We start from the raw sequence: 56,407 nt of genomic DNA, 5'->3' as shown, positions 1-56,407 counted from the left end.
GCCAACAGGGGCGCTGGATTCCAAGTCTTCAGCTGCTTTGCTGGATGTCTTTGAAGATATCAATACCATTGGCCAAACCATTCTCATGGTGACCCACTCAACCGCAGCGGCAGCGCGTGCCAAGCGCGTGCTCTTCATCAAGGATGGGATCCTTTACAACCAGATCTTCCGCGGGGAAAAAACGGAGCGTCAGATGTTCCAAGAAATCTCGGATACTCTGACGATCATGGCAAGTGAGGTGGAGTAGATGTTTCGATTAACCACTAAACTAGCTTGCTCCAATCTGATTAAGAACCGCAAGCTCTATTATCCCTTTGCTATTGCGGTCATTCTCGCAGTGACCATCGCCTATCTCTTTGACTCCCTGACCTTTAATCCTCGCATTTCCGAGCTTCGAGGGGGCTCTTCCATAGTGTTCACTCTCAGCTTGGGGTTCTTCGTGGTCAATGCCGCAGGAGCTATCATCGTGCTCTATGCCAATAGCTTCGTCATGAAAAATCGCTCCAAGGAGCTGGGGATCTACAGCATGCTAGGCCTTGAAAAACGCCATCTCATCAGCATGATCTTCAAGGAACTCTTGCTTTTTGGCTTTCTAACCATCTCAGCCGGTGTCTTGATTGGAGCCCTCTTTGACAAGCTGATCTTCGCCTTTCTCTTGAAACTCATGAAGATGAAGGTCCAGCTAGTATCTACCTTCCAACCTGGGATTGTTATCTTGGTCTTTGTCACCTTTGGTCTCATCTTTGGACTTTTGATTCTTCTCAATGCTTGGCGCATTCTCCGTTTGAATGCCTTGCAGTTGACGCGTGAGAAGGCCAGTGGAGAAAAGAAAGCTCGCTTCCTGTGGCCCCAAACCATTCTTGGATTAGCAGCTCTCGGTTGTGGCTACTACCTAGCTTTGTCTGTCAAAGACCCCATCATTGCGCTTGTGACCTTCTTTCTAGCCGTTATCCTGGTCATGATTGGGACCTACCTGCTATTTAATGCTGGGATCACCGTCTTCTTGCATCTGCTTAAGAAAAAGAAGAACTACTATTACCAGCCCAATAATATGATATCGGTCTCTAATCTCATCTATCGTATGAAGAAAAATGCAGTGGGGCTTGCGACCATTGCCATCCTCTCGACCATGGTGCTTGTGACCATCTCTGCAGCAACCAACATCTATGTCGGTAGCGAAATGGTCAAGAAAATCATGGCGCCTCATGATTTCTCTGTCCAAGGAAAAGGGGTCGATCTGGAGCAGATCAATCAGAAATTTGATGAATTTGCCTCTGAGCATCATCTCGAGATCAAGAATCGCGACCTGATGACCTATGCCAACTTTGGGGTTAAATCACAAAAGGGCACGGACTTCACGGTATATCCAGCTGATGAACGCAGCGTCACTCCTAAAACCGTCTTTATGGTCTTTGATGTAGCTAGTTATGAACACATGACAGGCGAACACGTCGATCTGACTGGCAACCAAGTCATCCTCTTTGCCCATAACAAGGATCTTAAAGGGCAAAAGCAGTTCACTATCAACGGGCAAGACTTCCAAGTCAAGGAAGAAGTGAGCAAGGATTTTATCACCGATCATGTGCCCAATCAGTTTAACATGCTGACGGAGGATTTCAATTACCTAATCGTGCCAGATCTCTCAGCCTTTATCGCTCAATTTCCAAAACTTGCCATCAATACCAATATCTACGGTGGCTTCAATGTCAATGTTGGCGAAGACCAGCAACTCAAGCTGGCAGCTAGTTATGACAAGATGATCGATGAATTGAGTAGCCAACAGGGCCAAGGAACATTTATCTATGGAGGTAACCGGGCCAATGATGTGGCAGAGTTGAATAGCCTCTTTGGTGGCATCTTCTTTATCGGAATTTTCTTGTCACTGATCTTTATGGTCGGAACGGTCATCGTCATCTACTACAAGCAAATCTCAGAAGGCTATGAAGACCGTGACCGCTTCGTCATCCTCCAACAGGTGGGGCTCGATGAATACGAGGTCAAACGGACCATCAACCGTCAAGTGCGGACTGTCTTCTTCCTCCCTCTCATCTTTGCCTTTATCCACCTGGCCTTTGCCTACCATATGATCCGCCTGATTCTTAAAGTGCTCGGTGTCATCAATAGTAGCCAAGTCCTCATCGTGACCCTCAGTGTCTGTGCCGTCTTTTTCATCACCTACCTAATCGTCTTTTGGATCACCTCTCGGAGCTATCGTAAGATTGTGCAGATTTAAGAAAAGAAACTCAAATTAAATTAGAAACTTTCCTTAGGTGAGTACGGACGTCAGCGAACTTCGAAGAAGTTCCATGACTAATTATTGAGCCTAAGGTCTCAATAATTCCGAGTGCCTGAAACATAATTATTTCAGGCACTTTTCTCACAGCGGAAAGTTTCAATATACTCTAATAATAATCAGATATTATTTGGATATTTTTGCACAATAATCCAGCATAGGTTATTCAAAGAAAAGAATTGTCAATTTTTTTAGCTTGCTCATAGCGGGCTTTTTTGTACGAAAACCGACTGCGATTGTTTTTGTTTTTCAAAGGGATACACAAAAAAGACTGAACCCGTAGAGTTCAGTCTTTGTTCACTTTCTATTAAAGTGATGTAAGGAAAGTCAATCCCCCTAGGATGACACCTGCCGAATTCGGAATGATCAAAATCCAGTCTTTTTTAGGTTCCTTTGTCCAACCATAAATGACCCAGATCAAGCAAGAAATAGCAGCTGACAAGGGTTGGAAAGGTTGGGCCTTATTTCCCTGTAAATTAGCAATAATTTGTGGGATGTAGGCAATGAAAACGATAATCCCAATAAAGGCACCGATCGAGCCAACGATTTTGTTGATTTTTTGTTTATTCATAAAATTTTACCTCTGTGTATTAAAATAGCATAAGTAGGAAGAAAATGCAATTAATTTGCATGCTACGCAAAATGAAAACGATCACATTTGCAAAAGAATTAGACAAATTGTCAAAAAAATGGCAACTAGAGAGAAGACTCTCTCGAAAAGAAATCCATCTTCCTGCAAAATCACAAGATTGTGACACTTTACAGTTTAGTAACATTTGAAAAAAGTACTTGAATTTTAAGAGGGCAAGCGTTAGAATAGTGCGTACTTAAAAAACGAAAGGTATCATGAATATGAATGAAAAACAAATGAAAATTCTTGGTTGGGTTGCGACCTTTATGTCTGTGATGATGTATGTCTCTTACTTCCCACAAATTATAGATAATCTCGCTGGTCACAAAGGAAACTTTATTCAACCTCTTGTCGCAGCCATCAACTGTAGTCTTTGGGTCTATTATGGACTTTTCAAAAAAGAACGCGATATTCCACTTGCTGCAGCCAATGCACCAGGGATCATCTTTGGTTTGATCACAGCCATCACAGCCTTGTAATCAATGAAAGAGAGAGTAGGACAGAAATCGGTAATTCGTTAGAATTCGATTTCGTTGTCCCACCTCCGCACAGTTGAGTAGGGCTGTAAATACTGATGAAATCGGCGTAGTAGAGCCCACTCAACCACTGCGTCTTGCTCGACAATCCAAAAACAATTAAGAGGCTAGGACTTTTGTCCCAGCCTTTTTTTGATGGAATGAATCATTTCCATGGTATAATGGGAGGACTATTCATAGAGAAGATCAAAAGGAGACAAGAGTGGATCAAAAACATCACTGCCAAGTCCTATGGGCGAAAAATAAATACCTGGTGCTGAGTCGTTCCAGTAATCTCTACAAGGAAATCCGGGAATACCTCAAGCAAGACCAGGTAGAGGTCAGTCACGTCGAAGGCTTGATCCAGCAAGCGCTAGCCCTACCAGAAAATCGTGGCCAGGTCTCCAATGCCTTTCAGCATATCTGGGGCTATTTCAAAAAGCAGGCGACTGCAGAGGAAAAGGCGGACTTTATGTTGCTACTTGAGAAGTACCAGCATGGCCAAGCCCAGCAAGAAGATCTGATCAAGGGGATCCAGACGCTCCTTGAGCGCTACCCTAATCGCTACTTACAAGACTCGACGCTACTAGGAGGTCAATAGATGAGACTCTGGCACCAAGACTTGATTCCCAAACTCCCTCGTCCCCAGCTCCTGGGCCAACACCGGGAATGCTGCGCCCTTCGAGGCAATGGCTGGGGCAAGAAGCACGCGACGGTCAACTATGTCTTTGACTACTCGCCCTATCGTCTCTATGCCTATCACCGCCTGATTATGGAGGAGATGACTGCTCGCGGTTACAAGGTCAGCCCAGAGTGGTGGGAGCCGACCTACCGAGGCAAGACCTGCCCAGCCTATCCCGAACTGGAAGAGGAAGCTTTTAGTACTCCCATCTATCCTGAGCATCAGGCTACTTATCTCAAAGAATGCCTGGAGAATCTAGCAGAAAAAGGGATCCAACTAGACTAAGAAAGAACGAACCAGACCTGGTTCGTTTTTTTGCGCGAAAAACCAACAAAATGCTTTGAAAGCGTTAATTTCTTTCTCAAACATGCTATAATAATAGGAGATTATGCACAGGAAAAGGATAGACGGATGAAGGAATTAATCGACTTAATTAATCAATTTAGAGATGAACGTGACTGGAGAAAGTTTCATAATGAAAAAGATCTAGCCATTTCAATTTCATTAGAAGCAAGCGAATTGTTGGAACTATTTCAGTGGAAACAATCAGAGGAAGTAGTTGAAAAGTCATTACAAGAAATCAAAGAAGAACTTGCGGATGTTTTTATGTATTCTTTAATGTTAGCAGATAATTTGAATCTGGATGTAGAAGAAATTATAAAAGAGAAAATGGACATAAATTCAAAAAAATATCCTGTAGAATTAAGCAAAGGAAATAATAAAAAATATACGGACTTGGAGAAAAAATGAGCAACATTCAATCACCCGTAGTTATAGAAATCGACTATTCAAGTCGAACGTTTGACCAATTAAAAGAAACGATTGCCCCAAAACATTCTAAGCTTATTTTTGATTATCCAACTGTATACATCGTAAACGATGAGAATAAAAACAAGTATAGTGTTTATGTCGGAGAAACAACAGATATCATTCGTAGAACAAATCAGCATTTGTCAGATGATATAAAGAAGGATAGAGAAGACTGGCGACAATTTGAACAATCTAAAACCTCTAAAATGTTTGTTATTGGGCATAACCATTTCAATAAATCTTTGACATTGGATATTGAGAATAGGTTAATGCTCTACCTATCAAGTGTTGAACAAGTTGAAAGGGTTCAGAATAGAAGAGGAAATCCTCAAAATCAATATTATACTTCTGAAGAGTTAGACGAAATTTTCTCAAAGATATGGAGAACCCTAAATCGGAAAAACCATTATTTATTCCCAGCAGAAAGTTTTATTCGAAATTCAGCGATATTTAAATCTTCTCCATTTCACAAGTTAACGGATGAACAAGTAAAGGCTAAAAATGAAATTTTGCTAAAAATCACCTCTGTTATCAGTAGAAATGAAACAGGAGTTTTAATTTTAGTAAAGGGTGATGCTGGTGCAGGAAAAACAGTTTTGATGAGTTCTCTCATCGATGATTTGTTGAATTCAGAAGACACACAGATGATTCGTGAAAACAATGATATCAATTTGGTTGTGAATCATGATGATCAACTCAGTGTTTACCAAGAAATTGAGAAAAAATTAGAATGGAAGAGTGGATCAAATATTAATGTTGTGATGAAACCAACTCAATTTTTGAATGCTCTGAAAAAAGAAAATAGCGATGCTGGAATTGTAGTGGTTGATGAAGGCCATTTATTATTGACTGCAAAAAATCAGGCTTATCTAGGAGGGAATCATTTAAATGATTTACTTGCGAAATCAAAAGTAGTCGTACTTGTTTATGATGAGAATCAGATTATGAACAAATCTCAAATATGGACAGATGATTCTTTCTTGAAATTGGAACATGAAGCCAATTTAAAAGGAAATCTCATTACACTACATAACCAAATGCGTATCCATGCGACAAAGGAAACAGTTGAGTGGATAAGAAATCTGATTGATGTTGGAGTTGTGAATGAGGTTCCAATTGATAATGATTATGATATTAGAGTTTTTGACTCTCCTAAGGAACTTCAAAGTGCAATCAAGGAAAAAAATGACGATCAGAGTTTAGGAATTTCACGCTTAACAGCAACATATGATTGGGAATATAGTAGTCAATCAAAACCAAAGGATTCTGACTATTGGTGTGTCCGTATCGGAGACTGGTCTTGTCCGTGGAACAGACAACTTGCAAAAGAAAAAGAATCTAAACATTTATCCTGGATAGAACAGTCCCAAACGATTCATGAAATTGGCTCAACGTTTACCGTTCAGGGATTTGATCTAAATTATGTGGGAGTTATCATTGGCCCATCTGTCAAATATAGAGACGGGAAAATTATTTTTGATATAAGTGAAAGCAAAAATAAAAGTGCTGTTCAAAACAGAAAACTTGAATCAGGTGAAATGATTAATTACGGAGAAACATTATTGCGAAATGAGTTAAATGTTTTGTTAACCCGTGGAGTTAACGGGCTATACGTCTATGCAGTTGATGAAGAACTTCAACAAGCTTTAAAAAATGCGACAAAATAAGATGCTTCCTATTTCCCAAATTTTTTTCGAATGATAGAAGTAGAGGGACCTTCCCTCTATTTTTTATCGAAAAGGAGCAGGGATGCAGAAAAGACACGCGCATGTATCGCCGACCTTGGACATCATGGCCAAGAAGATTTTTAGTTTACCGGAGGTGACGGCCGCATTTATTCGAGATATTTTGGAGCTTGATGTGGCAGATGCTCAGATCGTGGAGGGAAGCCAGCCCCACAGCATGGCCTATGAGGAGGATGACCTGTTCTCCACTGCGGTGGATGTGAGAGCCAAGCTCCACGACGGGACTGAGGTGATCATCGAGATCCAGATTCGCAAGCAGCAGTATTTCTTGAATCGGTTCCATTACTATTTGGCCAATCAGCTGGTGGAGAATGTGCAAAAACTGCGCCAGCAAGGTCAGACACATAAGATGTATGAGCAGATGGAGCCCGTCTATGGGATTGCGATTTTGGAGAAGTCGCTCTTGCTAGATGAAGAGGCCGCCATCAACAAATACTGGCTGACCAATAGCCGGTCCGGCAAGCAACTTAAGGCCTATTATAAAAATGGCAAGCACCAAAATCTTCTGCAGGTTGCCTTTTTAGAGCTAGACAAGTATAATAAAGATGAGAATCTGACAGATGCAGGCAGACAGTGGCTGGAATTTTTTGGGAATCTTCCCTTCACAAAAGCTCCCAGTCAGGCTGTAGCCCACGCAGATTCATTATTAGATTCATCTAGCTGGACCAAGGAGGAGAAGACCATGATAGACGAGCGAATTCGTATTCAAGAAAATTATGATATGACCCTGGAGACGGCTATAGACGAAGCGCGTGAAGAAGGTCTGGAACAAGGTCTGGAACAAGGTTTGGAACAAGGCCGTAAACAGTTGGTATGCGAGATGATCTCGCGAGGAATGACGCCTGATCTTATATCGGAGATGACGGGTTTGTCGCTTGAAGAGATTGAGACTCTTCTTTCTTGAGTCGTTAAAAGAGGCACTGCCTCTTTTTTTTGAAAAAAAACTTGAAAATTTTCCCATTTTTTCAATCCGCCTTTCTAGAATTGTGGTAGAATAGAGTCAACAAAGAGCTATCCTCACCAACAGTGTGATCGATACTAGAAAAGAGGATTCTGATGACAAGAAAAATTGGTATTATTGGTTTGGGGCATGTGGGTGCCACCTTGGCCCACAGCATGATTTTGAAACACACCTGTGATCACTTGGTCTTGATTGATACCAATGAGAAAAAGGTCAAGGCAGATGCCTTGGATTTCTGTGATACGGTTGCCAATACAGGGTATCCGGTGCATATCACGGTCAATGACTATGCTGCTCTAAAAGACGCGGATGTCGTGGTGTCGACTCTTGGAAATATCGAGTTGCAGGCTAATAACACAGATGACCGTTTTGCGGAGCTTCCCTTTTCCAGCAAGCAAGTGGTACAAGTAGCGCGTGATTTGAAGGCTTCTGGCTTTAGCGGGGTCTTATTGGTAGTGACCAATCCAGTCGATGCCGTCACTCAACTCTATCAACAATATACCGGCCTTCCAAAAGAGCAGGTGATTGGGACAGGGACCTTGCTGGATACAGCTCGGATGAAGCGTGCAGTCGCTGATCGTTTGCAGGTTTCACCTGCTAGTGTATCAGGTTACAACCTCGGTGAGCATGGAAATTCTCAATTTGTTGCTTGGAGTCAGGTCCGTGTTAAGGGACACGCCATTACCGATCTCTTCTCTCAAGAAGAGCTTGACGCCATCAACTACGAGTCCTTGCGCGGTGGCCACACGGTTTTCTTTGGCAAATTCTATACCAATTTTGGGATTGCAGCAGCAGCCCAACGCTTGGCAGAAGCTGTGATCAATGATAGCCACGAGGAAATGCCAGTGTCTAACTATCGTCCAGAATATGGAACCTATCTTGGCTACCCAGCGATCGTGGGTCGAAAAGGAATTCTTGAACGATTGGACTTGCATTTGACAGAAGAAGAAAAAGAAAAATTACTCCATTCAGCCGAAACCATCAAGGAAAACACACGAAAAGGATTGGAGCATGCATAAAAGTGAGGGGTTGGGCAAAAGCTGTCCAACCTTCGATGTATAATAGGTATGACTGTATGACGCAGTGGTTGATTGCTCAAAGCACTGCTTTGAGGTGGTAGATAGGACTTGCGAAGCAAATTTTCTAAGTAGTTGTTCGCTTTTTAAGCTCCAAAGATGACCTATGCGGGGGTGGGAAGATTGAAAAGGTTCGGGGAACCTTTTCAACCTTTTTTATATTGGAGTTCTTTCCCGCTCCCTTTTTTCTGCAATTTTTTCGAATGGTATAAGTGAGGGGATTCCCTAAACGAAATCATTGAAGGTTGGAGACATTTGTCCAACCTTTTTTTATCTCACTTCTTTTGACCTTCCCATAGTAAAATGGAGTAAAAGTTAAAAAATCCGAGTTGTAATCCTTGACATTACATTTCGAGCCTGTATAATAGCTATTGTAATAAATAATCTTACAACAGAAAGAGGAAACAACTATGAAAAACATTTTATTTATTGTCGGATCCCTTCGTCAAGGATCTTTTAACCACCAAATGGCTAAGAAAGCAGAAAGTCTTCTTGAAGGAAAAGCAACTGTGACTTACTTGGACTACAAGGACATCCCAATGATGAACCAAGATTTGGAAACACCAACCTTGCCAGCTGTACAAGCAGCGCGTGATGCGGTTCTTGCTGCGGATGCCATCTGGATCTTCTCGCCAGTTTATAACTTTGCCATTCCAGGCGTGGTGAAAAATCTGATCGACTGGCTGAGCCGTGCCCTTGACCTATCAGAAACTCGTGGTCCATCTGCCCTTCAAGACAAGATCGTAACGGTTTCTTCAGTAGCCAATGCTGGACACGAACCAATGTTTGCGGCTTACCAAGCGCTCTTGCCTTTCGTTCGGACTCAAGTGGTTGGAGAGTTTACTGGAACAACCGTTAACCCAGAAGCTTGGGAAACAGGTGAATTGGTCTTGACAGATGAAGCGGTCGCAGGACTGGAAAAACAAGCACAAGATCTATTAAAAGCATAAGAAAAGCTGAGACAGAAGTCTCAGCTTTTTAGATACTAAAGAGTTGTCCGAAGAAGTATGTCACACCCATGGTGAGAAGGCCAATGATGAGGTTGCGAAGCATGGCTGGCTTGGTTGGTGCTTTTCCCAGTTTTGCACTGGTATAGCCAGTGAAGATCAAGGATAGTCCAACAACGAAGACCGTCACCGGAATGCGATAGGCAGTTGGAAAGAGAATGATAGAGAGCATTGGAGGAAGGGAACCAACCGAAAAAGCAAGGAAGCTAGATGCAGCAGCATGCCAAGGATTGGTAAACTCCTCGTATTCGATACCATATTTCTCTTCGACCAGGGCTTTGAGGGGATGTTTCAGAAAGGCCCGTTCTGTCAAAATCTTTGCGGAAGTTTCGCATTCTCCATTTTGAAAATAAGCGTGGTAGAGAGATTCTCTCGCTAACTTGGGATCGCGATCCAATAAGGTTTGTTCGCGGTTCACAGCGGCTTCTTCCGTGTCTTTTTGTGTGGAAACAGAGACATACTCACCGCCCGCCATCGAAAAGGCACCTGCCAGAATCGCCGACAAGCCAGATAGGAAAATGATCCAGATGTTTGGTGTGGCACTGGCTACCCCAATCACCACCCCAGCAATAGAAATAATCCCATCATTGGCCCCGAGAACAGCAGCTCTCAAGATATTCAAGCGGTCGCTAAATGATTCATCTACTCCATGTTTCATTTCAGTCATACAATGTCTCCTTCATCTTGTTTAGAATGATTATAAATAAAATACAGAAAGAAAGCAAGGATTTTAACTCAAATGATAAAAGTTCGACAATTTAATGAAATTTAAGTTATAATCTTTGACATTGCAAGCAAAAAAGAAAGAATAGGGAATACGCCTATTCTAGCAAGGTTTATTTAGCGGAAGTGGCCTTACCTTTGAAGATCCTGATAGCATTGTCACGCGGGTCAGAAAAGGATAATAAAAAAACAGCAAATTTTGCTGTTTTTTAATGAGATAAATTAGTTCGTTTCATTTTCTTTTCCGACAACCCAAAATAAGAGAAGGAGTTGGAAAATACCCAAGGCAAATAGGACCATAAAACCGTTGCGGCTTCCTTTAGCAGTGGCTTGGGTGAAGTCCATCTTTTGATTGGCTTGGCTCATGGCAACGATCAGCGAAGCCAGGGTTGTTCCGACAGCGCCTGCAAATTGTTGCAAGGTGTTAAAGATCGCGTTCGCATCGGGTTGCTCTTCCAGAGAGAGTTGTTTTTGTCCGTTGGTCATGATATTGCCAAAGGCCAGCCCCATACCGGTCATGAAGATCATGTAAAAGATGAGAATCAAGCCATTTGTCAGCTTCAGTCCAAAGAGTGTGAAGAAGAAATGAGCCAGAAGTATCAAACTAGCTCCAAGGAGAATTGGTTTGCGGGCGCCTAGTTTATCTAGAATGAGACCGGAGAAAGGAGCAAAACCTGCTCCAATGATGGCTCCTGGAAGTAGCATCAAGGCTGCAAGCGTGGTGCTCGAGTGGTTGACCAATTGGACATAATTGGGCAAGAGGAAACTCATGGCCAGAGATCCTAATTGGAAAGTGAAAAAGGCAAGAACATGGCCAGTAAGGAGATGGTTCTTTAAGATGGCAAGGTTGATAATGGGAGTCTCTAACTGATTGGACCGCCGAACTAAGAGAACCAGTCCCAAGAACCCAATCACCAGCCAACCAAGGACAGAAAAACTAAAGAAAGCATGGTCAGAGAGTCCGTGAATGCCTAAAATCAAGCCTAAAAATGAAGCAATAATAGCGAGAAGGCTCATGATATCAAGGGTTTCTCGTTTGACTGTACTGATTTGTTTAATGGAGCGAAGTCCTGCAACTAGCGAAGCTAGAAGGATCGGGAATTGAACCAAAAAGATGGAGCGCCAGCCGAAGTTAGCTGTCAAGAGACCACCGACAGTAGGCCCAATGGCGGGAGCGATGGCTGTGATCAGGGTCCCCACTCCCATCATGAGACCAATCTTGCGTTTTGGGACCTGCTCTAAAATGATATTAAACATCAGAGGAAGGGCAAAACCAACCCCCATTCCTTGGACCAATCGACCCAAAACCACAAAGCCAAAACTTGGAGCTAGGAAGTCAATGAGAACACCTAAAACAGATAGGAGATTTCCAACTAAAAAGATGGACTTCATTTTAAAAGATCGTTTGAGGTAGGCAGATAAGGGGACTACACAGGCAACCACTAGAAGATAGATGGTGGTTACCCACTGGACGGTTGCGGTATTGATCTCAAATTCCTTCATCAATATTGGAAAGGTGATGTTCATGGCAGTTTCTCCAGCCACCCCGCAAAAGGAAAGGATCCCTGTCGCAAAGATCGCGAACAAGACCTTGGCTGAAATTTTTTCTTGTGACATCGGTGTCTGATTCCTCCTAAATCTTTCTAAAGATATGGACTTTGGTATAAAATCGGATGAAAATCCATGGTAACGATCTGATTTTCCGTCAGGTAGCATAGTGGGACCTACGGCAACCTGCTCCGTCGTTTTGTTAGCTAACAAATAGTATAGAGGAAATGAAGACCCCTGTCAAAGAGTTTTTGAAAAGTTTTGAAAATATTAACAGCATTCTCAACTGATGACGTCTTTCCAAACGAAAGGAAAGGCTCGCCAGTATGGTATAATAATAGAAAAGTAAACAATGTGAATAAGTCAATCAACTCGAACAGGAGGCCCCATGACCAAGTATTTAGTCCAGAAGTTTTTCTGGTTACGAGAAAAAAGTTTGATTCAAATTTCCCAGAAAACCCTGGTTTCCTTATTTCCTTTTTTCCTATTTTCAGGAATCATTCGGGTGATCGCTCTATCGGTCTTCTCCGATCGAGGCTATATCCATCAGCTCTTTTCGATGGATAGTTGGTTGCCGTGGGATCAAGCTATTAGTCAAGTCCTTATCAATTTTTCCAACTTTCTAGGAGGTCTAGCTGGACCGTTAGCAACCTACTTCGCTGGAAAATACACAGCTGGGCACTATGGCAGAAGTACAGGAACAGCTGGAGTGACAGCTCTTTTGGTTAGCCTGGTGGTGGGGTCCCAGGAATTATTGGTGGGTCCACTCCATGACGGGCAACTGACGCGTATCAACTTACCTGCGACGACCAATATCCTCTTAGCCATTGTTTTAGGCTATCTTATCGGACAGATCTTTCGTCTATCCAAGGCCAGTGACGACCAGATTGTGGATAAGGATTTCATCTATCAGCCCAAGACGGTGCGTCCCATTTTCTTATCCTTAGTTCTAGGGGTCAGCCTCAATCTTCTTTTGGTTCTTGGAAATCAATTTAATATTTTTCAGACTATCCGACAGTTCTTGGCTTCTCTAATGGTAAGCAGTCATCATCTGCTGTCCACCTTTGTCATGGGACTATTTAGTGGGCTATCTGCTTGGTTTGGTAATAGTCAATCCTTTGCCTTGAACTCAATTGCGGATGATAACTTTGCTTTGGAAAATCTTACCTACGCTGTGACGCATCATACAACGACAGGCATTCCTCATCTCTATACCTTGACCAATTTGTACCGCAGTTTTGGTCTGGTAGCTGGAATTGGTGCAGTTCTAGCCTTATTGGTAGCGATCCTGCTGGTTTCACGAAGTCAAAAGGACAAGAAAGTCAGCCTCCTCAGTCTGTTTCCAAGTCTCTTTAACAATGGGGCGTCTTTCATGGTAGGGATACCGGTCCTTCTCAACCTGCTTTATGTGATTCCTTTCTTGTTGATCCCTTTGGTGAATATGGCGATAGCAGCTCTAGCTTTGTGCCTCAAACTGATGCCAGCAGCCGTCTATCCGGTGCCAGATGGGACTCCTAGCCTTCTCTATGCTTTTATTGGAACAGGAGGTAGTCTGAGAGCCTTAGCTGTAAGTATATTTTGTTTTGCCGTCGATGTGCTCCTTTATCTACCATTTGTCCGCATGGGAAATCGTATCCGAAAAGATTTAAAAGTGAAAGGAGAAAGCGGTGAAACAATCTAAAAAAACAGCAATCGTCCTTACTTTGGTCAGTCTTTTCTTAATCGCTTTAGCCATTCCATCTTATAGCTGGACTCGGACCAATGTTTCAAAAATTGAGAAATTTTATAATTCAAAATTGTCTCCCATCATCATGATCCCGGGAAGCTCTGCGACAGAGAACCGCTTTGATGGCTTGGTGACCAAGCTCAACCAAGACCGCCAAGGAACTAAACACAGCCTGCTCAAGGTCAAAGTTTGGAATGATGGGCATATCACCTATAGTGGAAGTATTGATGCCAAGGACAATGAGCCAGTAATTGTGGTTGGTTTTGAAAACAACAAAGATGGCTATAGCAACATTAAAAAGCAAGCTAAACTATTTAATCAAGCCTTCGAAGCCCTTCAAGAAAAATATAATTTTAATAATTTTAAGGGCTTGGGTCATTCCAACGGTGGCTTGATTTATACAGCCTTTATTGAAAATTATCTGGGGGATTATGATATAGATCTCAAGACCCTCATGACCATCGGGACTCCTTACAATTTCACGGAGACCAATATCAAAAATAAATCTGAGATGTTGGCCGATTTTATCAAGGGAAAAGAAGCCATCCCGACAACCCTTCATATGTATTCAGTAGCAGGGACCATTACCTATGATTCAGATGAGTTAGTCCCGGATGCCAGTGTCTCTGCTGGGAAATATATCTACCAAAATCAAGCTGCTAGCTATACGGAGATTACGGTGACGGGCGAAGATGCCCAGCACTCGGACCTTCCAACCAATGATGAGGTGGTTGCCTTGGTGAAAGAGCATATTGAAAGTCAAACGGATCGTCGAGTCAAACCGAATAAAATAAACTAAGTGTGAAGAAGGGATTCCTTCCTCACTCTTTTTTTAGTATAATAAAGTTTAGTATGAAAATAAGGGAGACTATAGGAAATAAGATGAAAAGAAAACAATGGGTGCAGTTAGGCTTAGTGGCTTCAAGTATGGTCATGTTAACAGGATGTTACCAGAGATACCAGCGCCAGTCCAGTCCCAAAAAAGAGGCTGCAACAAGCCATACAAGCACTAAAAAACAGACGAAAAAAGCAGATAACAAACAATTATACCAGTCTGTTTTTTCAGACTACCAAAAGATTTTTGCCGCTTCAAAAGATTTAGATGCCATTTCCAAATTGAATGATGCATTAGCTAAAGAAGATCGGATGATCAATAGCTGGGTGATCGAGACCGTGATCAATCAGCCAGAAGCCGTTCGCTATGCCTTTAAGGACTTAAATAACGATGGGGTAGATGAGATGATCATCGCCAATCAGCAGACCGATGGAAGCTACTTTGTGACAGGAGTCTATTACCTCAAGGAGCAAAAACCGACTCTGCTAGCTGAAGGTTTCGTCGCTGGACACGGTGGAGCGCGCAATGCGACGACCCTCTATCAGGGAGGAGAAGTCTTAGAAGTCAGCTGGATGTCAGGAACTGGCCGTGGGGTAGCTGTGCTCTCACGAATAGAAAAGACGCCTCAAGCCGCGACCAAAGTCCAGGAAGAAGAAGTCCAAGTACCTGGTTCAGATCTGAATAGCCTCTTTGGAAAATCGGATGAGGAAAAATTGGATCTCAAGAGTTTCGATTGGCAAACTTTTGACAGCACACCATCAGCGGGAAATAGCCAAAGCCAGGAAAAAACGCCTTGGAATGCTGAAAAATCAGCAAAATTAGCAGAATTTATGAAGACCTGGGGCGAAAAGATGGGCCAACCCAACTATCAAAAAGGCATCGCTGGCGGTGATGTAGGACCAGACAACCTCTATACTCTAGAGGAAAATAGTAAGATGGATGCCATTTATACAGATACCGGTCAGGGAAATGCAAAATACCGCATCGTGGAACGCTATAGCAATTGGGACAAGTATCCAGATGTGCATAGTTATTTCTTTGCTATTACAGATACAGGAGAAGGCATTGTCTTTCATTCTCCAACGACCAATGGTGGAAAAATGTATCTAAAACCAACGGATAACAAGGAACTTCAAGAAGAATTTACTCAACTGCTTCATCAATAAAAAGAAGAATAAACCAGAAAAGGACTGTTTTTCTGGTTTTGTTTATTCAAATAATGAATAAAGATACAATATAAGAAATAATTTTTAGGACATAAAATATGTTAAAAACTAGTGATAATTAGCAGTGTATAGGCATTTGGAAACAGAAAATGTTTGACAATTAAAGGAAAATCATTTAAAATATATTCATTCTTTATTTATAGGAGAAAAAATATGAAAAAACTTCTTACAGCCGGTGTGGCTCTTTTGTCTGTTGCAACGTTAGCAGCATGTTCTGGTAAAACTGCTTCAGAATCATCAAGCAAAGATGCAAAAGCTTCTTCTAGCAAAGTAGAAAAATCATCTACTTCAGAAAGCAAATCAAGCAGTTCATCAAAATCATCTAAATCAGCAACCTCTTCTGTTAAAATTCCAGAAATTGTCTTGTTGACTGATGATGAAATCGATAATGCCAAAACAATTGGTGATATGAAAACTCTTTATAGTAAATTAGTGGATAACTATAAAAAATATGCTCAAGATATTGGCGATCAAATTCCCGAATCACTGAGATCTAAATATACTCAACAAGTAGAGCCAGCTCTCAAGACATTGGACGAATCAAAAACTCAATTTGATACAGCACTTTCAACTGGTGGTTCAGATGATACGGTTGTTCCTGAACAAGGGCGTACTGTTTTTGTACAACAATTGAAATCTGGACGTGACACTATGAAACAAGCTCTTGAAAGTGCATATAAATCAATTGCGCCATTGCTCTCTTCATCAGCTGAATAATCAATGAAAAAAATAGGGTAGGACCTCAAGTCCTAGCCTATTTTTGCTTTCTTACAAAAATGTAAGAAATAAAGGGGAAAATGTAAGGTTATGTTATGGTGAAAGCGTTTTAGTTTTAGTACAATAGATTTGTAAAAAACGATTGAAGCTTTTATCAAGCTAGAAAGGAACGGACCATGACCCTACTAGACGTTCAACATATCAAAAAAATCTACAAAACCCGCTTTCAAGGGACGCAAGTTGAAGCCTTAAAGGATATTCACTTCACTGTTGAAAAGGGCGAATACGTGGCCATCATGGGGGAATCAGGATCCGGGAAATCCACCCTTCTCAACATCCTAGCCATGCTGGACCAACCGACGGAAGGGCGGGTCTACCTCAATGGCACGGACACCTCAACCATCAAGAACAAGGACGCATCCAGCTTCCGTCGCGAAAAACTAGGCTTCGTTTTTCAAGACTTCAACCTGCTCGATACCTTGTCTGTCAAGGACAATATCCTCTTGCCTCTAGTCCTTTCTCGCAGACCTGTCCAGGAAATGATGAGCAAGGTCGATAGCGTCAGTCGGGAGTTGGGCATTCACCAGCTCTTAGAAAAATATCCCTACGAGATCTCTGGTGGGCAAAAACAACGGGTGGCTGTAGCACGGGCCATTATTACCTCACCAGAAATTCTCCTGGCGGATGAGCCAACAGGGGCGTTGGATTCCAAGTCATCCGCTGCTCTGCTGGATGTCTTTGAAGACATCAATACCATGGGCCAAACCATTCTCATGGTGACCCACTCAACCGCAGCAGCAGCGCGTGCCAAGCGCGTGCTCTTTATCAAGGATGGGATCCTTTACAATCAGATCTTCCGCGGGGAAAAGACGGAGCGTCAGATGTTCCAAGAAATCTCAGATACTCTGACGGTCATGGCGGGTAAGGAGGATCATGATGTTTAAATTAACCAGTAAATTAGCACTTTCCAACCTCAAACAAAATCGCAAGTTGTATTATCCTTTCGCTATAGCTGTCATTTTAACGACCATGATCCTTTATAGTTTTATCGCCTTGTCATTGACCCCTCATTTAGAGGATTCTTACGGAGGGGGATCGGCGAGAACTGTTCTTGGTTTTGGCAGTTTCGTCGTCCAGCTGGTCGTCATCATTTTGGTGGCTTATGCCAATGGCTACGTCATGAAAAATCGTTCCAAAGAACTGGGCTTGTACAGTGTTCTGGGAATGGAGAAGAAGCATCTCCTCATCATGACCTTATGGGAATTGCTCTTCTTCTATGTTCTCACAGTTGGAGTAGGACTTGGTTTGGGACTCTTGTTTGATCGCTTGATTTTCGCCCTCCTCTTAAAATGTATGGGTTTACCAGTCGTCATTCAATCAACCTTCCAGATAGATGCTGTTCTTAACACTTTACTTGGGTTAGCCTTAGCTTTTGGACTCATTCTCTTGTTGAATTCTTTCCGCCTCTTGCGCTACAGTTCCCTCCACCTTATGCAGCAAAAGAAAGCAGGAGAGAAGAAGGGACGCTTCTTGCTGGTTCAAACTCTGTTAGGACTAGGGCTCTTAGGAATTGCTTTTTATATGGCGCTAACCGTTGAGCGGCCAGTTGCGGCTGTCCAAGGATTCTTTATTGCCGTCATCTTGGTCATTCTAGCGACTTATCTCTTATTCAACGCAGGCTCTATTACCTTCTTAAGATTTCTCAAAGGTCGGAAATCCTATTATTACAAGCCAGAGAATTTTATATCTGTCTCTAACTTAATAGCTCGGATGCGAAAAAATGCAGCGGGCCTTGCGACCATAAGTATTCTATCCACCATGGTCTTGGTCACCTTAACAGGGTCGCTCAATCTCTTTATTGGAGGGCAGAATTACCTAGATACGGTTTACCCTTCGGATTACATGATTAGTGTGGGGCATATGCCTTCAGATGCTGAAACAGAATCGGTTATTGAGGATGTTCAAGCTCAAATTAAGAAAACAGCCGATGCAACACATCTGTCAGATTATCAGGTGGTACAGACAACATATTGGTCGGCTGAAATTCGAAAGATTGATGGAAGGAGCTTAGAGGTGAATGACCAGTCCACTCCATCAACTGGTCAGGAGTTGAAGTCAGAAGGAACAGTCTACTTTTTTGATCAGGCGACTTATGAGCAACTGACGGGGCAAAAAGTTGAGCTTGGGGAAAATGAAATCTTGGCTTATGGGTATCAGTATCCTGGAAGATTAGACGCACAATTAGAAATCAATGGGAAAACTTTCACGATTAAACAAAAATTAGATTCCAATTTTATCCAAGGGAAACTCCCTCAATCCGACCTGTTTCAACACCAAATGGGCTTGTACCTGGTTCTTCCTGACTTGAACCAACTGGGACTAAAAGTTGATAAAAATTTGGAATTTTCTATTAACGCAAAAGATAAAGATAACCAAGATTTTATCTCTGGTTTGATCAAAGAGCTGTATTCGACAGACAAAATCAGTCAATATGGTGCGACTTATTTTGGTGGGTTTGATCGATATAGTACCGAGAAAGAATGGCGTGAATCAGCAGGGACCATCCTCTTTATTGGAGTTTTCCTATCTGTGATCTTTCTTTTGGCTACGGTTCTCGTGATTTACTACAAGCAGATTTCAGAGGGCTATGAAGATCGGGAAAATTTTGTGATCTTGCAACAAGTAGGATTGGACGATAAGCAAACGTCCACCACTATTCGCAAACAGATACTCACTGTCTTTTTCCTTCCTTTATTCTTCTCCTTCCTGTACCTAGGAGTGGCCTACAAGATGATCGCAAAAATCGTTGCCCTCCTAGGAGCGACCAATGCGGGCTTGGTCCTTCAAACGACTCTGTCTATCTGCGCTGTCTTTTTCATCTCCTATATTCTCGTCTTTCTTCTGACTTCTAGAAGTTATCGGAAGATTGTCGTGAGATAGCGTTTGAGTCTATAAAAGATTAGAAATAAGATGAAACATACAACATTTTGTTAGCACAAAAAACACCGAGGATTTTTTCCCCGGTGTTTTCTATCGCGATTATTTCACGTGTTTTGCAAGTTCTTCTTGCGCTTTTTTGTTTGATTCTTCTTTTTCTTTCAACCAATTCTTATAAGCTTTTTCGTAGTCAGCAGTTGTGACTGTCTTATCTTGAAGTTTTTGGTATTTGAAGAAGCTTGTTTCACCTTTAATACCAATTGCAGAATTTGCTGCTGAGAATGGCGTTACCTTCGTGATAGATGGAACTCCACCCTTAGAGTAGATTGGAAGTACCATTGCGTTTTCAGTCAACCAAGCTTGGGCAGCAGCGTATTTTTCATAACGCGCATTGGTATCCAATTTTTCAGCATTAGCAGCATCCAACAATTCTTTGTATTCGTTCAAACCAATTTTTTCGATGAGCGCTTGGTCTTTCTTAGGATCAAGTCCCATACCAGTCAAGGTTGAACCATCTGTTGGGTTCAAGATATCCAAGTAAGTAGATGGATCTTGGAAGTCAGGTCCCCAACCTGTGATATCCATATCAAAGTCTTTTTGATCTGGTGATTGGGCGAAGTAAGTAGCGTTGTCAGCATCGTCTGTAGACAATTTTTGTACATCGATCACGACATTGTCTTTACCAAGAGCTGTTTCAATAGAACTCTTCATAGAGTCTGCTTGTTGGACAAGAGCATTAGAAGATTGGTCTACGACATAGTCGATATGGATTGGGAATTGAACACCTTGTGATTGCAATTCAGCCTTCGCTTTTTCAAGTTCCGCTTTGGCTTTATCCGCATTATGCAAGCTATCTTGAGCATCTGCGAAGCTAACACCTTTCCACTCATCTCCTGTTGCGGCAAGTTTTTCTTCAACGAGAGTACCGAAGTCTTTCCCGTCTGCTTGCACAAATGTCGGTGGAACTAGAAGGGTACGTAGAGTTTTTGATGCTCCGTCTTTCCCGTTAACTTGAGCGCTGTAGGAAGTTCTATCCAAAGCGAAGTTCAAAGCTTGACGGAAGTTTTTGTTTTGAAGGGCTGTCTTCGTGTTGTTCTTTTGCTCATCAGATGTCTTCTTCGTATGGCCGTAATTTTGACGGTTGACGTTGAAGTAAGCGTAGTAAACAGTAGAATCTTGTGGGGAATAAACGATGTTATCCTTGAATTTCTTCTCAATCGTACTGTAAGTTGAGCTTGTTGGGAAGAGACGAGCAGTAGATAGGTTCCCATCTGAGAAGTTACGAGCAAGATAGTCTTGGTCAGATCCATCGAAGTAAGTCAATTTAACCGTATCGATGTGAACATTTTTCTTGTCGTAGTAATCAGGGTTTTTATCCAACTCGATTTGTGATTTTGAAGTGAAGGATTTCAAAATGTATGGACCATTGTAGAGGATACCATTTGGTTTCACGCTACCAAAGTCTTTCCCAGCTGATTCCAAGAATTTTTTATTAACTGGCATCATGGTAGCAGTCGTCAATTTAGAATTCCAGAAAGATTCTGGTTGGTTCAAAGTGTATTGAAGAGTGTGATCATCAACAGCTTTTACCCCAACGGTTGAGAAGTCTTTGGTTTTCCCGTTTACATAGTCATCCAAGCCTTTGACTGAGTTTTGAACCAAGTAAAGAGCATCCGATTTTTTATCTGCTACGTATTTTAGAGATGTCACGAAATCTTGTGCAGTGACGTCAGCGTATTCATTTCCTTCTGAATCATACCACTTCGCGTCTTTTCGAAGCTTGTAAGTATAAGTCAGACCATCTTTTGAAACGGACCAGTCCTCAGCAAGAGCAGGCACTAAGTTACCGTATTGATCGTTTTCAAACAAACCATCGACCAAGTTGGTTGTAATGTCGCTTGCAGTTGAACGATTTGAAGTCAAATAGTTCAAGGAATCAGGGTCTGTACCATACACGTAGTTGTAGGTAGTCCCTTTTGACGCATTAGAAGATGAGCCACATGCAGCAAGGAAAAGCGTTGAAGCTGCGGCGACACCTGCTAAAAGAGCAAGCTTCGATTTTTTCATATTCGTGTCTCCTTTTGAATAATTTTAATTATTATACTCCAATCAATCTACAAAATAAAGTGTTTTTTGAACTTTTTTTGTATATTTACACACCAGTATACAGTGAAACCCTTGATTTTATGGGATTTTTAAGGAATAAAAATTTTTTTAAAAAAAAATTACTATTATGCTTTACATACTAGTTGAGAAAGAGTATACTGATAGTGAGCAAACTAGTATGTAAAACAAACTAGTGAAAAATGTGAAGAAAGAGGTGAGAAGGATGAAAGAGTCCCAATTACTAAAGGGAGTCTTAGAGGGCTGTGTGCTGGAGATTATTTCTAAAAAGGCTATCTATGGCTATGAATTGATCCAAAGTCTCAAAGAGATGGGATTTGATAAGATTGTCGCTGGGACCATTTATCCCCTGCTTCAAAAGTTAGAAAAACAAGGAATTATTCATGGGGAAATGAGGCCGTCTCCAGATGGTCCCGATCGCAAGTATTTTTCACTCAGTGATGCTGGAAGAGAGCGCTTAGAGGAATTTTGGTACCAGTGGCAGGAGTTAGTCACAAAAGTAGAACGTATCAAGAAGGAGGGAGAAGAATGGTAGAAAGTTATACCGAAAAAATGTCAGATGAATTGATTCATCTAAACAAAGAGGATCAAGTCTATGTGAAAAAAATGGTGGCCTATATTGGGGCCAAATCCTATTTTTATGATGATGAAGCACTCGGTGAACAACTCTACAATATGGTTTGCGACCTGAAAGTTGCTGAAAAAGAAGGCATTCGGGCGGTGGATTATTTTGGAAAGGATCCACGGGCGATGGTGGATCAAGTTCTTTCAGACTTGCCTAAACGCTCTTTAGGATCTTACGTGGGACTCGTCTTCCTACTTGGAGTGATCTTGGTTGGCATGCGTTATTTAATGGATTTTACCTGGATGACACCACTGAAAATCGAACCTTTGACCTATGTTGTCATTCTCCTCAATTTCTTGGTGTTCAGCCAGTTTATCACGTGGCTTTGGTCCAAACAGAGCTATGGTGAAATGAAGTGGTCTTGGGCTATGTTTATCAGTGTGATCAGCCTGATGGTGTTTCTGAACATTGTACGACTATGTTCGATCTATTTTGGCCACATTGGGAGTCTCTTCTTATCAGATGGTTGGGCGATTGTTCTCGCTGTCCTAGTCTTACTTTGGTTTACGGTCTTGGCTTTTAGAAGCAGGAATCGTCTGATGTCGAGTCTACTAGTCATGGCCCTGACTTTCCTAGTTACGGGATGCTGGATTCGTCTTGTGAATCAGGAAACTGCTCATTTAATAGGCTGGTTACTTCCTCTCATGGGACTAGTCCTGACCCTTATTGTATTTTGTCTCCAAAGAAAGAAGGAAGAAGCATGAAATCAGCAATGTATTTTGAAGAAACGCAGGCCTTGATGCAAACCTTTAGCCAGGAGGACCAAGCCTATTTCCAAGATCTCTGGGATTATTTCAATTTTGCAGGTTTCTTATATGAGGAGAAAGCCTTAAGAGAGCAGGTCTATAATCTAGCGCTAGATTTTTCGCAAGCAGGAGCGGATGGCTTAACGGCCAAGGACTATTTTGGTCTCGATCCAAAGGGAATGGCAGACCAAATCATCGAAAATATGCCCAAAGAATCGACGCGGTCTGTTTTGAAATATGGGGCTATCTTTTCAGGTATTGTGATATTTTATCGCCTCTTAAGTGATTTTGCTTCTCAAGCGGTCCTTGTGATCAAGCCACTAGTCTATTTGACAGACATCATTTTGGGACTCCTAGCTGTTGGGATCATCTTCTATCTCCTTCGTCGTCTCATTTTTGCGGAGGAAAAAACGAAAAAAGCAATTTATGTAGTCTTTGTTCTAGTTCTAGGATTCTATTTTGTCGGTGAAATAGTAGGCGTCCGCTTCTTGCCTGCTTTTGCTTGGTTTGTAGTCCCTAGTCCTTGGGATGCCCTTCTCATGACAGGGGCTAGTGGAGCTCTCATTCTTTGGCAATGGAAAGAAGAGTTTGGACGAGCTTTCGCCTTTCCTATCGTCGCCTTTTTAGTGGTTGGATTCTTACATCGCTGGACCTTGGCAAAAGGAGTTCAGAATCTTGGCATGACGGTTCTTCTGCCCACAGTGATCATCGTCTTTGGGCTGGTTATTTATTATTCGTTTACGATTCGTGCTTTGAAAAAGAATAGGACGGAAAGTGATAAATAGAAAGAAATGGGGGGCTGGGACAAAAGTCCTAGCCTCTCAATTATTTTTGGATTATCGAGCAAGACGCAGTGGTTGAGTGCTCAAAGCACTGCTTTGAGGTGGTAGATAGGACTTGCTAAGCAAGTTTCCTAAGTAGTTGTTCGCTTTTCAAGTTCCAAAGATGCCCTACTCAACTGTGCGGAGGTGGGACGACGAAATCGAATTCTGACGAATTACCGATTTCTGTCCCACTATCTTTCTTGTCCAAGTATGATAGAATAAACTCATTAGATGGGAGAATATACATGAATCTATTTCGAAAAAAGGGACTTGGGCAAGTACACCCGGGTCTAAATCGCCATTTACGTTTATGGGATTTGATTATTTTAGGAATCGGTGCCATGGTGGGGACAGGAATCTTCACGATTACGGGGACTGCAGCAGCGAATTTAGCTGGGCCAGCCTTGATCATTTCAAATGTGATTGCGGCTTTTTGCGTTGGCTTATCTGCCCTCTTCTTTGCTGAATTTGCGTCTCGCATCCCTTCAACTGGTGGAGCCTATAGTTACCTCTATGCCATCTTTGGAGAGTTTCCAGCCTGGATTGCAGGTTGGTTGACTGTGATGGAATTTATGACAGCTGTATCAGGGGTAGCTTCAGGTTGGGCTGCGTATTTCAAGGGCTTGTTGGCCAATCTTGGTTGGAGCCTGCCGACGGCTTTAAACGGGACTTTTGATCCAGCTAAGGGAACTTATGTGGATCTTTTGCCAATTTTAGTGATGGTGCTAGTCACCGCCTTGGTCCTCATGAATGCAAAGGCGGTCTTACGCTTTAATTCCTTACTGGTCTTACTCAAGTTCTCCGCTCTTGCCTTGTTTATTCTTGTGGGGATTTTTCACTTAAACCCTGGCAACTGGGCAAACTTTGCTCCGTATGGATTTGGCGAAATCTATGGTGGTCAGACAGGGATTATGGCTGGAGCTTCGCTCATGTTCTTTGCCTTTCTTGGTTTTGAGTCCATTTCAATGGCGGTCGACGAAATCAAGGAACCACAAAAGAACGTCCCTCGCGGGATTGTCCTTAGTCTTTTGATCACAACGGTTCTTTATATCTTGGTCACCCTGGTTTTGACTGGTATGGTTCCTTTTAAGAACTTAAATGTAGAAGACGCGGTTGCCTTTGCCCTCCGTCAGGTCGGAGCTGGCTGGGCTGGAAATTATGTATCGCTGGTAGCGATTTTGACCCTGATTACCGTCTGCATTTCGATGACCTTTGCCCTTTCACGGATGATTTACAGTTTGGCGCGGGATGGTCTCTTACCAAAAGCTATGAAACAGCTCGATCCAAAAACCAGAATTCCAAAAAATGCGACCCTGGTCGCTGGATTAATGGCTGCCATTGCTGGTGGAGTTTTTCCGCTAGCTAGTATCGCTTCCTTTTTAAATATCTGTACCTTGGCTTACCTGGTTATGTTGGCCCTTGCCCTCTTGAAATTGCGTAAGGAACACGGGGCCCCTGGACCTGGTGAATTTAAAACGCCCTTGGTTCCGGTCTTGCCAATCCTATCGATTGTGGTCTGTCTGTCCTTTATGACCCAGTATTCCCTATCGACCTGGCTGGCCTTCGGAGTTGCTCTCCTGATCGGGGTTGGAATTTATTTCGGTTATGGGTATCGCCATTCAGAAGAAAATCAATAAAACATAAAAGCTAGAGTAGAAGAACTCTGGCTTTTTGTATAGGGAAAGCTCTTTTTTTGATATAATAAAGGGAGAAAGTTAACTAGATAACAAAGGAGAAAAACATGACATTTGAAGAGATTTTACCAGGCTTAAAGGCTAAGAAAAAATATGTACGTACAGGCTGGGGTGGAGCAGAAAACTACGTCCAACTTTTTGATACCATTGAGCAAGATGGGGTGGCTCTGGAAGTGACACCTTATTTCCTCATCAATGTGTCTGGTGAAGGCGAAGGTTTCTCCATGTGGAGTCCAACCCCTTGTGATGTCTTAGCAACGGATTGGGTGGAAGTCCATGACTAAAAGGGTCTTGATTACAGGTGTGAGTTCCGGGATTGGTTTGGCTCAAGCTCGACTCTTTCTAGAAAAGGGCTACCAGGTCTATGGAGTGGACCAGGGAGCGGATCCCCAGTTAGCAGGTGATTTTCACTTCTTACAGAGGGACTTAACTCTTGATTTGACGCCGATTTTTGACTGGTGTCCTGAGGTAGAGGTCTTGTGCAATACAGCCGGAGTTTTGGATGATTACAAACCGCTTCTGGAGCAAAGTGCTCAGGAGATTCAGGAGATCTTTGAGATCAACTATGTGACCCCGGTGGAGCTGACGCGGTATTATCTGACTCAAATGTTGGAGAAGAAGCAAGGTATCATCATCAATATGTGCTCCATTGCTTCTAGCCTGGCAGGAGGAGGCGGCCACGCTTATACTTCCTCCAAGCATGCTCTAGCGGGCTTTACCAAGCAGTTGGCCCTGGATTATGCAGAAGCTGGGATTCAGGTCTTTGGCATCGCGCCAGGTGCTGTCAAAACAGGCATGACCGCAGCGGACTTTGAACCAGGTGGTCTGGCAGACTGGGTAGCAAATGAAACACCGATCAAGCGCTGGATAGCGCCAGAGGAAGTAGCAGAAGTCAGCCTCTTTTTGGCAAGCGGGAAGGCATCTGCCATGCAAGGGCAAATCCTGACGATTGATGGTGGTTGGAGTTTGAAGTAGGAGGATGAAAAAGCAAGAGTTGAAATCTTGCTAAGAAATGTAATTGTTTTTTCCTTACTGAAAGAGGATCAAACCTAGGTGGACAATTGAGTTACGACAGTGGTGAGACAGGTATTTACCTCTATGCTAAAGAAGATCTTACTGAACGAAATTAAACCTACCAGAGTGATCAGGATGAATCAGATTTCTTTATGATCGGTCAAGATGGGGATCTAGCCTATTTCCTCAAAAAGAATGGGGACGATAGCATTTATGAAAATGATCTAGGTGCGCTAGGTTCTCTCGAAATGCAAAAGGTAGCTGAATCAATTACAGACTTTATTAATCAGATCTTGCAGGAGGAGTAAGATAGAAATAGAAAGGGGACTGAGAAAGATAGCTGCAAAAAGCTCGTCGATTTACTCAGTCTTTTTTAAAAAATTTTTTAAAAAATCTTTTCTCATTCATTTTGGATTCATCTTTCTTAGATAAAATAGAATCATCAAGAAGAACTTGATAAGAAAAAAAGAAAGTTGGTAACTAACATGAAAAAATCAATTAAACAAAAAGCCGTTGCAAGTCTCGCAATCTTCTCTCTATCAACTGCCGCTCTAGGCTCTGTAGTAGCCTTTGCCGATACTGGAACAAGTAAAAAGACTACTTCTTCAACAGTGACTGCATCTGTCACCCTTGCACAAGCTCAAGAAAAAGCTCTGAAAGAAGCTAAGGGTGGAAAAGTGATTGGCTACGAGCAAGAAGAAAAACATGGAAAAGCAGTGTATGAAGTGACCATCTTGGATGGAAAAAATGAAAAAGAATATAAGATCGATGGCCAGTCTGGTGCTATCTTGAAGTCAAAAACTAAGGATCTGAGTCAGGATCGTGAAGATCAGCAATTAATCGGAGCAAGTGTTCAGTTGGACTTGGCTAAGGTAGAGAGCCAGCTGAAATCAAAATACTCGAATGCTAGTATCGAAAAAGTAGAGTTAGATGTAGAAGATGGTAAACTTGTCTATAGCGTTAGCTTGCGAGAAGGCAATCAAAAAATTGAGTTAGAGTTAGATGCCAATACAGGTACCGTATTGGAAGAAGATGTGGAGCTGGATCACGATTAACTAGAGTAAGATCTCGACTAGGCTTTTCCTAGCCGAGATTTTTTATGGAAGCATGGTATAATAAGGGAAGAAATTTGGAGTAAGTGGCTATGAAAGTATTAGTGATTGAAGACGAAGTAGATTTGAATCGTAGCATCGTTAAATTACTGAAAACCCAGCAGTATAGTGTTGATGCGGCCTATGATGGTCAGGAGGCCTTGGACTACATTCGTGTGTCCCAGTATGACGTGATTATTTCAGATATTATGATGCCGCAGCTAGATGGTTTGGGGGTATTGAGCTACTTGAGAAATCATCAGATTAAGACCCCAGTTCTGATGCTAACGGCTAAAGATAGCCTAGAAGACAAGGTAACAGGACTGGATGCTGGTGCAGACGACTACTTGGTCAAACCCTTTGAATTTGATGAATTACTGGCTCGGATTCGCGTCATGCTGAGACGAAATAATCGAGAAAACTTGACCAACCTGGTCCAATTTGGTGACTATTCCTTAGACCTGGCAAAAAAGACCATCCAACACAAGGGTGTTTTGGTTGACCTGACTTCCAAGGAGTATGAGTTACTAGAGTGTCTGGTGCGCCATCCCAATGTGGTTTTAAGTCGGGAACAGATTCGTGAGCATATTTGGGATTTTGATTATGTTGGAGAGTCTAATATCATTGATGTTTTAGTCAAGAATATCCGCAAAAAATTAGGTAATCCATCGATTATTCAGACAAAAAGGGGGATGGGCTATGTTTTCAAAAATGAAGAAGGACTCTAAGTCTCCCTCCATCGTTTCTAAGGTGACATTGTGGTATACCCTCTTTGTTTCTTTTCTCTTTGTTCTTATGTTTTGTGCTTCTTTTATCATTTCCGGAGCCTGGTCCAGCTATAGCTCACGTGGGGAACTGGAGCAGAAGACCATGGAAGTAGCTTCAGACCTTGAGGAATTTGAGCCCTTTGATGACGGCAATTATTTTGCACTCTACAATCAAAACATGAAGTTGGAGCAGGGTGCTCTGCCAAGTGGCTTTGATATCAATGCTGGCTTTGAGTCTGGGAAATTGTCGACGTATACCTCTTCCCAAGCAACCTATTATTATTTTGATGTCTATAATGAAAGTGAGGGCAAATGGATACGGGGCGTGCGCCTTGCTTCTGGTCTAGGAAGAGAATTAAGTATCTTTTTTCTTTCCTTGGCCATTCTAGCTCCTCTGTCCATCCTTGGGATGGCCTGGGGTGGACGTCGGATCCTTCGTAAGACCTTTCTGCCGATCAGAGAGGTGACCCAAATGGCAGAGGAAATTGCAGAGAGCGGAGACTACAGTAAGCGCGTGTCGACCGAGCATCAGAAGGATTATGTAGAAACGTCTCGTCTTACCAAGGTCTTTAATAATTTGATTTCTTCTGTTCAGTCGACTTTTGAGAAAGAAAAGCAATTCAACCAAAATGTATCCCATGAGTTGCGGACCCCTCTGTCAGTCATCGTTTCGGAGAGTGAGTTTGGCTCCAAATATGCAGATAACCTAGAGGAGACCAAGGAATCTTTGACGGTCATTCATCGGCAGGCTAAATTAATGAAATCGATGACCGAGCAGATCTTGGAAATATCCAAGACCCAACACCTGCAGTGGTCGGATTTAAAACCCGTTTGTCTATCAACCCTGGTGTCAGATTATTGTCAGGGACAGGAAAGAAAGTGGGGGGAAAGCCCCATAGCCTTTGAAGTGAGCATTCAGCCGGACCTCTGGATTCAGGGGGATGCTGTTTTGGTCACTCGGATGCTGGATAATCTATTGAGCAATGCAGTGAAATTTACCAAGACCAAGGTTGCCATCCACTTGGTGGCTAGTCCAGCTGGTGCTGTTCTCAAGGTAGCGGATGATGGGATTGGGATAGCGCCAGACCATTTGAGCAAGATTTGGGATCGCTTCTATCAGGTGGAGGATTCTCGGAACAAGGGCCTCAATAGTGGTATCGGACTTGGGTTGTCCTTTATTAAGGACATTGCAGACCTCCATCGAGCAGAGGTGAAAATCATCTCTGAAGAAGGAAAAGGAAGTCTCTTTCGTGTGACTTTCCCACAGATCCAGGACAAGACTTCTGTCTAAGACGGTTGATTGAGCGATCAGTATGGGTTGAAAAGGGAAAATAATAAAGTGAAATAATAAGGATAAAATGAGTCTAGTAAAACCGCTAGGCTCATTTTCTGTTTTAGCTTTATGGAAAGGGAATCTTATGGTATGATAGCCTAAAAGGGACCTGTAATATGGAGGTCAAACTATGGAAAGAGAGACTCAAAAAGGAGAAGGGATGCTCGTATTGACAGACACAGATCCAGCTGTTTCAAGAGAAGACCTGTTACAATTTGAGGAGTTTCTTGGAAAGAAATTGCCGGAAGCCATGAAGGATTTTTATCTCAAGTACAACGGTGGCCAGCCCCAAGTAAGGGGTGTTCACGATGATTATCATCTCTTTCCTTTCAATTCCTTTGATTCACTTGAAGAGATGAGGAAGTCTATGAAATGGTTTGACGATGAGGCTGTGCCTACGGGATTTAAGGCTACAGACCTTCTCCATTTTGCCTATGATCCTGGATCAGGCAACTATGCTCTTTCTTTAAGGGCAGAAGATTATGGCAAGGTTTACTTCTATGTTTTAGAAGAAAAAGCTGAGTTGTATGGTCAATGGCCATCTTTTGAGGTTTTTTTGAATTCCTTTGTTGAAGAGTGAGACTAAAAAGGAGAAGAGATGCGGAAACACCAAGAACTTTCACTAGAGCAGATCATCGAGCAGGTGCGCGTGGACAAGTTGGTATCAGATGATTTTTGCCTCTATGGCAAGGAGGATGGAGAACTAGCACTAGCTAGGTCCTATTGGGTATCAAATTATCCGGATGTCGTGGAAGACCGTGATATTTACCCTGCTGATGCAGTGGAGCAAGATCTCCAGCTAGTCTACTATGGAGAGCAGTTGATTGATGTTCTTTCGGTTGCACTTGAAGAAAAACCAGAGGCTAGTCACCAAGACTTGGTCGACGCTTTGAATTATTATAATCAGCACGATAACTTTATGTCCTTTAATGATTAGCTAGGCCGATTAGAGAAATAGCATCCGAAAGGAGGAAAGATAGTGATGAGAGAATATAAATTTAATATCCATAACGAGATGTATGTAGCAATTCCAGAGGAAAGAGAAAAGGTCTGCCTTGCTTTAAGTGATTCTTTAGAGGTTATCAATGAGGAGTTGACTCCGTCTTATAAAGCAAAATTCGATAATCTACTGGATCAATCATCAGTATGGTATCCAAAAGCTTTGGAAAAAATTCAGGAGGAATTTCCAGAACTAGCGCACGCCAGACTCCTATCCATTTTTATCTTGTCTGAACAGACGGACATAGACCTGATTTTTGGTTTGGAATTTGGACTAAGAGAGGACTCGGAGCATGGTAGAGGACTTAAATTCTCCCTCAATAGTCTTGAAATTTTAGAATATGGTTTAGGGGAAGTCGCTTACTACTAGGTGTAGTCGATGATAAGAGAAGTACTAGAAGATGGAGCAGGATATGGTTGAGAAAGAATGGCGTTTTTATTCATCAGAGGATGATAGGGATTGGGTGATTTTATCAGATCGTGATAGGGCTGAAACAAAAGAGGATATCCACTCTGTCAATCAGAAAGAAGCCGTTATGCGGATGTATCGAAGACCGGGAGACTTTATCTCAGTGTCTTTGCTGTCTGCTTCTTATGAAATAGACGATGTAACAGGAAAACTTGGTCAAGAGCGAGATTTCTATTTAAAAATTGAATGCCTACAAGACGGATGGTCCAGTATCAGCTCTCAAGTCTATAAAAAAGAGGAAGCAGTAACCTTAGCAAGCCTCTTTATGGGACTCAGAAAAGATGTGGCTATCAAGCTTTGGAAGTTAAAAAAATTGGGTGAAAAGAACCTAGGAGATCGGATAGAGAAATGACAGTCAATATCGATGAATTAGTGAAGGAGCTTGGCTTTTGTGCGGTGCCTACAGAGGAGAAACCATTTCGTCTGGATGAGGCCCGTTTTAACCTTTTGGCTTATTTAGAGGATTATCCGAAAATGGGATTCTCTTTTGTTAAAGCAGGTGACGAACTAGTCGAACTAAGGAAAAATCAGGAGAGCTATAGGCTTTTTGGCCAGTGTTTTTTAGGATTTTTTGTGATAGTAGAAGAGGAGCAAATCTTTTTACTTTGCAATTCTGAAGGAAGAGAAGTTTTTCAAGAAGATAGAGTTTTTGTCAATTCTTCCTTGCAAGCTTTTATTTCCTCTTATTCGCTCTTTCTATCAAGCATCTTTCTTTTGAAAGCAAAGTTTTATGAGATTGAGCAAGATGAAGTCGAAGAGATTGCAGCAAATTTGAAGGATCAAGTACTTGCCTTAGAAAAGTCCCTTGAACAAGAATTGCTCTTCTGGGAGCACATGGCCTATTTGATAGAAGACGATGGCATTGTTCTAAGAGATGATCTCTTTCATATCTTAAATAAAGAGCAGTAGGAATGGATTTAAATTAATTATGCAGAAAAAATTGCCCCAGATAAAGATTCGTGAGTGGAATGAAAAGCCAAGAACAAAACTGCGATTTATTAAAATTGGTGATATTTTTTGCTATCAATTTTCGGAGGAAATGTTTGTATTTGGTCAAATCCTTGGAAAAGTGAATGTGGGTCATGTCATCCAATTTTTCGATTTCTTTCAAGCAAGTCCTACTATAACAGTTGAGGAGCTAAGTCGTGCTCAATTTATAGGTAAGCCCATCATTGTAGACTCCTACACCTTGTTTGATCGAAGTCCAGTATGGTCTTGGCAGATAATTGGTCACCAAGTGGATTTTGATCCAAGCCCTTTTAAGGATTTAGCCTTTAAATGGGGAGACCCAAGTGGTACTCAATTTGGGAAGGTCTGGCTAGATGGTAGGACAGAACCTAAGATTTTTTCTAGGGAAGAAGTTGACGACCTAGACTGGGAAGCCTGTGTCGGAAGTATAGTTTATAACAGAATACTGGAAGAAGAACTGGCAAGCAGAGGAAATAAAGGAGTTTGAGATGGACTATGTAGATGAGTTAACTTCAGGACGTACGCCCTTGGTAAAAAAAGCTGCGAAAAAAATTTTAAAGGGTAAACTAAAAGGATATGGACCATTCTTGCATCAAGCCTTGGAGGGCGAGATGGAAAAACCTAGATCGTGGGAATCACAAATGTACTTACTCTACGCCATGGCCGCAACGGATTGTACAGAAGAAATCCCCTATCTCAAGTCATTGCTACTGAGAGATATTCCAACCCCTGTAACCTATCGCTCTCTAGCAGTAGCGATTGCTTATCTAGAAAATTTAGAAACAGAGAATTTGTCTTTTGTTTATGAGTCCTTGGAATCGAATAACTCATCTCAAGCTGCAGGTGCCTGTGCAGCGATATATCAGAGAAAGATTGTGCTGAAAGATGACGATTTTAACAAAATTATGTCTTATGTGACTCAGCCTAAATATCTTGAGCATATTGGTCAAGTCATAAATCCATTTTTATTTATCTTAGCAGCATCTTATCTATATCCAGAAGAGAATCGCCAGAAAATTGTTGACTTTTCTCGTCAGTTCGATATATCTATCGTCAAGGACTTAATCAATGACGTTACAAAAGGAAAGGACGGCAGAAGAGTTAGTCTATTCTAAAATCTACTTAAAGAGAGAAACAATAACTCTTAAAAACAAGTCTTTTATTCATTTTTAAAAAGGAGTTCATACTGTGAAATGGTTTGAAAAAGCAGTAGGAAGGGAAAAGATTATTCATTTATTTGATGGTGATTTGGACTTGAAGAATGTTTTTCTTGATACTGTGTTATGTTACGATTACAAATTAGATCTTGTCTTTTATTTATTTGATTTGCCAACTAATTTCCCTGAAAAGTGGCAGAAAAGTGCATTTAATGCCATAAAAATTAATTTAGAATTTTTTAATTTAGATGAAATCCATTTTTATTCTAAGGGGATTCATAAGGTGAATGGACAACTGGAGTTGCTCTTTTTAGAGAATAAGGTTGAATTTAATTTTATAAACCAAAATGATGTGATGTTATCAGGATCTTCTGACCTAGTTAGAATTGCTGAGATTGGTCCTGTGAAGATTGATACTTAAAGATGTCTTCCTAGCTTATTTGCGGAGATTCAGGATGATCAAACAATCCTCCATTATTAGGAGGTACACCACGACTATGGGAAAAAGTGAAGGAAGAGCACAAACATTAGACCTTGACCTAAACCTTTATACAAGAAAAACACTGCGAGACCACGAATATGAAGTTACAGTATTTTGAATTAGATAAGCCCTATGTGGAAAATCAACAGAGGATTGAGGAGCTGATGGACTCAGCTGCGCTAACTTACGAGGAAGCTAGAGTTGAAGACTATCGACAGAATTGGAAAGACCTTCGAAGAGCGTTCGTATATGAATCCAAATGTATGACCTCTATGGTAGAACGGCTTTTCAAACCAGTTATAACCCAGGATTGTTGGAAAATCAACATAGAATGTGTAGATACGATTGGTAATCCAGCTATCATGAACCTACTTGGTGTCTATACTGTTCAGGTCTTATTTGATTTTTCTAGCTATGAAAGCTCGAGTCCATTGGAACAGAAAAAGATGCTCTTAGGGGCCTTGCTAAAAGGGGTAAAGCGCGTGTTTCAGGAGCTCTTTATTCCATGCTCCTTGATAGAGGATGTAGTCAATGAAATAGAGAAAAACGATTATGAAAATAGCTGGGAGTGGAAAAGGAAGAAGATCCAATCCACGACCTATTCCATTCAAGTGGAGCATCAGCTAGATAAGGTGGATTTGTTTTGGAAGATAGAGCACAAGGATAAGAGCATCCGCCAGTTGATTCAATCCTGCCCTGCTCATGAGATGGATTATGGGGCTAAGCTTGGTAAACTGGAAGCAAAAGGTAACTTCCTATATCTGCTGGATAAAGAGAATGAGGTTGTGAGCAAGCTAGAGCTTGAAACAATAGCTGAATGAAACCCAAAAACTAGCCATTGTCCAAAAACACTTGTCAACAGCAAGTAAGCAAGATAGTAGGAAATGGCCATATAACAAAATAGAATACAAAAAATTAAGGTTCAAAAACTATGGTAAATAAATTAGCAAATGTTTCCGGTGGAGAAATTTTCGCAATTCCTTTGTTTTTAACTGATAGATCCGATTTAGAGAGATTTAAAAAATCTGATTTCTCTGGGGAAAATAAAAAATTCGCCTATTGTAGAATCATCAAAGATCTAGGTGGTGGCGGTATACTCATAGAGGTTTTTACTTTAATCGATGGATTGTCTCCTGAAATAGAGGACATCATCCAATCAGGAAGGTTATTTCCGCCAATTGCCATAAATGGTCTGGGAATATATAAAAAACGTTGGCCGAAAGTCGGACAATAAGAGAAGTATGACTGCGAAATAGATTCTCTTTTTTCTCAAATACAGTTAGTTCTTCCTGCCTTACCGCATGAAAAGCCGAGATTATGGCAGAATGGTCAAGAAAAGTTTATTTCTTTTGAGGAGAGCAAGGATTATGAAGAATGGACAGTTTGGCTTTCTTCTCATTTAGAAAAAAGGATTATTGAAAGTTTAAAAGCAAGAGGAATAGACGTGTAGCTTTCGAGAGAGTGAGAACAATGAGTGAGTTAAAAAAGAGATTATCTTTATTAAAAGTAGAAAAACGAATCAATCAGTTGAAGGGGATTAAGGATGTTCATTTTCTGACCGATAAACCTAAAGAAATTGCTTGGTATGCTGGGGAGTTGAATCCTATAGACTCTCCGCTTCCTTGCTTTAATGAGTTTCCTCTTGCCCACACTACTCAAGATTTAAGTAGTTTAATTCAAAGTCTAGTTGGCAATAGCAGTCGGTTTATCCTAGTTTTTTGGGAGTTTTCACCAGTTTACGTCTTGTTTCAAATGGAGTCTTTGGATGACTTTTTGCCCTCTTATTCTACTGAATTTTCTACCAGAGACCTGACACTTTTCTTTCAAGACCAGGAAAAAGTACTGGATCTCCATTTAGCGGAGGATAAATTAGAAGTGAGAGTCTTGGAGAATAAATCTAAGAGCCCGTAGATTCTATAAATTGAAAATGAATATAGAATTAGTCGATGAAAGAGGCAAAAAGGAAAGAATGCCATTCTTGGAGAGACAAATGGTAAAGGAAGATTCTAATGTGTGAAAAAGAATATTATTATTATGGCAATAGTGAGTTTATGACAGGCCTAGGAGTTATTTATACAGAGTTTACTGGTCAGCGTGCAAGTCGACAAATTAACGTTTTGAATGGGCACTCTTATGCTTCCTCTTGCCTACAGGATTATGTTCCAGAAGTAGGGTTTCTACTCTATGATGGTCGAAAAGATGAGTTGGATCTATCAGACTCCATCAAGATTAGTCAAGAGGAATTTGAACGAATTTGGGCTCAGGCTGTCGCTAGCGGTCAGAATGATACGTAATCGTCAGTTGAAAATAGCCAAATATAATCCCAAAAATGTGAGAGGAGTCTAATAATGATGTTCAATTTGTTGAAGGAATTTGTAGAAGTCTATCATAGAAACAAGGGCTTAGGAGAGCTTGTATTTACTAGTGACTGTCTCCATGTCGAAAAGCCAGATTTGTCTGGTCAATTGAAAGAGTTCTACCAACATTTGAGCTTTGAGGAAGAAGCTTATTTTAGAGGAGCTCCCTATGATCTTGCTCTAATTCCTCTCCCTCTATGTGAAGCTGCATCAGAAGGATGGCAGGATACTAGTTGGAAAGAGAGTTATGTGGTTTTTGCTCACATGATGGGGGATGAGCCAATTTTTTGTGATCTAACTAGCGAGCTTAGTCCTGTATTTGGCAAGATTCCTGGGAATTCCAAGCTCTATTGCTTAAGCCCCTCTTTATCTACTTTCTTGTCTACTTATAGTCAGATGAAAAAGCTAGAAATCACCAAGTTTGAGAATGACATCTACATTGATGAGGACTTGTCGGACTATAAAGAAGGTTTTTTAACAGGAATCATGGCTATTATCGAGGAGCAACTTCCTGAAGCCTATCGAAAAGACTTTATTGAATTTATGCTTGGCTAAAGCCAAAGATGAAGAGATGAGAAGCAAATGAAATTGAAGAATTTTTTAAAATGTTGTGAGGATCTGGTCATACAAGAAAGTGGGGCTTCAGCTCTTGAACTAGAAAAACTCAAAGCCAGACAGTTTCCGCAAGCTCACCTGGATTTGCTCTCCATAACCAACGGCTTGGAATTTTATGGTGGCTATTATCGTTTGTTTGGGACGGATTCTACTCAAGCTATTACGCTAGATTCCTGGAATTCGGATGAGGTATGGAAAGACGTCTGGAGAGATTATGCATCAGACTACTATTTTTTTGGTATGTCTGCTATTGGAGATCAATTCGCTTATAGAATGAAGGATGGGAACATTCAAAGTCATCAAGTTTATTATTTAGATGGGATTACGATGGATGTTATCGAGATCTACGACAGTTTTGAAGCATTTTTTGAGAGGGAATTTGTTCTGAAAGCCCAAGGTGGGATGGAATCTATTTTTGTGTCTGCTAGGGAACGATTTGGAAATCTAGACCTCTCCAGAAGCTGTATTTATTCCCCTTCCTTAATGATAGTGAATGATCCAAGTGTTGAAAATCTCATGCTTTTACCGACAAAGGATGTCATGACCATCAATGGGGATTTGTTTGTTCAATTGTCTGATTCAGAGGAGTCTATTACGAAACTAGAGCAATATCTAGACGCTTCGGGTAGAGCCAGAGTCAAGGTCATTTTTGATCGAGATTGAGCAAGCAGGATATAGTTTATTTAGAAAAAATACTCTGAAGATTTCTGATTTTAACCTTTTTGCGACAAGCGATGATTTAGTCTTTTAGTTAAGGTGTCATTGTAAAATGATTTAGGTTGAAAATAGAAAACGAAGTATTTTATTCATGAAAAGAGGTGAATGATGACTAGTTTAGATAAATATTTAGAGATCATTAAAAAAGGATTTTCCGAAAGAGAGAATTTAATGGCAATGGCGCCTCTGCGTACGATTGAAGAGATTGCACCATTATTGGATGAAACATTGACTTATAAAGAATTTATCGATATCAATCGCTTATTAAGACAAAAATACATTGTCGAAAACCCAGAGGATATGCTAAAAGATGTAGATTTTAACCAGCTTTCTTTACCTAGCAATACGAGGGTGATTTACTTGATGGGAAGTAAATCTGATGTGCTAGACTTTTCAAAATATGAACAAGTAGAAAAGATTTTAATAGTTGGGGCTAGAAAAGTAAGAAAGATCATCTTACCCCAGAATGATTGTGTGAAAGCTCTAGGGATATCTTCTATGACAAATTTGGAAAGTATAGAGAATATTTCTATTCAGAAAGGTATGCGTTATCTGCACTTTGATTTTGGTGTAAAGTTGCCGAACTTTAATTTTATTAGGGATTTAAATCAGCTGCTCTATCTTTCGTTTACGGCAAATAAAAACTTACCGGAATTGGATTTCATCCAGCCATCTAGTGAACTCCGTTTTTTAGATTTTGTCGATACCAATATTTTTAAATACGCATCTACAGTTAGCTACCTGAAGTATCTAAAACATCTTCGATTTTTAACAACGGGAAGAACAAATCAAAAGCAAAGGGATCTTCTTAGAAGTGAGTTACCACATGTTTGCATGCGAGAGGGTTAAAAACGACTGCAATACGAGTTTTGGTGATGTATAAACAAGCAAATGAAATTCTTAAACGAGACACAAGGAAATTACCAAGGAGGTAAAAATGTTACTAGAGAATAGTATAAGTAAGTTAATTAGACTGTATGAGGAAACAACCTTTATTCCCCAATCAGTTATCTTTTCTACAGGAAAAACAAGAGTCCAGTCTTTGGAATTGACAGGGGAATTACTCTTTTACTATCAACACTTAGGGATCAAAGAGGATTTGTTTTTTGCTAATCAAAATTTTAATATCATTTTGTTACCATTAGATTCGTATGCAAGGACAGTCGAATGTTGGGCCTTACAAGATATTCTTCAGTTTAGTGAAGGGCAATACCAGATATTCGCTACTACAGATACAGATGATATTCTTTTCTGTGATATGAAAGATGACAGTTCTCCAGTTTACGCGGGCAGTCCTGGAGATCCTAATTTCTACAAACTCAGCGCAAGTTTGACGGAGTTTTTGGAGTTCTATTTCGCTTTTTCAAATTTTTGGAAGCAAAGAGAAGATGTTCCTCTGGAGGAATTTATTGCAGGGACAGATGACTTGATAAAGTGCTACCTTTCCCCAAGCGTCCAAACAACAGCGAAAGAATATCTATTTCGGTAAGATTGGCCTGAGAAAAGCCTTTCTTAGTAACACAGAGTGAGTTGGATAGGAGAAAAGAAATGAAAGTGAAAGAACTAATCGAAGAGATTGAAAATGATGCTGAGTTCGTCTCGTATTTAAACCAGGTTCCCAAAAAGAATAAGAAAACCCAAGCTAGCTATCTCGAATCGCTGAATCATCTGGCCTATTTACTTTATCTGGATGGTCAAGAGGAAATGGCTAAGAAATTATTAGATAGGATCATACAAGTTCCATTTGAAGGGAATTATAACACTTGGACCTTTGTTGCTAGCTCTCTGGTTTTATTGGCCTATCTGGAAAGAGAGGCAGAAAATCAGGTATTTGTCTATAAAAAACTCCTTTTATCCCCATTAGAACAAGGAGAGGAATCCACTCAAAACATAAGAAGGAGAGTTCATCAGAGATTTTTGAATGGTGATAGCTTGGAGCAAAAGCTTGTAAAAATCGAGCAAGCTTCAAGTCCTGAATCGGAAATGGAACGCCGTCTGCTATTCTTAACAGATCTACTGAAAATTTACCTCTTTATCACTGAGTCAACTTGTGAAGAGACAAATATTCAGGCAAAAATTGAAGAGAATATGGAGATACTGAAGAAGTATATCAAGGAACATGAAATCTATAGCCTCTTTCCTTTTAAGGGATAAGATGAGCTGACAATCTTTGACTTTTAGAAAAGAGTAGAATATGGAAATCAAAAATCACTTTGGCGTCTATGGAGTCTGTCTTCAAGAGGGGAAACTGCTCTGCATTGAAAAAACGAGAGGCCCCTATCAGCATCGTTTTGATCTACCGGGTGGTAGCCAGGAAGCAGGGGAAGGGCTGACTGAAACTCTCAGGAGAGAAGTTCTGGAAGAGACGGGCTATACGCTAAGCAGTTACGCTAATCCTAGGATGTATGATGTGCTGGTTCAAGAAGAGGGCAAAGATTTCGCTGTGCATCATATCATGGCCTTTTATGATATCGTACTCGATTTCGAGAGCTCTCAACAATCCCTTCCTCAGGAGGTTCTTGATGGAAGCAATGATTCAGCAAATGCAGTTTGGTTGAATGTGGAAGAAATTACTGCAGACAATGCTTCTCCTTTAGTATTGAAGGTAAAGGCGGAGTTACGAGGATTTCCAGAATTAGAACTGACAAGCTACAGAAATTGGAAAGTAAAATAGAGGGAGAATGGAACTATTTAAAACATGGAAGAAATATATGGTTCTCTATGGTCTTAAATCTCAAATTGGAACTGTTTATCGAAACAGTGATAGGACAACGAGCTTTTATGATATTGGGAATTTTCTATATCTAGCAGGGAAATTAAATTCTAGATTTTGGGAAGACTTTGTTAGGCAATATGGTTTAGATTATAAGATTATTATTTCAGAAGACACTAAGTGGCAAGATTTTCTGCATCGGCAAGTGGGGTTAATTTCTTTTACTCGCTATTCTTTTAAGGATAAGGCAAATTTTCAAGTTGAATTTCTAAATGATATAGTTACTCATTTAGAGGAAGGATACAATATTGTACCTATTGATAATCGTATTTATAACTATCTTTCTGAGGAAGAATGGTCACAAGATTTACAGGGGGATTTTGAGTCCTACCAGGATTTTACTTTAAAAGGTGGATTTGGCTTTGTTATTCTTAAAAATAATGAACTGATTGCTGGGATTTCCTCAGGTTTAGTTTACCATGGAGCAGTTGAAGTGGAAGTTGCAACTAGACCAGACGAACAAGGAAATGGATTTGCTAAAAAACTTGGTGCTGCAATGATTCTAGAGAGTTTAAATAGAGATATGTTTCCACTTTGGGATGCTCATAACGAGGCTTCCAAAAAAGTAGCAGAATTTTTAGGATATGAGTTAGTTGAACCTTATGAAGCTTTTGAACTAGAGGAAAGTGTCATATAATGATATCTAATATTGTATCTTTTAAGACGAGGTGAATGGCTATGAAAAACCAGCTAGCTCTTAGTGGCGAAAAAATTGTTGAAAAAGTTTATCCCCATTTATTGCACCACGTCGGCTTGATTCGTGGGGAATACTTGTTGAGAGAACTAAACCAAAACATACTATTACCAAATTGTCAGCAATTTGTGAAAGATTATCTAGACACTATTTGTCATTTGTACTCAGATGAAGAAGTCTGGTATCGCTTTTCAGAGTTAACAAATGCAGAAGCAAATATTCTAGACGGGACTAAAGAGTATTTTGACGAACGCCACCCCTTATTTGGATACAGAGGTATCAGGCGTTTGTTGGCGTGTCCAGATGAATTTCAGGCTGAGATAAATGTTGTTACCGAAGTTTTTCAAACCAATCCCAATCTGTCTGTTATTTTTCCTTTTGTCAATGATGCCGAACAATTAAAACAAGCTATTACAGTATTGCGTCAGTATGGTTTTACCGGGAAAGTTGGCACGATGATTGAATTACCATCAGCTTATTTCGACTTGGACAGGATACTGGAAACTGGTATTTCAAAGATTGTAGTTGGAATGAATGATTTAACTTCTTTTATTTTTGCGACTGTGAGAAACAGTCAATGGCATGATATGGAAAGTCCAATTATGTTAGATATGTTGAGACAGATGCAGGATAAAGCAAGGAATAACAAGATTGATTTTGCTGTAGCAGGCTATCTGAATCCTTCTTTCATACAAAAAATGAATCAGATGGGGATTGAGTGCATTATCCACTACAGTTCTATTCCGGAGATTTTTAATTTAGAGATTGACCATCCAGATCATCTTAAACATATAAAAGAAGAAAGTAAAAAATTACAAAGGAGAACCAATGACACCTCAAGAAATGTGGAATGCCTACAAGCAAATTAACCCCTCGATTGAAGATGAGATAGACGCCTGGGCCTTTGGAGTGGATCCAGACCTTTTAGCGGAACTGGTCTTTAAAGGCGAAAAAACAGCAACCGCCTCAGCTTATGACCTCTACGCAGTAGAGGACGAACCCCTTCCACAAGAAGGGACCTTTGATGTTGTTTTAGACAGTAAGGATGAAGCTGTCTGCATTGTCGAAATTACAAAGGTTTCTGTTCAGCCTTTCCATCAAGTGTCAGCTGACCATGCCTATAAGGAAGGTGAAGGAGACAAATCTCTGGCTTATTGGCGTCAGGTTCATGAAGACTTTTTCAAAGACTGCTTTGGAGAAGCAGGTCTGACGTTTACACCTGACAGCAAGGTTGTTTTAGAAGAATTTCGCAAGGTTTATCCATTATAGAACGAGGCTGGGCAAAAACTGTCCAGCCTTCGATGTTTAATAGGAATAACTGTATGACGCAGTGGTTGATTGGCATCTTTGTTCGCTATTTAGCTCCAAAGATGACCTAATCAACTGTGCGGGGGTGGGAAAACGAACTCTTTTTAATTAGTCGAAGTTCTTTCCCACTCCCTTTGATTTGGGTCTTATTTTCCAAAAGGGCTAAAAAATGGTATAATGTAAGCGATATTGTACAGAAAAGAGAAATGTTATGCCAAATTATGCCATTATTTTAGCAGCGGGGAAAGGTACCCGTATGAAATCAGATCTGCCTAAGGTTCTTCACAAGGTTGCAGGGATCTCAATGTTGGAGCATGTCTTCCGTAGTGTTGGAGCCATCTCACCTGAGAAGACTGTAACGGTTGTGGGCCATAAGGCGGAATTGGTGGAGCAAGTTCTAGCTGGACAAACAGAATTTGTTAAACAAACCGAACAATTGGGAACTGGTCATGCGGTAATGATGGCAGAGCCAGTCTTGGAAGGTCTTGAAGGGCATACTCTTGTCATCGCAGGTGATACTCCTTTGATTACGGGTGAAAGCCTCAAACACTTGATCGACTTTCATATCAACCACAAGAATGTAGCAACGATTTTGACAGCCGAAGCAGCTAATCCATTTGGCTATGGTCGGATTGTCCGCAATGACAATGCGGAAGTGCTTCGAATTGTTGAGCAAAAAGATGCGACAGATTTTGAAAAACAAATTAAAGAAATCAATACAGGGACTTATGTCTTTGACAATGCACGCCTCTTTGAAGCTTTGAAAAATATCAACACAAACAATGCCCAAGGTGAATACTATATCACGGATGTCATCGGTATTTTCCGCGAATCTGGTGAAAAAGTCGGGGCCTATACGCTCAAAGATTTTGATGAAAGTCTTGGGGTTAACGACCGCGTGGCCCTTGCAACAGCAGAAAGCATCATGCGTCGTCGCATTAACCAAGCCCACATGGTCAATGGGGTGAGCTTTGTCAATCCGGATGCGGCCTATATCGATGTCGATGTTGAGATCGCACCAGAAGTGCAAATCGAAGCCAATGTTACCCTGAAAGGCCATACAAAAATTGGGGCTGAGACAGTTTTAACCAATGGAACCTATATTGTGGATAGTGAAATTGGGGCAGGTGCCGTTATTACCAACTCCATGATTGAAGAGAGCACGGTAGCCGATGGCGTAACGGTAGGACCATATGCTCATATTCGCCCAGGATCTAGCCTCGCCAAAGATGTCCATATTGGAAACTTTGTCGAAGTCAAAGGTTCGTCTATTGGCGAAAATACTAAAGCAGGTCATTTGACCTACATCGGCAACTGCCAAGTCGGCAGCAACGTCAACTTTGGTGCAGGAACCATCACGGTGAATTATGATGGCCAACACAAGTTTAAAACGACAATTGGAAACAATGTCTTTGTTGGCTCAAATTCGACCATCATTGCACCAGTTGAATTGGGCGACAATTCCTTAGTCGGTGCTGGATCTACCATTACCAAGGATGTTCCAGCTGACGCGATTGCGATTGGTCGTGGTCGTCAAGTGAATAAAGAAGAGTATGCCCTTCGCTTGCCACACCATCCTAAAAATAAATAGGAGATTCTCATGCAATTTGAAGAAAAAACCATTGAGCGCAAGGAGATTTATCAGGGACCGATTTTCCAAGTGGTCACTGATCAAGTAGAACTACCCGCTGGAAAAGGCCAAGCGCAGCGTGATTTAATCTTCCATAACGGAGCAGTAGCGGTTTTGCCGATCACAGAAGATGGGAAAACGATCTTGGTCAAGCAGTACCGCAAGGCGATTGAACGGACCTCGGTGGAGATTCCAGCAGGGAAGTTAGAAAAGGGAGAAAATGCAGACCCTAAAGCGGCTGCTCTGCGCGAATTGGAAGAAGAAATTGGCTACACAGCGGATCTAGAGTTGTTGTATGATTTTTATTCTGCCATTGGATTTTGTAATGAGCGGATCAAACTTTATGGTGCGACCAACTTGAAAAAGGTGGAAAATCCACGTCCACAAGATGCGGATGAGACCTTAGAGTTATTAGAAGTGACCTTGAAGGAAGCTAAAGATTTGATCCAAACTGGCGAAATCTGTGATGCCAAGACCATCATGGCCATCCAATATTGGGACTTAATCAATAAATAGAGGAGGATCCGATGGGAAAACCTTTATTAACCGATGAAATGATTGAACGAGCAAGGCGAGGTGAGGACATCATTGGTCCTAATATAGTCGATGCGGAAGAGACGAAAATTATTCGGACAGACCACAGAGGATTTGGCTATGAACGTCCTACAAGAGAGAGTCGTATGGAGCGTCCACAAGAGCGTTATTCTCAGGATACTGTGCAGATCCAAGTGGAGCCCACAGTGACCAAGAGTCGTCGCATTGAAGAACGTAAACAAAGTGTGGTCCAATCCAAACTCAATAAGATTTTGTTCTGGATCATTGTGCTCCTCATTGCCTTGATCATTGCTATTTGGCGTCTATAAGGTCGTCAAAAGGAGAGAAATGACATGAAAATTGGAATTATCGCAGCCATGCCCCAGGAGTTGAAAATCTTGGTTGAAGCCCTTGAAAATGGGGAAAAGAATCTGCGTCTTGGAAAAGTCTACTATACAGGATCTATTGGACGCCATGAGGTCGTTTTGGTTGAAAGTGGTATCGGAAAAGTCATGTCTGCTATGAGTGTAGCAGTCTTGGCCAATGATTTCAAAGTGGAAGCCATTATCAATACAGGTTCTGCAGGTGCGGTTGCACCGGGAATGGCTGTTGGGGATATCGTACTTGCAGACAAATTGGCTTATCATGATGTGGATGTGACAGCCTTTGGCTACAAGTATGGTCAAATGGCAGGTCAACCACTTTACTTTGAATCCAGTCGCTATTTCGTATCAGAAATGAAAAAAGTTCTGGAAGAAGAAGCTGCAACCACACATGTGGGCTTGATTACAACAGGAGATAGCTTTATCGCGAGTGAAGAAAAAGTCGCAGCAATTCGGGAGCATTTCCCAGAAGTATTAGCAGTTGAGATGGAAGGGGCAGCTATTGCCCAAGCCGCTCATGCAGCTGGACGTCCTTTCATGGTCATTCGCGCCATGAGTGATACAGCAGATCACGCAGCCAATGTCTCATTTGATGAATTTATCGTAGAGGCTGGCGAACGCTCTGCTCAAACCCTGATTACCTTCTTGAAGAGATTGGTGTAGAAAAGATATAGGGAAATTGAACATGTATCGTGAATCGTATTTTGATGGAGGCCTATTTTCATATATTGGCCATGTTTTATTAGCAACCTTCATTACAGTATTTACTTTTGGGATTTGTGCTCCTTGGGGCGTGTGCATTATGTATAACTGGAAGGTCAAGCATACCGTGATTGATGGTCGTCGTCAGTACTTTGACGGCACGGCTATGCAGTTATTTGGAAATTGGATCAAATGGTGGTTCTTTACCATCATTACATTTGGGATCTATGTGTTCTGGTTAAATATCAAGGTCACTCAATGGATTACCAAGCATACTCATTTTATAGACTAATTGAAAAGGACTCGTCTACGGACTAGTCCTTTTTTGAAGCCGAATCTTTCAGAAATAGGGAACTTTCATGCTATAATAAAGACTAGTAATGTAAAGGAGAGAATATGGTTTTATCAAAAAAACGGGCACGCCATGTGATTGAAGAAATTATCGCCCTCTTTCCAGATGCTAAACCGAGTCTGGATTTTCGTAATCATTTTGAATTATTAGTGGCAGTCATGCTCTCAGCTCAGACGACAGATGCGGCTGTTAACAAAGCGACACCAGGTTTGTTTGCGGCTTTTCCAACCCCACACGCCATGGCAGCAGCCAGTGAATCCGATATCGCCAAGCATATTTCTAAATTAGGCCTCTATCGAAATAAGGCCAAATTTCTAAAAAAATGTGCCCAACAATTGCTGGATAACTTTGATGGGCAAGTACCTCAGACTCGTGAAGAGTTAGAAAGTCTAGCAGGAGTAGGACGCAAGACTGCAAATGTGGTCATGAGTGTAGGATTTGGCATTCCAGCTTTTGCTGTCGATACCCATGTGGAGCGAATCTGCAAGCACCATGATATCGTCAAGAAATCAGCAACACCATTGGAAGTTGAAAAGCGGGTCATGGATGTTCTGCCAAAGAGCGAATGGCTGGCTGCCCATCAAGCCATGATTTACTTTGGACGGGCTATCTGCCATCCTAAAAATCCTGAATGTGACCAGTACCCACAACTCTATCATTTTGATTAGGAATCAGTTCCTCTGCTCGAAAGAGCAGAGGTTCTTTTTTAGGCTAAACGTATATTTATTAAAAGGATTGAAAGATTCGGTTTTGCAAATCTGTGGTGGTAGGTGCCTAGACTCGCCTATCCGGCTTCTTTGAGATCGATTTCAAGATGCTTTTTCTTTATATCTTATTATATTCATTCAGAAATAACGAACTTTTTTAAAATAAATTTGGTTTTTTGTAAGAAATAGTGTATAATGGTAGAAAATCTAACATAAGGAGATAGTGATGAAAGCAAAAAAACTGTTAGCTCTTGCAGGAGTTTCTGTTGCAGGTGCCTTTCTTTTAGCAGCATGTGGCGGTGGTAGTAGCAATCAAGCAACCTACTCATTCGTCTATTCAGCAGATCCAAATACCTTGGATTACATCGCTGCAACTCGTACAACGACTTCAGATGTCACAAGTAACCTTGTAGATGGTCTTCTTGAAAACGACCGATACGGAAACTTTGTGCCAAGTCTAGCAGAAGATTGGACTGTCTCTGAAGATGGATTAACCTATACTTACAAACTTCGTAAGGATGCCAAATGGTATACGAGTGAAGGGGAAGAATATGGTGCTGTAACGGCTCAAGACTTTGTTACAGGGATCAAACACGCGGTTGAGTCTAAATCAGAAGGTCTCTTCTTGATTCAAAATTCGATCAAAGGTTTGGATGCCTACGTAAAAGGGGAAACCAAAGACTTTAACACAGTTGGAGTCAAAGCCTTAGACGACCACACCATCCAATATACTTTGGTTCGTCCAGAAAGCTTCTGGAATTCCAAAACAACCTCAGGTGTTCTTTTCCCAGTTAATGCGGATTTCTTGAAATCTCAAGGAAAAGATTTTGGTTCGTTGAAACCTAGTAGCATCTTATACAATGGTCCATTCTACTTGAAATCATTGACTTCAAAATCTGAAATTGAATTGGTCAAGAACAAAGACTATTACGATGCGAAAAATGTTCATATCGACAATGTCAAATTGACCTTTAACGATGGATCAAATCCAGATTCTATCATTAAGAACTTTGAAAAAGGTCAATATTCCTTTGCATCTGTTATGCCAAACAGTTCGACGTATAAGAGCGTTAAGAAAAACTTTGGCGACAACATTGTCTATGGTTTGCAATTGGGAACATCCTACTATCTTGGATTCAACTTGGACCGTCAAAAGTATAACCACACTGCCAAAACAACGGATGAACAAAAAGCTTCTACCAAGAAAGCAATTCTAAACAAGGACTTCCGTCAAGCGGTGAACTTTGGCTTTGACCGCAAATCATATGCGGCACAAGTATCTGGATCTGATGCGGCTGAAAATACCCTTCGTAGCACTTTGGTGCCACCAACTTATGTCCAAGTCAATGGAGAAGATTTTGGTAAAGTCGTTGAAAAACAATTGGTTACCTATGGGGATCAATGGAAGGGTGTGAGCCTGGCCGATGGTCAAACTAGCCTTTACAACCCAGAAAAAGCCAAAGCTTCATTTGCGAAAGCCAAAGCTGAATTGCAAAAACAAGGCGTTCAATTCCCAATTCATTTGGACTACATTGTCAGCCAAGTGGACAACAGCATGGTCCAACAAGCTAGCTCCTTCAAACAATCTGTAGAGTCAGCGCTTGGTGCAGACAATGTCGTTGTAGACCTTCAAAAGGTTTCGGATGATGATTTCCAAAATATCACCTACTTCAGCGATACTGCTGCTGCGAGAGATTACGATATCTCAGGCGGTGGTTGGGCTCCTGACTACCAAGACCCATCGACTTACCTCGAAAGTATCAGCCCAGTAAATGGTTCTGTCTTCTACTATCTTGGTATTGATGCAGGTTCAAACAATCCAGCCATTGCAACAGTTGGTTTGGATCAATACGCTAACATGTTGAAAGACGCCGATGCTGAATTGTTGGATCAAGCTAAACGCTATGAAAAATATGCAGCAGCGCAAGCATGGTTGACAGATAGCTCGATTACGCTTCCAACTGTTTCAAATGGTGGTGCTCCAATGCTTCAACGGACCGTACCATACAGCCGTGCTGCTTCATGGGTTGGTACAAAAGGAACAGGAACCTTCTACAAATACCTTGAAATGTCCAAAGATGTTGTCACAACAAAAGACTTTAACAAGGCCAAAGAAGAATGGTTGAAGAAAAAAGCAGAATCCAATAAAAAAGCTCAAGAAGATCTCAAAGATCACATCGAAAAGAAAAAATAAATCAATCATTGTTCCATCAATGAGGATAAAAAAAGTCGGAACCTTCATGTGAGGGTTCCGGTTTTTTAGGTATCGAATGTTAGTCCATCTCGTTCTTTTAGATGAAAGATAGATCAACCACTGCATCTTGCTCGGCAATCCAAAAACAGTTAAGAGGCTAGGACTTTTGGCCCAGCCTCTTAACTATAGACGGGTGATCATCATTCTATTCACTAAATCTTAAAAAATAGCCATCTGGATCTAAAACTGCAAATTCATGAGGATAGATATAATGGTCGCCAACAAGAAATTCTCTTTTGTTGTACCCTATGCTTTTTAGCGAAAACGTTTCCTATTTAAATAAACTCTAAAAAATGATAAAATATTTGTAAGTCAACCACTTAAGGAGGTTAAGCATTGTGAAAAACAAAATCTTATTAGGTTCTATGACGCTCCTATCTGCATTTATACTAGCAGCATGCGGAAATAGAGAAAAGAAAACAAACGAAACTACAGCAGCACCAACAACTGAAGTCACTAAAGAAACTACGGATGCACCAACGACAACAACTCAAACAACAACTCCTGGGTCTTCTTCTGGGGCAAAAGAAATATCCCTTGCAGATACTCAACGTATCGGAAATGAAAAATTTGGTTATATCAATATCCCTAAAGATTGGGTCGTACGCACTACTCGAAGTAGCAAAGCGCTCGAATATTTATCACCAGACAAAAACAATGCGTTAATAATGGATTCAAACACTAAAGATACTGTTAAACTTGGCCCCAACGAAACCTTTGACGCAGAGTTACTTGCGAACCGTTTATATAGCTCATTCGGAAAACACAAAAATCGAACTAGTATAGAAGGTGTAAAAGCTATATTTGCCGGTGGGGACGCTTTCTTAATAAAAGTAACAGTTAAAGATGGGAGTACTTTATACGTATGGGTATTCCAAAAAGGAGATAAAGTATACACAATCATAATCCAAGGTTCAGAAGATATGATTAAATCCTTAAGACCTGTTCTCGAGCAATCTTGGGGCCTAGATCCGAATACTCCGGGGAAATAATCCTTAAAAAACTAAAAGAGACTAATCAATGTGATTAGTCTCTTTCTTTTTTTGTTTCTTTTTCTACTCTAGTGATCTATTTTCTTATTCACTAAATCTTAAAAAATAGCCATCTGGATCCAGAATTGCAAATTCATGAGGATAGATATAATGGTCGTCAACACGAAATTTTCTTTTAATAAATGGGCGATGAATAGGATAGTTGGCTTCTAACAATTTCTGATAGAGTCTAGGGACATCCTCTATACCAAAGGAGATGTTAATTCCTTGGCCAAATGGGTAGGTTAGTTCAGCTAATTCTTCAACTGTCCCCTCCTCTAGCATGAGCTGGCAATCTTCAAGAGACAGGAAGAGAAATTTTTCTTCTGGGCGCTCGTATTCGATGGTGAAACCGAGCAAATCACAGTAGAAGGAACGGGACTGTTCTATATTCGAAACCATAAACTCGGGAATTACTGCATTGTAGTTCATAAAGAAAATCCTTATAATTCAATTTCCAAGACAATCGGTGTGTGGTCTTGGCGTGCGCCTGAGTCAATCATGTCTGATTTAGTAACCTTATCTGCAATGCGGTTTGAGGTTAACCAATAGTCGATTCTCCAGCCTGTATTGTTGATTTTTGAAGTCTTGCTGCGTTGTGCCCACCAAGTGTAACGCTCCGGTACATCTCCGTGGAGGTGGCGGAAGGTATCTGTAAAGCCTGCTGCTAAAAGGTTGGTAAAGCCTGCACGTTCTTCGTCTGTGAAACCTGGTGAACGACGGTTGCTGGCAGGGTTGGCAAGGTCGATTTCCTTGTGGGCCACGTTGTAGTCTCCAGTAGCAAGGACAGGTTTTTCTTTGTCTAAGTCAGCCAAATATTCAGCATATTTGACATCCCATACTTGGCGTTCTGCTAGGCGTTTGAGGCCATCACCGGCATTAGGAGTATAGACTTGTGTTACAAAGAAGCCATCAAATTCCAGAGTAATGATCCGGCCTTCCAAGTCCATGGTCGAAGGAGCACCGATCTCTGGGAAAGTCACAATAGGGGAGAGCTCTTTTTTGTAGAGGAACATAGTCCCAGCGTAGCCTTTACGAGCCGGCTCTTGAGAAGAACGCCAGGTGTTTTCATATTGCGGAAAGAGTTCCTCAAGAATTTCGAGGTGTTTTTTAGTAGGTCCTTTGGCGGATAACTTGGTTTCTTGAATGGCAATGATATCTGCATCCTCAGCGACCAAGGTTTGAAGGACTTCTTGAGAGAGTTTAGCACGTGCTGAATCGCTGGTCAATGCAGCATTAAGCGAGTCGATATTCCATGAAATGAGTTTCATTGTGTTTCCTTTTCTTGACATAATTGATAGTTTTATTATAACAAAATTTTAATAATTTTCTGATCACAATGCCTTGAAAGCTCTTGTGAAATCTATTATAATAGATTGAATTCATTTGGAGAAAGGGAGTTCTTTATGAAATTTTACTCTTATAACTATGTGTTGGGTCAGATCAGTCAGCAAAATTGGGTGACCATTGGGATCTCTGGTTTGCTCATTCTACTGACTGGTTTTTTTGCGGTGAAAGCCTATCGGGATAAGCACGATAGCAAATTCCGTGAATTATCCATTATCTCGATTTTGACTCTGGTTGCAGTGGTCTTGATCGGCATCAGCAGTTTCCAAAATAGCCAAAGTAATAATGACCAATTTCAACGTTCTCTGCATTTTATTGAGGTCATCTCAAAGGAGTTGGATGTCAAAAAAGAAGACGTCTATGTCAATACTTCAGCAGCCACAGATGGGGCGATCCTGAAGGTTGGAGAGGTTTATTACCGAGCTATCGCAGGATCTGACCCAGATAGCTACCTATTAGAAAAGATGGATCTGTATAAAACAGACGTGGAACTTGTGGAGGTGAACAAATGATAGTAAATTTTTTAAACATCTTGATTAAATTAGCTTTGGGCTTGATTTCCTTGGTATTTGTCATCAATGTGACCGGGAAAGGAAACTTAGCACCAAATTCTGCAGTAGACCAGATACAGAACTTTGTTCTTGGGGGCATTATTGGTGGGGTCATCTACAATAGCTCCATTACCATTCTTCAATACATTGTGATTCTCTTAATGTGGACTATTTTGATCTTGCTCTTAAAATGGCTCAATACCAATGTTCGTTTTATGAAGCACTTGATTGATGGAAAACCAACTGTCATCATTAAAAATGGGAAACTGGATCCGGAAGCGTGTCGTTCCAAAGGACTTTCTGCTTCAGATGTTGCTTTGAAACTACGTGGACAAGGGATTTTTCAATTAAAAGATGTGAAGCGCGCTGTTATTGAACAAAATGGTCAATTGATCGTTGTCCGTGCGGGGGATGAGAATCCTAAATACCCAATCATTATGGATGGTGTGGTTCAGCTTGAAATTTTGGAAACAATTGGGAAAAGTGAAGAGTGGTTGCTAGCTGAATTGGAAAAAGAAGGCTATGACAACGTTTTGGATATTTTCATTGCTGAGTATGACAAAGGAAAAATCAATGTTGTGACTTATTAGAAAAAAAGATTGGGCGAGCATGTCCAATCTCAAATTGAAGACAAAATAGTCTTAAAAACTTTCCTTAGGTGAGTACGGACGTCAGCGAACTTCTACGAAGTTCCATGACTTAGTTTTGAACCTAAAGTTTCAAAACTCCCGAGTTCCTGAAACAATTGTGTTTCAGGAACTTTTCTCACGGCGGAAAGTTTCGACATATGCTTGAATAAGCTTAAAAATTAAAAATCAATATTTTTTCAACCACCTCACATAAGGTTGTACATGTAAAAAAGTTTGTGTTAATTTCAAGATTGGGCGAGCAGGTCCAATCTTTTTTCTTCATAAAATTCCAGGAAAGGTCCCTTCCTTTTCTTGAGATACTCTTGGAAAAATAGTAAAATGGAAGGTAAGTGTTGATTAGAAAAGAAGGATAGAACATTTCATGAAGAAGAAAATACGGAAGTTTGAGAATCATTCGATCACACGCAGACTCTACCTGCTGTTTAGTTTGATTTGCCTTCTTTTTTTGGTGCTGATTGCCCGACTTGGCTATATGCAGATCACTCACCAAGCCTACTATACGGATAAATTGGCAAAAGCTACGAAAAAGACGGTCAAACAAGGGAGTGTGCGAGGGCAAATCTATGATGCTTCTGGTAAGCCCTTGGTGGAAAATGTGGGAAAACAAGTCCTTACCTTTACACGTGATCGTAAAATGACAGCCCAAGAAATGCGAGAGACAGCTGGGAAACTCCTGCAGTATGTCGACGTAGAAAATCCTCAAGTGACCGAACGGCAAGAAGTGGATTACTATCTAGCCAATACCAAGGTCTATCAAGAGGTCGTGGAACACCTGCCTGAGAAAAAGAAATTTGATACCGATGGAAACCGCCTGCCGGAAGCCAAGATTTATCAAGCGGCAGTGGATAGTATTGATCCTTCAAAACTAGGCTATACAGATGATGAGAAAAAGATTATTTATCTCTATAGCCAGATGAATGCGGTAGAGAATTTTGCGACGGGAATCATTACGACGCAGGCATTAGGAGCTGAGCAGATTGCGACCATCGCTGCGGACAGTCAGGACCTTCCGGGAATTGCCATCACGACTAGCTGGGACCGCAAGGTTTTGGACACTCCTTTAGCTTCTATTATTGGAAATGTATCGACTGAGCAGGCGGGACTTCCAGCAGAAGAGGTTGAAGATTATGTCAAAAAAGGCTATGCTCTCAATGACCGGGTTGGTACCTCTTATCTCGAAAAGGAATACGAAAATGTCCTTCAAGGAAAACGCAGTGAAAAAGAAATTCTCCTAGATAAAAATGGCAACATGGAGAAAGTGGTCGACGTTTCAAAAGGGGCCAAAGGAGAAAACCTCAAGCTCTCGATTGATTTGGATTTCCAAAAAGGAGTGGAAGATATCCTTCGCTCCGCCTTTAGTGCAGAGTTGCAAGCTGGAAATGCGACCTACTCCGAAGGTGTCTATGCCGTAGCTCTGGAGCCCGATACAGGGAAGGTCCTTGCCATGGCGGGGATCAAACACCAGGCTGGTAGTCAAGATCTATCAGCAGATGCTTTAGGAACAGTGACCAACGTCTTCGTTCCAGGATCTGTAGTCAAAGGAGCGACCTTGACTTCTGGATGGGAAAATGGAGCCATTTCTGGGAATCAGGTTCTGACTGATCAGCCGATTGTTTTTGCAGGATCAGCTCCTATCAATTCTTGGTTTACCCAATACGGTAGTCGTTCCATCAACGCGGTAGAAGCTTTGGAATACTCTTCTAATACCTATATGGTCCAAATTGCCCTTAAGATGATGGGGCAACCTTACACTCCCAACATGACCTTACAAGTGGATCAGGTTGAACCTGCCATGAAAAAACTGCGCTCTACTTTTGCAGAGTATGGTCTTGGAACATCAACGGGGATTGACCTTCCCAATGAATCGACTGGTTTTATCCCGAAAGAGTATACAGTCGGCAATTATTTGACCAATGCCTTTGGTCAGTTTGACAACTATACGCCGATGCAATTGGCCCAGTATGCGGCAACCGTTGCAAATGATGGGAAGAGGGTGAGTCCTCATGTCGTCGAAGGCATCTATGACAATAATGATCAAGGGGGCCTTGGTCAGTTGAAAAAAGCGATCGAAACCAAGGAGCTCAATCAGGTCCATATCTCAGCGGAGGACATGGCTTTGATCAAGCAAGGGTTCTATCAGGTTGCGAATGGTACGAGTGGGTTGACGACAGGGAAAACTGTTGGTCAAGGTGCCAGTGTCTCCATTAGTGCCAAGACAGGTACGGCCGAAACCACAGTCGATGGAGGCAAACAAGCCATTAATACCAATGTGGTGGCTTATGCACCGTCAAACAATCCAAAGATTGCGGTAGCGGTGGTCTTTCCACATAATACCAATCTACAAGCGACAGTCAGTCATTCCATTACACGTGACATTATTAACTTATACAATCAGAAACACCCGATGAATTAGAAAGGAAACTATGCTTTATCCAGCACCTATTGCAAAATTAATTGACAGCTATTCCAAGTTGCCAGGAATTGGGATCAAAACAGCGACCCGTCTGGCTTTTTACACCATTGGTATGTCAGATGATGATGTCAATGAATTTGCCAAAAACTTACTCAATGCCAAGCGTGAGCTGGGGTATTGCAGTATTTGTGGCAATTTAACCGATGAAGAAACCTGTGAGATTTGTCGAGATGAAACGCGGGATCCATCCCTCATTCTGGTTGTAGAAGATAGCCGGGATGTATCTGCTATGGAAAATATCCAGGAATACCACGGTCGCTATCATGTCTTGCATGGCTTGATCTCGCCCATGAATGGCGTGGGACCCGATGACATCAATCTCAAGACTTTGATTAGTCGCTTGATGGATGGAACAGTCACAGAGGTCATTGTTGCGACCAATGCGACGGCAGACGGGGAAGCGACATCTATGTATATCTCGCGTGTGCTCAAGCCAGCAGGGATCAAAGTGACTCGTTTGGCACGGGGGCTAGCAGTTGGAGCCGATATCGAGTATGCGGACGAAGTGACCTTGCTTCGCGCGATTGAAAATCGGACAGAATTATAAGAGAAGTTCTTTCGAAAGGGCTATCATTGTGGTATACTATCAAGTAAGAAATCAAGGGAACAATTAGGGAGAAACTATGAGCAAACAAGACTTAATCCTGTTGTATGGTGGACGTAGTGCAGAGCGTGAAGTATCTGTTCTTTCAGCAGAAAGCGTGATGCGCGCGATTGATTACCAAGCATTTTCGGTTCAAACCTACTTTATTACGCAGTCAGGAGACTTCATCCAGACGCAAGCTTTTGAAGAGAAACCAGCGGATGATGAGAAATTGATGACCAATGAGACAGTGGACTGGTCTAAAAAAGTGGCACCATCTGCGATTTACAAGGAAGGAGCAGTAGTCTTTCCAATTCTTCATGGACCAATGGGAGAAGATGGTTCCATTCAAGGCTTCTTAGAAGTCTTGAAAATGCCTTATGTTGGCTGTGGTATCCTGGCTTCTAGTGTTGCGATGGACAAGATCACGACCAAACGGGTCTTGGAGTCGGCGGGGATTCCACAAGTTCCTTATGTAGCTCTAGTGGAAGGCGATGACGTGGATGAAAAAATTACTGCAATTGAAGCGACTCTCTCTTATCCGGTTTTCACCAAACCATCCAATATGGGTTCTAGCGTAGGGATTTCAAAATCTGAAAACCAAACAGAGCTTCGGGCTGCTCTTGAATTAGCCTTTAAATACGATAGCCGTGTTTTAGTAGAACAAGGAGTCAATGCGCGTGAGATTGAAGTTGGACTGCTTGGAAACTATGATGTGAAGAGCACCTTGCCAGGTGAAGTTGTGAAAGATGTGGCCTTCTATGATTATGATGCTAAATACATCGACAACAAAATTACCATGGCGATTCCGGCTCAATTGGACCCTGAGGTTGTGAAAACCATGCGGACCAACGCAGAAAAAGCCTTTCGTGCGATCGGTGGTCTAGGTTTAGCGCGTTGTGATTTCTTCTATACCGATAAAGGAGAGATCTTCTTAAACGAACTCAATACCATGCCAGGATTTACCCAATGGTCTATGTATCCCTTGCTTTGGGACAATATGGGACTTAACTATACAGAT

The 56,407-nt window shown here is 41.3% G+C and carries 65 protein-coding genes and 2 pseudogenes (2 of these 67 cut by a window edge); 60 read left to right on the top strand and 7 right to left on the bottom strand.

Annotation, left to right across the window (positions count from 1 at the left end; translation table 11 throughout):
• Together NML76_RS03445 and NML76_RS03440 are read left to right on the top strand one after the other, a co-directional pair.
• Positions 1-247, top strand: the end of a protein-coding gene (locus tag NML76_RS03445) for an ABC transporter ATP-binding protein (RefSeq protein WP_254732674.1). It extends 512 nt beyond the left edge of the window; only the last 247 of its 759 coding nucleotides appear in the window; its start codon lies beyond the left edge, outside the window; its stop codon occupies positions 245-247.
• Positions 248-2,233, top strand: coding sequence for an ABC transporter permease (locus NML76_RS03440; protein WP_254732672.1), 1,986 nt, complete (start codon positions 248-250; stop codon positions 2,231-2,233).
• Positions 2,234-2,600: 367 nt separating this feature from the next.
• Here the strand turns inward: NML76_RS03440 and NML76_RS03435 are convergent, their stop codons facing one another.
• Positions 2,601-2,864 carry a SemiSWEET family transporter gene (locus tag NML76_RS03435; protein WP_006596747.1) on the bottom strand — a complete coding sequence of 88 codons (264 nt, stop codon included), beginning with the start codon at positions 2,862-2,864 and terminating at the stop codon, positions 2,601-2,603.
• Positions 2,865-3,145: 281 nt separating this feature from the next.
• Between NML76_RS03435 and NML76_RS03430 the strand changes: the two genes are divergently transcribed.
• The 8 genes from NML76_RS03430 to NML76_RS03395 all read left to right on the top strand — a co-directional run bounded on the left by NML76_RS03430 (position 3,146) and on the right by NML76_RS03395 (position 9,663).
• The gene (locus tag NML76_RS03430) at positions 3,146-3,403 is read left to right on the top strand and encodes a SemiSWEET family transporter (protein ID WP_040803284.1); all 258 of its coding nucleotides are present in this window, start codon (positions 3,146-3,148) and stop codon (positions 3,401-3,403) included.
• Between the two features lie 259 nt (positions 3,404-3,662).
• On the top strand, positions 3,663-4,040 hold the full coding sequence (locus NML76_RS03425) for a YbgA family protein (RefSeq protein WP_254732670.1): 378 nt from the start codon (positions 3,663-3,665) through the stop codon (positions 4,038-4,040).
• Positions 4,041-4,406, top strand: a complete 366-nt coding sequence (locus tag NML76_RS03420) for a TIGR02328 family protein (RefSeq protein ID WP_254732668.1) — start codon at positions 4,041-4,043, stop codon at positions 4,404-4,406. It abuts the gene before it with no gap.
• A gap of 126 nt (positions 4,407-4,532) precedes the next feature.
• Complete coding sequence (locus tag NML76_RS03415; protein WP_070594405.1) at positions 4,533-4,871, top strand: nucleotide pyrophosphohydrolase; 339 nt, start codon at positions 4,533-4,535, stop codon at positions 4,869-4,871.
• Positions 4,868-6,598, top strand: a complete 1,731-nt coding sequence (locus NML76_RS03410; RefSeq protein WP_254732666.1) for a DUF2075 domain-containing protein — start codon at positions 4,868-4,870, stop codon at positions 6,596-6,598. The genes NML76_RS03415 and NML76_RS03410 overlap by 4 nt, the downstream gene beginning before the upstream one ends.
• 82 nt (positions 6,599-6,680) lie before the next feature.
• Positions 6,681-7,580, top strand: a complete 900-nt coding sequence (locus NML76_RS03405; protein ID WP_070666375.1) for an Rpn family recombination-promoting nuclease/putative transposase — start codon at positions 6,681-6,683, stop codon at positions 7,578-7,580.
• A gap of 152 nt (positions 7,581-7,732) precedes the next feature.
• Entirely contained in the window at positions 7,733-8,656 is a 924-nt protein-coding gene (locus tag NML76_RS03400; RefSeq protein ID WP_003006122.1) for an L-lactate dehydrogenase, read from the top strand.
• 467 nt (positions 8,657-9,123) lie between these two features.
• Entirely contained in the window at positions 9,124-9,663 is a 540-nt protein-coding gene (locus NML76_RS03395; protein WP_155199400.1) for an NADPH-dependent FMN reductase, read from the top strand.
• 28 nt (positions 9,664-9,691) lie between these two features.
• On the opposite strand, the gene NML76_RS03390 is transcribed toward NML76_RS03395, so the two are convergent.
• Positions 9,692-10,387 (bottom strand): VIT family protein, encoded by a 696-nt coding sequence (locus NML76_RS03390; RefSeq protein ID WP_118095773.1) that lies wholly within the window; start codon positions 10,385-10,387, stop codon positions 9,692-9,694.
• A 278-nt stretch (positions 10,388-10,665) separates the two neighbouring features.
• A complete protein-coding gene (locus NML76_RS03385; protein WP_254732664.1) occupies positions 10,666-12,060 on the bottom strand; it encodes an MFS transporter in 1,395 nt (464 codons plus the stop codon).
• A gap of 319 nt (positions 12,061-12,379) precedes the next feature.
• Between NML76_RS03385 and NML76_RS03380 the strand changes: the two genes are divergently transcribed.
• From NML76_RS03380 to NML76_RS03355, 6 genes are all read left to right on the top strand, one after another.
• Complete coding sequence (locus NML76_RS03380) at positions 12,380-13,672, top strand: PTS transporter subunit EIIC (RefSeq protein ID WP_254732662.1); 1,293 nt, start codon at positions 12,380-12,382, stop codon at positions 13,670-13,672.
• Positions 13,659-14,516 carry an alpha/beta hydrolase gene (locus NML76_RS03375; protein ID WP_024055835.1) on the top strand — a complete coding sequence of 286 codons (858 nt, stop codon included), beginning with the start codon at positions 13,659-13,661 and terminating at the stop codon, positions 14,514-14,516. The genes NML76_RS03380 and NML76_RS03375 overlap by 14 nt, the downstream gene beginning before the upstream one ends.
• An 83-nt stretch (positions 14,517-14,599) precedes the next feature.
• Positions 14,600-15,718, top strand: coding sequence for a DUF4767 domain-containing protein (locus tag NML76_RS03370; RefSeq protein ID WP_254732660.1), 1,119 nt, complete (start codon positions 14,600-14,602; stop codon positions 15,716-15,718).
• A 213-nt stretch (positions 15,719-15,931) separates the two neighbouring features.
• Entirely contained in the window at positions 15,932-16,495 is a 564-nt protein-coding gene (locus NML76_RS03365; RefSeq protein WP_021152825.1) for a hypothetical protein, read from the top strand.
• Between the two features lie 176 nt (positions 16,496-16,671).
• Entirely contained in the window at positions 16,672-17,439 is a 768-nt protein-coding gene (locus NML76_RS03360) for an ABC transporter ATP-binding protein (RefSeq protein WP_254732658.1), read from the top strand.
• Positions 17,432-19,435, top strand: coding sequence for an FtsX-like permease family protein (locus tag NML76_RS03355; RefSeq protein WP_254732716.1), 2,004 nt, complete (start codon positions 17,432-17,434; stop codon positions 19,433-19,435). The genes NML76_RS03360 and NML76_RS03355 overlap by 8 nt, the downstream gene beginning before the upstream one ends.
• Positions 19,436-19,534: 99 nt before the next feature.
• Here the strand turns inward: NML76_RS03355 and NML76_RS03350 are convergent, their stop codons facing one another.
• Positions 19,535-21,499, bottom strand: coding sequence for a peptide ABC transporter substrate-binding protein (locus tag NML76_RS03350; protein WP_254732656.1), 1,965 nt, complete (start codon positions 21,497-21,499; stop codon positions 19,535-19,537).
• A 262-nt stretch (positions 21,500-21,761) separates the two neighbouring features.
• Between NML76_RS03350 and NML76_RS03345 the strand changes: the two genes are divergently transcribed.
• The 38 genes and pseudogenes from NML76_RS03345 (at position 21,762) to NML76_RS03160 (ending at position 48,691) form a co-directional block, all read left to right on the top strand.
• On the top strand, positions 21,762-22,091 hold the full coding sequence (locus tag NML76_RS03345; protein ID WP_049514856.1) for a PadR family transcriptional regulator: 330 nt from the start codon (positions 21,762-21,764) through the stop codon (positions 22,089-22,091).
• Positions 22,085-22,885 (top strand): hypothetical protein, encoded by an 801-nt coding sequence (locus NML76_RS03340; protein ID WP_049514857.1) that lies wholly within the window; start codon positions 22,085-22,087, stop codon positions 22,883-22,885. Before NML76_RS03345 ends, NML76_RS03340 begins: the two co-directional genes overlap by 7 nt.
• On the top strand, positions 22,882-23,712 hold the full coding sequence (locus tag NML76_RS03335; protein ID WP_118228396.1) for a hypothetical protein: 831 nt from the start codon (positions 22,882-22,884) through the stop codon (positions 23,710-23,712). Before NML76_RS03340 ends, NML76_RS03335 begins: the two co-directional genes overlap by 4 nt.
• A 284-nt stretch (positions 23,713-23,996) precedes the next feature.
• The gene (locus tag NML76_RS03330; protein ID WP_118228395.1) at positions 23,997-25,388 is read left to right on the top strand and encodes an APC family permease; all 1,392 of its coding nucleotides are present in this window, start codon (positions 23,997-23,999) and stop codon (positions 25,386-25,388) included.
• A gap of 104 nt (positions 25,389-25,492) precedes the next feature.
• Positions 25,493-25,729, top strand: a complete 237-nt coding sequence (locus NML76_RS03325; RefSeq protein ID WP_049497199.1) for a DUF2829 domain-containing protein — start codon at positions 25,493-25,495, stop codon at positions 25,727-25,729.
• Positions 25,722-26,420 (top strand): 3-oxoacyl-ACP reductase, encoded by a 699-nt coding sequence (locus tag NML76_RS03320; RefSeq protein WP_254732654.1) that lies wholly within the window; start codon positions 25,722-25,724, stop codon positions 26,418-26,420. Before NML76_RS03325 ends, NML76_RS03320 begins: the two co-directional genes overlap by 8 nt.
• A 71-nt stretch (positions 26,421-26,491) precedes the next feature.
• A pseudogene (locus NML76_RS03315) lies at positions 26,492-26,767 on the top strand (hypothetical protein); the annotation flags it as partial.
• 177 nt (positions 26,768-26,944) lie between these two features.
• Positions 26,945-27,514, top strand: a complete 570-nt coding sequence (locus NML76_RS03310; protein WP_006596735.1) for a PepSY domain-containing protein — start codon at positions 26,945-26,947, stop codon at positions 27,512-27,514.
• An 89-nt stretch (positions 27,515-27,603) separates the two neighbouring features.
• The gene (locus NML76_RS03305) at positions 27,604-28,278 is read left to right on the top strand and encodes a response regulator transcription factor (protein WP_003006182.1); all 675 of its coding nucleotides are present in this window, start codon (positions 27,604-27,606) and stop codon (positions 28,276-28,278) included.
• On the top strand, positions 28,250-29,608 hold the full coding sequence (locus NML76_RS03300) for a cell wall metabolism sensor histidine kinase WalK (RefSeq protein ID WP_254732652.1): 1,359 nt from the start codon (positions 28,250-28,252) through the stop codon (positions 29,606-29,608). The genes NML76_RS03305 and NML76_RS03300 overlap by 29 nt, the downstream gene beginning before the upstream one ends.
• A 172-nt stretch (positions 29,609-29,780) precedes the next feature.
• Positions 29,781-30,230, top strand: a complete 450-nt coding sequence (locus tag NML76_RS03295; RefSeq protein WP_254732650.1) for an SMI1/KNR4 family protein — start codon at positions 29,781-29,783, stop codon at positions 30,228-30,230.
• A gap of 18 nt (positions 30,231-30,248) precedes the next feature.
• Positions 30,249-30,587 (top strand): hypothetical protein, encoded by a 339-nt coding sequence (locus NML76_RS03290; protein ID WP_049514863.1) that lies wholly within the window; start codon positions 30,249-30,251, stop codon positions 30,585-30,587.
• Between the two features lie 45 nt (positions 30,588-30,632).
• Positions 30,633-31,019 (top strand): hypothetical protein, encoded by a 387-nt coding sequence (locus tag NML76_RS03285; RefSeq protein ID WP_049514864.1) that lies wholly within the window; start codon positions 30,633-30,635, stop codon positions 31,017-31,019.
• Positions 31,020-31,062: 43 nt separating this feature from the next.
• Positions 31,063-31,470, top strand: a complete 408-nt coding sequence (locus NML76_RS03280; protein ID WP_254732648.1) for a hypothetical protein — start codon at positions 31,063-31,065, stop codon at positions 31,468-31,470.
• Positions 31,467-32,027 carry an immunity protein gene (locus tag NML76_RS03275; RefSeq protein WP_254732646.1) on the top strand — a complete coding sequence of 187 codons (561 nt, stop codon included), beginning with the start codon at positions 31,467-31,469 and terminating at the stop codon, positions 32,025-32,027. Before NML76_RS03280 ends, NML76_RS03275 begins: the two co-directional genes overlap by 4 nt.
• A 19-nt stretch (positions 32,028-32,046) precedes the next feature.
• A complete protein-coding gene (locus tag NML76_RS03270; RefSeq protein WP_254732644.1) occupies positions 32,047-32,574 on the top strand; it encodes an Imm26 family immunity protein in 528 nt (175 codons plus the stop codon).
• Position 32,575: 1 nt separating this feature from the next.
• Positions 32,576-33,202, top strand: a complete 627-nt coding sequence (locus NML76_RS03265) for a hypothetical protein (protein WP_003006201.1) — start codon at positions 32,576-32,578, stop codon at positions 33,200-33,202.
• Between the two features lie 73 nt (positions 33,203-33,275).
• Complete coding sequence (locus tag NML76_RS03260) at positions 33,276-33,665, top strand: Imm50 family immunity protein (RefSeq protein WP_254732642.1); 390 nt, start codon at positions 33,276-33,278, stop codon at positions 33,663-33,665.
• Between the two features lie 332 nt (positions 33,666-33,997).
• On the top strand, positions 33,998-34,546 hold the full coding sequence (locus NML76_RS03255) for a hypothetical protein (RefSeq protein WP_254732640.1): 549 nt from the start codon (positions 33,998-34,000) through the stop codon (positions 34,544-34,546).
• A 110-nt stretch (positions 34,547-34,656) separates the two neighbouring features.
• Entirely contained in the window at positions 34,657-34,959 is a 303-nt protein-coding gene (locus NML76_RS03250) for an Imm26 family immunity protein (RefSeq protein WP_118095755.1), read from the top strand.
• Between the two features lie 236 nt (positions 34,960-35,195).
• Complete coding sequence (locus NML76_RS03245) at positions 35,196-35,636, top strand: hypothetical protein (RefSeq protein ID WP_118095754.1); 441 nt, start codon at positions 35,196-35,198, stop codon at positions 35,634-35,636.
• A 98-nt stretch (positions 35,637-35,734) separates the two neighbouring features.
• Positions 35,735-36,019, top strand: a complete 285-nt coding sequence (locus NML76_RS03240; protein ID WP_023917559.1) for a hypothetical protein — start codon at positions 35,735-35,737, stop codon at positions 36,017-36,019.
• Between the two features lie 54 nt (positions 36,020-36,073).
• Positions 36,074-36,637, top strand: coding sequence for a hypothetical protein (locus NML76_RS03235; protein WP_049514868.1), 564 nt, complete (start codon positions 36,074-36,076; stop codon positions 36,635-36,637).
• Positions 36,638-36,664: 27 nt separating this feature from the next.
• The gene (locus NML76_RS03230) at positions 36,665-37,360 is read left to right on the top strand and encodes an SMI1/KNR4 family protein (protein ID WP_118095753.1); all 696 of its coding nucleotides are present in this window, start codon (positions 36,665-36,667) and stop codon (positions 37,358-37,360) included.
• Positions 37,361-37,522: 162 nt separating this feature from the next.
• Positions 37,523-38,263, top strand: a complete 741-nt coding sequence (locus tag NML76_RS03225; RefSeq protein ID WP_118095752.1) for a hypothetical protein — start codon at positions 37,523-37,525, stop codon at positions 38,261-38,263.
• An 88-nt stretch (positions 38,264-38,351) separates the two neighbouring features.
• A complete protein-coding gene (locus NML76_RS03220) occupies positions 38,352-38,903 on the top strand; it encodes a hypothetical protein (RefSeq protein WP_239682705.1) in 552 nt (183 codons plus the stop codon).
• A 59-nt stretch (positions 38,904-38,962) separates the two neighbouring features.
• Positions 38,963-39,568, top strand: a complete 606-nt coding sequence (locus NML76_RS03215; RefSeq protein ID WP_049491603.1) for a DUF6707 family protein — start codon at positions 38,963-38,965, stop codon at positions 39,566-39,568.
• A gap of 40 nt (positions 39,569-39,608) precedes the next feature.
• A complete protein-coding gene (locus NML76_RS03210; RefSeq protein WP_049491604.1) occupies positions 39,609-40,088 on the top strand; it encodes an NUDIX hydrolase in 480 nt (159 codons plus the stop codon).
• A gap of 7 nt (positions 40,089-40,095) precedes the next feature.
• Positions 40,096-40,824, top strand: a complete 729-nt coding sequence (locus NML76_RS03205) for a GNAT family N-acetyltransferase (RefSeq protein ID WP_049491606.1) — start codon at positions 40,096-40,098, stop codon at positions 40,822-40,824.
• Positions 40,825-40,865: 41 nt separating this feature from the next.
• Entirely contained in the window at positions 40,866-41,750 is an 885-nt protein-coding gene (locus tag NML76_RS03200) for a putative PEP-binding protein (protein ID WP_049491609.1), read from the top strand.
• A complete protein-coding gene (locus tag NML76_RS03195) occupies positions 41,710-42,150 on the top strand; it encodes an ASCH domain-containing protein (protein ID WP_049491611.1) in 441 nt (146 codons plus the stop codon). The genes NML76_RS03200 and NML76_RS03195 overlap by 41 nt, the downstream gene beginning before the upstream one ends.
• A gap of 250 nt (positions 42,151-42,400) precedes the next feature.
• Positions 42,401-43,780, top strand: coding sequence for a bifunctional UDP-N-acetylglucosamine diphosphorylase/glucosamine-1-phosphate N-acetyltransferase GlmU (gene glmU, locus NML76_RS03190; protein ID WP_049491613.1), 1,380 nt, complete (start codon positions 42,401-42,403; stop codon positions 43,778-43,780).
• Between the two features lie 9 nt (positions 43,781-43,789).
• The gene (locus tag NML76_RS03185) at positions 43,790-44,335 is read left to right on the top strand and encodes an NUDIX hydrolase (RefSeq protein ID WP_003006238.1); all 546 of its coding nucleotides are present in this window, start codon (positions 43,790-43,792) and stop codon (positions 44,333-44,335) included.
• An 11-nt stretch (positions 44,336-44,346) separates the two neighbouring features.
• The gene (gene macP, locus NML76_RS03180; RefSeq protein ID WP_049491615.1) at positions 44,347-44,682 is read left to right on the top strand and encodes a cell wall synthase accessory phosphoprotein MacP; all 336 of its coding nucleotides are present in this window, start codon (positions 44,347-44,349) and stop codon (positions 44,680-44,682) included.
• Between the two features lie 24 nt (positions 44,683-44,706).
• A complete protein-coding gene (locus NML76_RS03175) occupies positions 44,707-45,399 on the top strand; it encodes a 5'-methylthioadenosine/adenosylhomocysteine nucleosidase (RefSeq protein ID WP_049491617.1) in 693 nt (230 codons plus the stop codon).
• 22 nt (positions 45,400-45,421) lie between these two features.
• The gene (locus NML76_RS03170) at positions 45,422-45,730 is read left to right on the top strand and encodes a hypothetical protein (protein WP_049473168.1); all 309 of its coding nucleotides are present in this window, start codon (positions 45,422-45,424) and stop codon (positions 45,728-45,730) included.
• Between the two features lie 104 nt (positions 45,731-45,834).
• Positions 45,835-46,458 carry an endonuclease III gene (gene nth / locus NML76_RS03165; RefSeq protein WP_049491619.1) on the top strand — a complete coding sequence of 208 codons (624 nt, stop codon included), beginning with the start codon at positions 45,835-45,837 and terminating at the stop codon, positions 46,456-46,458.
• Between the two features lie 265 nt (positions 46,459-46,723).
• Positions 46,724-48,691, top strand: coding sequence for a peptide ABC transporter substrate-binding protein (locus NML76_RS03160; protein WP_049491622.1), 1,968 nt, complete (start codon positions 46,724-46,726; stop codon positions 48,689-48,691).
• A 205-nt stretch (positions 48,692-48,896) separates the two neighbouring features.
• Here the strand turns inward: NML76_RS03160 and NML76_RS03155 are convergent.
• Positions 48,897-48,989 (bottom strand): annotated as a pseudogene (locus NML76_RS03155) (VOC family protein); the annotation flags it as partial.
• A gap of 100 nt (positions 48,990-49,089) precedes the next feature.
• On the opposite strand from NML76_RS03155, the gene NML76_RS03150 reads away from it, so the two are divergent.
• Positions 49,090-49,743, top strand: coding sequence for a hypothetical protein (locus NML76_RS03150; protein ID WP_049491623.1), 654 nt, complete (start codon positions 49,090-49,092; stop codon positions 49,741-49,743).
• A gap of 84 nt (positions 49,744-49,827) precedes the next feature.
• On the opposite strand, the gene NML76_RS03145 is transcribed toward NML76_RS03150, so the two are convergent.
• Both NML76_RS03145 and NML76_RS03140 read right to left on the bottom strand, forming a co-directional pair.
• Positions 49,828-50,214, bottom strand: coding sequence for a VOC family protein (locus NML76_RS03145; RefSeq protein WP_049491624.1), 387 nt, complete (start codon positions 50,212-50,214; stop codon positions 49,828-49,830).
• Between the two features lie 11 nt (positions 50,215-50,225).
• Entirely contained in the window at positions 50,226-51,053 is an 828-nt protein-coding gene (locus NML76_RS03140; RefSeq protein WP_045759219.1) for an exodeoxyribonuclease III, read from the bottom strand.
• Between the two features lie 135 nt (positions 51,054-51,188).
• On the opposite strand from NML76_RS03140, the gene NML76_RS03135 reads away from it, so the two are divergent.
• From NML76_RS03135 to NML76_RS03115, 5 genes are all read left to right on the top strand, one after another.
• Positions 51,189-51,641 (top strand): DUF3290 family protein, encoded by a 453-nt coding sequence (locus NML76_RS03135; protein WP_003006267.1) that lies wholly within the window; start codon positions 51,189-51,191, stop codon positions 51,639-51,641.
• Positions 51,638-52,270, top strand: coding sequence for a DUF421 domain-containing protein (locus NML76_RS03130; protein WP_003006271.1), 633 nt, complete (start codon positions 51,638-51,640; stop codon positions 52,268-52,270). Before NML76_RS03135 ends, NML76_RS03130 begins: the two co-directional genes overlap by 4 nt.
• Positions 52,271-52,691: 421 nt before the next feature.
• Entirely contained in the window at positions 52,692-54,743 is a 2,052-nt protein-coding gene (pbp2b, locus tag NML76_RS03125; protein WP_129299563.1) for a penicillin-binding protein PBP2B, read from the top strand.
• 10 nt (positions 54,744-54,753) lie between these two features.
• Positions 54,754-55,350 carry a recombination mediator RecR gene (recR, locus tag NML76_RS03120; protein ID WP_003006276.1) on the top strand — a complete coding sequence of 199 codons (597 nt, stop codon included), beginning with the start codon at positions 54,754-54,756 and terminating at the stop codon, positions 55,348-55,350.
• A 76-nt stretch (positions 55,351-55,426) separates the two neighbouring features.
• Positions 55,427-56,407, top strand: partial view of a D-alanine--D-alanine ligase gene (locus NML76_RS03115; protein ID WP_155198978.1) — the 5' portion only. It continues 66 nt past the right edge of the window; the window shows 981 of its 1,047 coding nt (coding positions 1-981); its start codon is at positions 55,427-55,429; its stop codon lies off the right edge, out of view.

This window comes from Streptococcus sp. CF8_Ac1-9 (assembly GCF_024295565.1).
Taxonomy (GTDB): Bacteria; Bacillota; Bacilli; order Lactobacillales; family Streptococcaceae; genus Streptococcus; species Streptococcus parasanguinis_X.
This window is presented reverse-complemented; position numbering and strand designations above follow the sequence as displayed.

Coding starts and splice junctions, on each gene's coding strand:
- NML76_RS03290 (WP_049514863.1), top strand. CDS start 30,249: ATGCGGAAACACCAAGAACTTTCACTAGAGCAGATCATCGAGCAGGTG.
- NML76_RS03385 (WP_254732664.1), bottom strand. CDS start 12,060: ATGTCACAAGAAAAAATTTCAGCCAAGGTCTTGTTCGCGATCTTTGCG.
- NML76_RS03275 (WP_254732646.1), top strand. CDS start 31,467: ATGACAGTCAATATCGATGAATTAGTGAAGGAGCTTGGCTTTTGTGCG.
- NML76_RS03255 (WP_254732640.1), top strand. CDS start 33,998: ATGGTAGAACGGCTTTTCAAACCAGTTATAACCCAGGATTGTTGGAAA.
- NML76_RS03220 (WP_239682705.1), top strand. CDS start 38,352: ATGTTACTAGAGAATAGTATAAGTAAGTTAATTAGACTGTATGAGGAA.
- NML76_RS03350 (WP_254732656.1), bottom strand. CDS start 21,499: ATGAAAAAATCGAAGCTTGCTCTTTTAGCAGGTGTCGCCGCAGCTTCA.
- NML76_RS03250 (WP_118095755.1), top strand. CDS start 34,657: ATGGTAAATAAATTAGCAAATGTTTCCGGTGGAGAAATTTTCGCAATT.
- NML76_RS03415 (WP_070594405.1), top strand. CDS start 4,533: ATGAAGGAATTAATCGACTTAATTAATCAATTTAGAGATGAACGTGAC.
- NML76_RS03395 (WP_155199400.1), top strand. CDS start 9,124: ATGAAAAACATTTTATTTATTGTCGGATCCCTTCGTCAAGGATCTTTT.
- NML76_RS03205 (WP_049491606.1), top strand. CDS start 40,096: ATGGAACTATTTAAAACATGGAAGAAATATATGGTTCTCTATGGTCTT.
- NML76_RS03400 (WP_003006122.1), top strand. CDS start 7,733: ATGACAAGAAAAATTGGTATTATTGGTTTGGGGCATGTGGGTGCCACC.
- NML76_RS03200 (WP_049491609.1), top strand. CDS start 40,866: ATGAAAAACCAGCTAGCTCTTAGTGGCGAAAAAATTGTTGAAAAAGTT.
- NML76_RS03380 (WP_254732662.1), top strand. CDS start 12,380: ATGACCAAGTATTTAGTCCAGAAGTTTTTCTGGTTACGAGAAAAAAGT.
- NML76_RS03320 (WP_254732654.1), top strand. CDS start 25,722: ATGACTAAAAGGGTCTTGATTACAGGTGTGAGTTCCGGGATTGGTTTG.
- NML76_RS03440 (WP_254732672.1), top strand. CDS start 248: ATGTTTCGATTAACCACTAAACTAGCTTGCTCCAATCTGATTAAGAAC.
- NML76_RS03360 (WP_254732658.1), top strand. CDS start 16,672: ATGACCCTACTAGACGTTCAACATATCAAAAAAATCTACAAAACCCGC.
- NML76_RS03160 (WP_049491622.1), top strand. CDS start 46,724: ATGAAAGCAAAAAAACTGTTAGCTCTTGCAGGAGTTTCTGTTGCAGGT.
- NML76_RS03140 (WP_045759219.1), bottom strand. CDS start 51,053: ATGAAACTCATTTCATGGAATATCGACTCGCTTAATGCTGCATTGACC.
- NML76_RS03410 (WP_254732666.1), top strand. CDS start 4,868: ATGAGCAACATTCAATCACCCGTAGTTATAGAAATCGACTATTCAAGT.
- NML76_RS03330 (WP_118228395.1), top strand. CDS start 23,997: ATGAATCTATTTCGAAAAAAGGGACTTGGGCAAGTACACCCGGGTCTA.
- NML76_RS03195 (WP_049491611.1), top strand. CDS start 41,710: ATGACACCTCAAGAAATGTGGAATGCCTACAAGCAAATTAACCCCTCG.
- recR (WP_003006276.1), top strand. CDS start 54,754: ATGCTTTATCCAGCACCTATTGCAAAATTAATTGACAGCTATTCCAAG.
- NML76_RS03215 (WP_049491603.1), top strand. CDS start 38,963: ATGAAAGTGAAAGAACTAATCGAAGAGATTGAAAATGATGCTGAGTTC.
- NML76_RS03340 (WP_049514857.1), top strand. CDS start 22,085: ATGGTAGAAAGTTATACCGAAAAAATGTCAGATGAATTGATTCATCTA.
- NML76_RS03355 (WP_254732716.1), top strand. CDS start 17,432: ATGTTTAAATTAACCAGTAAATTAGCACTTTCCAACCTCAAACAAAAT.
- NML76_RS03135 (WP_003006267.1), top strand. CDS start 51,189: ATGAAATTTTACTCTTATAACTATGTGTTGGGTCAGATCAGTCAGCAA.
- NML76_RS03335 (WP_118228396.1), top strand. CDS start 22,882: ATGAAATCAGCAATGTATTTTGAAGAAACGCAGGCCTTGATGCAAACC.
- NML76_RS03305 (WP_003006182.1), top strand. CDS start 27,604: ATGAAAGTATTAGTGATTGAAGACGAAGTAGATTTGAATCGTAGCATC.
- NML76_RS03390 (WP_118095773.1), bottom strand. CDS start 10,387: ATGACTGAAATGAAACATGGAGTAGATGAATCATTTAGCGACCGCTTG.
- NML76_RS03370 (WP_254732660.1), top strand. CDS start 14,600: ATGAAAAGAAAACAATGGGTGCAGTTAGGCTTAGTGGCTTCAAGTATG.
- NML76_RS03270 (WP_254732644.1), top strand. CDS start 32,047: ATGCAGAAAAAATTGCCCCAGATAAAGATTCGTGAGTGGAATGAAAAG.
- NML76_RS03170 (WP_049473168.1), top strand. CDS start 45,422: ATGTATCGTGAATCGTATTTTGATGGAGGCCTATTTTCATATATTGGC.
- NML76_RS03325 (WP_049497199.1), top strand. CDS start 25,493: ATGACATTTGAAGAGATTTTACCAGGCTTAAAGGCTAAGAAAAAATAT.
- NML76_RS03280 (WP_254732648.1), top strand. CDS start 31,063: ATGGTTGAGAAAGAATGGCGTTTTTATTCATCAGAGGATGATAGGGAT.
- NML76_RS03145 (WP_049491624.1), bottom strand. CDS start 50,214: ATGAACTACAATGCAGTAATTCCCGAGTTTATGGTTTCGAATATAGAA.
- NML76_RS03345 (WP_049514856.1), top strand. CDS start 21,762: ATGAAAGAGTCCCAATTACTAAAGGGAGTCTTAGAGGGCTGTGTGCTG.
- NML76_RS03235 (WP_049514868.1), top strand. CDS start 36,074: ATGATGTTCAATTTGTTGAAGGAATTTGTAGAAGTCTATCATAGAAAC.
- NML76_RS03295 (WP_254732650.1), top strand. CDS start 29,781: ATGGAAAGAGAGACTCAAAAAGGAGAAGGGATGCTCGTATTGACAGAC.
- NML76_RS03185 (WP_003006238.1), top strand. CDS start 43,790: ATGCAATTTGAAGAAAAAACCATTGAGCGCAAGGAGATTTATCAGGGA.
- NML76_RS03225 (WP_118095752.1), top strand. CDS start 37,523: ATGACTAGTTTAGATAAATATTTAGAGATCATTAAAAAAGGATTTTCC.
- NML76_RS03300 (WP_254732652.1), top strand. CDS start 28,250: ATGTTTTCAAAAATGAAGAAGGACTCTAAGTCTCCCTCCATCGTTTCT.
- glmU (WP_049491613.1), top strand. CDS start 42,401: ATGCCAAATTATGCCATTATTTTAGCAGCGGGGAAAGGTACCCGTATG.
- NML76_RS03265 (WP_003006201.1), top strand. CDS start 32,576: ATGGACTATGTAGATGAGTTAACTTCAGGACGTACGCCCTTGGTAAAA.
- macP (WP_049491615.1), top strand. CDS start 44,347: ATGGGAAAACCTTTATTAACCGATGAAATGATTGAACGAGCAAGGCGA.
- NML76_RS03175 (WP_049491617.1), top strand. CDS start 44,707: ATGAAAATTGGAATTATCGCAGCCATGCCCCAGGAGTTGAAAATCTTG.
- NML76_RS03310 (WP_006596735.1), top strand. CDS start 26,945: ATGAAAAAATCAATTAAACAAAAAGCCGTTGCAAGTCTCGCAATCTTC.
- NML76_RS03210 (WP_049491604.1), top strand. CDS start 39,609: ATGGAAATCAAAAATCACTTTGGCGTCTATGGAGTCTGTCTTCAAGAG.
- NML76_RS03240 (WP_023917559.1), top strand. CDS start 35,735: ATGTGTGAAAAAGAATATTATTATTATGGCAATAGTGAGTTTATGACA.
- NML76_RS03245 (WP_118095754.1), top strand. CDS start 35,196: ATGAGTGAGTTAAAAAAGAGATTATCTTTATTAAAAGTAGAAAAACGA.
- NML76_RS03405 (WP_070666375.1), top strand. CDS start 6,681: ATGCAGAAAAGACACGCGCATGTATCGCCGACCTTGGACATCATGGCC.
- NML76_RS03365 (WP_021152825.1), top strand. CDS start 15,932: ATGAAAAAACTTCTTACAGCCGGTGTGGCTCTTTTGTCTGTTGCAACG.
- NML76_RS03420 (WP_254732668.1), top strand. CDS start 4,041: ATGAGACTCTGGCACCAAGACTTGATTCCCAAACTCCCTCGTCCCCAG.
- NML76_RS03130 (WP_003006271.1), top strand. CDS start 51,638: ATGATAGTAAATTTTTTAAACATCTTGATTAAATTAGCTTTGGGCTTG.
- nth (WP_049491619.1), top strand. CDS start 45,835: ATGGTTTTATCAAAAAAACGGGCACGCCATGTGATTGAAGAAATTATC.
- pbp2b (WP_129299563.1), top strand. CDS start 52,692: ATGAAGAAGAAAATACGGAAGTTTGAGAATCATTCGATCACACGCAGA.
- NML76_RS03230 (WP_118095753.1), top strand. CDS start 36,665: ATGAAATTGAAGAATTTTTTAAAATGTTGTGAGGATCTGGTCATACAA.
- NML76_RS03435 (WP_006596747.1), bottom strand. CDS start 2,864: ATGAATAAACAAAAAATCAACAAAATCGTTGGCTCGATCGGTGCCTTT.
- NML76_RS03430 (WP_040803284.1), top strand. CDS start 3,146: ATGAATGAAAAACAAATGAAAATTCTTGGTTGGGTTGCGACCTTTATG.
- NML76_RS03285 (WP_049514864.1), top strand. CDS start 30,633: ATGAGAGAATATAAATTTAATATCCATAACGAGATGTATGTAGCAATT.